49 protein-coding genes and 1 pseudogene (1 of these 50 cut by a window edge) are annotated in these 57,671 nt (G+C 66.7%); 18 read left to right on the top strand and 32 right to left on the bottom strand.

Going from position 1 to position 57,671, the window contains the following annotated elements:
- Positions 1-417: the 3' portion of a midas domain-containing protein gene (locus C493_RS22255; protein ID WP_007260218.1), read on the top strand. It extends 312 nt beyond the left edge of the window; the window shows 417 of its 729 coding nt (coding positions 313-729); the start codon falls outside the window, past its left edge; it ends in the stop codon at positions 415-417.
- A gap of 181 nt (positions 418-598) precedes the next feature.
- Positions 599-1,396, top strand: a complete 798-nt coding sequence (locus C493_RS14535) for an alpha/beta fold hydrolase (RefSeq protein ID WP_007260217.1) — start codon at positions 599-601, stop codon at positions 1,394-1,396.
- Between the two features lie 165 nt (positions 1,397-1,561).
- On the opposite strand, the gene C493_RS14530 is transcribed toward C493_RS14535, so the two are convergent.
- Both C493_RS14530 and C493_RS14525 read right to left on the bottom strand, forming a co-directional pair.
- Entirely contained in the window at positions 1,562-2,887 is a 1,326-nt protein-coding gene (locus C493_RS14530) for a YihY/virulence factor BrkB family protein (RefSeq protein WP_007260216.1), read from the bottom strand.
- Between the two features lie 373 nt (positions 2,888-3,260).
- Positions 3,261-4,382, bottom strand: coding sequence for a tRNA (guanine(26)-N(2))-dimethyltransferase (locus C493_RS14525; RefSeq protein WP_049889389.1), 1,122 nt, complete (start codon positions 4,380-4,382; stop codon positions 3,261-3,263).
- 404 nt (positions 4,383-4,786) lie between these two features.
- On the opposite strand from C493_RS14525, the gene C493_RS14520 reads away from it, so the two are divergent.
- Together C493_RS14520 and C493_RS14515 are read left to right on the top strand one after the other, a co-directional pair.
- Entirely contained in the window at positions 4,787-5,599 is an 813-nt protein-coding gene (locus C493_RS14520) for a type 1 glutamine amidotransferase (RefSeq protein WP_049889388.1), read from the top strand.
- 60 nt (positions 5,600-5,659) lie between these two features.
- On the top strand, positions 5,660-6,022 hold the full coding sequence (locus C493_RS14515) for a hypothetical protein (RefSeq protein WP_007260213.1): 363 nt from the start codon (positions 5,660-5,662) through the stop codon (positions 6,020-6,022).
- Between the two features lie 3 nt (positions 6,023-6,025).
- Here the strand turns inward: C493_RS14515 and C493_RS14510 are convergent, their stop codons facing one another.
- The 5 genes from C493_RS14510 to C493_RS14490 all read right to left on the bottom strand — a co-directional run bounded on the left by C493_RS14510 (position 6,026) and on the right by C493_RS14490 (position 12,152).
- Positions 6,026-6,448 carry a hypothetical protein gene (locus tag C493_RS14510; RefSeq protein ID WP_007260212.1) on the bottom strand — a complete coding sequence of 141 codons (423 nt, stop codon included), beginning with the start codon at positions 6,446-6,448 and terminating at the stop codon, positions 6,026-6,028.
- Between the two features lie 99 nt (positions 6,449-6,547).
- Complete coding sequence (locus C493_RS14505) at positions 6,548-7,378, bottom strand: hypothetical protein (RefSeq protein WP_007260211.1); 831 nt, start codon at positions 7,376-7,378, stop codon at positions 6,548-6,550.
- Positions 7,379-7,732: 354 nt separating this feature from the next.
- The gene (locus C493_RS14500; RefSeq protein WP_007260210.1) at positions 7,733-8,932 is read right to left on the bottom strand and encodes a Cdc6/Cdc18 family protein; all 1,200 of its coding nucleotides are present in this window, start codon (positions 8,930-8,932) and stop codon (positions 7,733-7,735) included.
- A gap of 1,664 nt (positions 8,933-10,596) precedes the next feature.
- The gene (gene hisH / locus C493_RS14495; protein WP_007260209.1) at positions 10,597-11,265 is read right to left on the bottom strand and encodes an imidazole glycerol phosphate synthase subunit HisH; all 669 of its coding nucleotides are present in this window, start codon (positions 11,263-11,265) and stop codon (positions 10,597-10,599) included.
- A gap of 299 nt (positions 11,266-11,564) precedes the next feature.
- Complete coding sequence (locus C493_RS14490) at positions 11,565-12,152, bottom strand: uracil-DNA glycosylase (protein WP_049889387.1); 588 nt, start codon at positions 12,150-12,152, stop codon at positions 11,565-11,567.
- Between the two features lie 358 nt (positions 12,153-12,510).
- Between C493_RS14490 and C493_RS14485 the strand changes: the two genes are divergently transcribed.
- The 3 genes from C493_RS14485 (at position 12,511) to C493_RS14475 (ending at position 16,284) form a co-directional block, all read left to right on the top strand.
- The gene (locus C493_RS14485; protein ID WP_007260207.1) at positions 12,511-13,731 is read left to right on the top strand and encodes an MFS transporter; all 1,221 of its coding nucleotides are present in this window, start codon (positions 12,511-12,513) and stop codon (positions 13,729-13,731) included.
- Positions 13,732-13,883: 152 nt separating this feature from the next.
- Positions 13,884-14,669, top strand: coding sequence for an HpcH/HpaI aldolase family protein (locus C493_RS14480; RefSeq protein WP_007260206.1), 786 nt, complete (start codon positions 13,884-13,886; stop codon positions 14,667-14,669).
- A 124-nt stretch (positions 14,670-14,793) separates the two neighbouring features.
- The gene (locus tag C493_RS14475) at positions 14,794-16,284 is read left to right on the top strand and encodes a lipase maturation factor family protein (RefSeq protein ID WP_007260205.1); all 1,491 of its coding nucleotides are present in this window, start codon (positions 14,794-14,796) and stop codon (positions 16,282-16,284) included.
- Positions 16,285-16,398: 114 nt separating this feature from the next.
- On the opposite strand, the gene C493_RS14470 is transcribed toward C493_RS14475, so the two are convergent.
- Positions 16,399-16,815 (bottom strand): thiol-disulfide oxidoreductase DCC family protein, encoded by a 417-nt coding sequence (locus C493_RS14470; RefSeq protein WP_007260204.1) that lies wholly within the window; start codon positions 16,813-16,815, stop codon positions 16,399-16,401.
- Positions 16,816-16,970: 155 nt separating this feature from the next.
- Here C493_RS14470 and C493_RS14465 point away from each other — a divergent pair, with 155 nt between their 5' ends.
- Positions 16,971-17,162, top strand: a complete 192-nt coding sequence (locus C493_RS14465) for a hypothetical protein (RefSeq protein WP_049889386.1) — start codon at positions 16,971-16,973, stop codon at positions 17,160-17,162.
- A gap of 12 nt (positions 17,163-17,174) precedes the next feature.
- Here C493_RS14465 and C493_RS14460 read toward each other — a convergent pair whose 3' ends face one another.
- The 3 genes from C493_RS14460 to C493_RS23105 form a co-directional block, all read right to left on the bottom strand.
- A complete protein-coding gene (locus tag C493_RS14460; protein WP_007260202.1) occupies positions 17,175-18,494 on the bottom strand; it encodes an aminotransferase family protein in 1,320 nt (439 codons plus the stop codon).
- A gap of 69 nt (positions 18,495-18,563) precedes the next feature.
- Positions 18,564-20,210: an FAD-binding oxidoreductase gene (locus C493_RS14455; RefSeq protein ID WP_007260201.1), complete on the bottom strand. Its 1,647-nt coding sequence runs from the start codon at positions 20,208-20,210 to the stop codon at positions 18,564-18,566.
- A gap of 61 nt (positions 20,211-20,271) precedes the next feature.
- Entirely contained in the window at positions 20,272-20,448 is a 177-nt protein-coding gene (locus C493_RS23105) for a hypothetical protein (protein ID WP_161606905.1), read from the bottom strand.
- On the opposite strand from C493_RS23105, the gene C493_RS14450 reads away from it, so the two are divergent.
- Positions 20,447-21,697, top strand: coding sequence for a hypothetical protein (locus tag C493_RS14450; protein WP_007260200.1), 1,251 nt, complete (start codon positions 20,447-20,449; stop codon positions 21,695-21,697). The genes C493_RS23105 and C493_RS14450 overlap by 2 nt on opposite strands.
- Positions 21,698-21,824: 127 nt before the next feature.
- Positions 21,825-23,228 (top strand): geranylgeranyl reductase family protein, encoded by a 1,404-nt coding sequence (locus C493_RS14445; RefSeq protein ID WP_007260199.1) that lies wholly within the window; start codon positions 21,825-21,827, stop codon positions 23,226-23,228.
- A 73-nt stretch (positions 23,229-23,301) separates the two neighbouring features.
- Here C493_RS14445 and C493_RS14440 read toward each other — a convergent pair whose 3' ends face one another.
- Together C493_RS14440 and C493_RS14435 are read right to left on the bottom strand one after the other, a co-directional pair.
- Complete coding sequence (locus C493_RS14440; RefSeq protein ID WP_007260198.1) at positions 23,302-24,444, bottom strand: hypothetical protein; 1,143 nt, start codon at positions 24,442-24,444, stop codon at positions 23,302-23,304.
- A gap of 314 nt (positions 24,445-24,758) precedes the next feature.
- Complete coding sequence (locus C493_RS14435) at positions 24,759-25,601, bottom strand: DUF4397 domain-containing protein (RefSeq protein ID WP_049889381.1); 843 nt, start codon at positions 25,599-25,601, stop codon at positions 24,759-24,761.
- A 430-nt stretch (positions 25,602-26,031) separates the two neighbouring features.
- Here C493_RS14435 and C493_RS14430 point away from each other — a divergent pair, with 430 nt between their 5' ends.
- Entirely contained in the window at positions 26,032-26,385 is a 354-nt protein-coding gene (locus tag C493_RS14430) for a hypothetical protein (protein WP_007260196.1), read from the top strand.
- 409 nt (positions 26,386-26,794) lie between these two features.
- Here the strand turns inward: C493_RS14430 and C493_RS14425 are convergent, their stop codons facing one another.
- From C493_RS14425 to C493_RS14415, 3 genes are all read right to left on the bottom strand, one after another.
- On the bottom strand, positions 26,795-27,679 hold the full coding sequence (locus C493_RS14425) for a hypothetical protein (RefSeq protein ID WP_152421167.1): 885 nt from the start codon (positions 27,677-27,679) through the stop codon (positions 26,795-26,797).
- Positions 27,680-27,819: 140 nt separating this feature from the next.
- Positions 27,820-28,290: a hypothetical protein gene (locus C493_RS14420; protein WP_007260194.1), complete on the bottom strand. Its 471-nt coding sequence runs from the start codon at positions 28,288-28,290 to the stop codon at positions 27,820-27,822.
- 582 nt (positions 28,291-28,872) lie between these two features.
- On the bottom strand, positions 28,873-31,917 hold the full coding sequence (locus C493_RS14415) for a PAS domain-containing sensor histidine kinase (RefSeq protein WP_007260193.1): 3,045 nt from the start codon (positions 31,915-31,917) through the stop codon (positions 28,873-28,875).
- Between the two features lie 193 nt (positions 31,918-32,110).
- Between C493_RS14415 and C493_RS14410 the strand changes: the two genes are divergently transcribed.
- Entirely contained in the window at positions 32,111-33,769 is a 1,659-nt protein-coding gene (locus C493_RS14410) for a hypothetical protein (RefSeq protein ID WP_007260192.1), read from the top strand.
- A gap of 87 nt (positions 33,770-33,856) precedes the next feature.
- Here C493_RS14410 and C493_RS14405 read toward each other — a convergent pair whose 3' ends face one another.
- The 6 genes from C493_RS14405 to C493_RS14380 all read right to left on the bottom strand — a co-directional run bounded on the left by C493_RS14405 (position 33,857) and on the right by C493_RS14380 (position 37,841).
- Entirely contained in the window at positions 33,857-34,159 is a 303-nt protein-coding gene (locus C493_RS14405) for a HalOD1 output domain-containing protein (protein WP_007260191.1), read from the bottom strand.
- 205 nt (positions 34,160-34,364) lie between these two features.
- Positions 34,365-35,264: a phosphogluconate dehydrogenase (NAD(+)-dependent, decarboxylating) gene (gene gnd / locus C493_RS14400; protein ID WP_007260190.1), complete on the bottom strand. Its 900-nt coding sequence runs from the start codon at positions 35,262-35,264 to the stop codon at positions 34,365-34,367.
- A 294-nt stretch (positions 35,265-35,558) separates the two neighbouring features.
- The gene (locus C493_RS14395; protein ID WP_007260189.1) at positions 35,559-35,996 is read right to left on the bottom strand and encodes a hypothetical protein; all 438 of its coding nucleotides are present in this window, start codon (positions 35,994-35,996) and stop codon (positions 35,559-35,561) included.
- 152 nt (positions 35,997-36,148) lie between these two features.
- A complete protein-coding gene (locus C493_RS14390; protein WP_007260188.1) occupies positions 36,149-36,610 on the bottom strand; it encodes a CopD family protein in 462 nt (153 codons plus the stop codon).
- Between the two features lie 85 nt (positions 36,611-36,695).
- Complete coding sequence (locus C493_RS14385) at positions 36,696-37,250, bottom strand: hypothetical protein (RefSeq protein ID WP_049889379.1); 555 nt, start codon at positions 37,248-37,250, stop codon at positions 36,696-36,698.
- A gap of 108 nt (positions 37,251-37,358) precedes the next feature.
- Complete coding sequence (locus C493_RS14380; RefSeq protein ID WP_007260186.1) at positions 37,359-37,841, bottom strand: deoxyuridine 5'-triphosphate nucleotidohydrolase; 483 nt, start codon at positions 37,839-37,841, stop codon at positions 37,359-37,361.
- Between the two features lie 312 nt (positions 37,842-38,153).
- Here C493_RS14380 and C493_RS14375 point away from each other — a divergent pair, with 312 nt between their 5' ends.
- The 3 genes from C493_RS14375 to C493_RS14365 all read left to right on the top strand — a co-directional run bounded on the left by C493_RS14375 (position 38,154) and on the right by C493_RS14365 (position 42,309).
- Positions 38,154-40,112 (top strand): aconitate hydratase, encoded by a 1,959-nt coding sequence (locus tag C493_RS14375; RefSeq protein ID WP_007260185.1) that lies wholly within the window; start codon positions 38,154-38,156, stop codon positions 40,110-40,112.
- Between the two features lie 122 nt (positions 40,113-40,234).
- Entirely contained in the window at positions 40,235-41,296 is a 1,062-nt protein-coding gene (locus tag C493_RS14370; RefSeq protein ID WP_007260184.1) for a zinc-binding metallopeptidase family protein, read from the top strand.
- A gap of 89 nt (positions 41,297-41,385) precedes the next feature.
- Positions 41,386-42,309, top strand: coding sequence for a TIGR03571 family LLM class oxidoreductase (locus C493_RS14365; protein WP_007260183.1), 924 nt, complete (start codon positions 41,386-41,388; stop codon positions 42,307-42,309).
- Positions 42,310-42,312: 3 nt separating this feature from the next.
- Here C493_RS14365 and C493_RS14360 read toward each other — a convergent pair whose 3' ends face one another.
- The 4 genes and pseudogenes from C493_RS14360 to C493_RS14345 form a co-directional block, all read right to left on the bottom strand.
- On the bottom strand, positions 42,313-43,251 hold the full coding sequence (locus C493_RS14360) for an HFX_2341 family transcriptional regulator (RefSeq protein WP_007260182.1): 939 nt from the start codon (positions 43,249-43,251) through the stop codon (positions 42,313-42,315).
- A gap of 107 nt (positions 43,252-43,358) precedes the next feature.
- Positions 43,359-45,404, bottom strand: a complete 2,046-nt coding sequence (locus C493_RS14355; protein ID WP_007260181.1) for a bacterio-opsin activator domain-containing protein — start codon at positions 45,402-45,404, stop codon at positions 43,359-43,361.
- 151 nt (positions 45,405-45,555) lie between these two features.
- A complete protein-coding gene (locus C493_RS14350) occupies positions 45,556-46,314 on the bottom strand; it encodes a hypothetical protein (RefSeq protein WP_007260180.1) in 759 nt (252 codons plus the stop codon).
- Positions 46,315-46,429: 115 nt separating this feature from the next.
- Positions 46,430-46,918, bottom strand: a pseudogene (locus C493_RS14345) (Tfx family DNA-binding protein); the annotation flags it as partial.
- A gap of 232 nt (positions 46,919-47,150) precedes the next feature.
- Between C493_RS14345 and C493_RS14340 the strand changes: the two are divergent.
- The gene (locus C493_RS14340; RefSeq protein ID WP_007260178.1) at positions 47,151-48,104 is read left to right on the top strand and encodes an AAA family ATPase; all 954 of its coding nucleotides are present in this window, start codon (positions 47,151-47,153) and stop codon (positions 48,102-48,104) included.
- 434 nt (positions 48,105-48,538) lie between these two features.
- Here the strand turns inward: C493_RS14340 and C493_RS14335 are convergent, their stop codons facing one another.
- From C493_RS14335 to C493_RS14310, 6 genes are all read right to left on the bottom strand, one after another.
- Entirely contained in the window at positions 48,539-49,531 is a 993-nt protein-coding gene (locus tag C493_RS14335; RefSeq protein WP_007260177.1) for an MBL fold metallo-hydrolase, read from the bottom strand.
- A 67-nt stretch (positions 49,532-49,598) separates the two neighbouring features.
- On the bottom strand, positions 49,599-51,275 hold the full coding sequence (locus C493_RS14330) for a DUF7519 family protein (RefSeq protein ID WP_007260176.1): 1,677 nt from the start codon (positions 51,273-51,275) through the stop codon (positions 49,599-49,601).
- Complete coding sequence (locus C493_RS14325; RefSeq protein ID WP_007260175.1) at positions 51,272-52,717, bottom strand: DUF58 domain-containing protein; 1,446 nt, start codon at positions 52,715-52,717, stop codon at positions 51,272-51,274. Before C493_RS14325 ends, C493_RS14330 begins: the two co-directional genes overlap by 4 nt.
- Positions 52,714-53,493: a DUF7269 family protein gene (locus C493_RS14320; RefSeq protein WP_007260174.1), complete on the bottom strand. Its 780-nt coding sequence runs from the start codon at positions 53,491-53,493 to the stop codon at positions 52,714-52,716. The genes C493_RS14325 and C493_RS14320 overlap by 4 nt, the downstream gene beginning before the upstream one ends.
- Positions 53,486-55,078, bottom strand: a complete 1,593-nt coding sequence (locus C493_RS14315) for a DUF4129 domain-containing protein (RefSeq protein ID WP_007260173.1) — start codon at positions 55,076-55,078, stop codon at positions 53,486-53,488. Before C493_RS14315 ends, C493_RS14320 begins: the two co-directional genes overlap by 8 nt.
- 116 nt (positions 55,079-55,194) lie before the next feature.
- Positions 55,195-55,671, bottom strand: a complete 477-nt coding sequence (locus C493_RS14310; RefSeq protein ID WP_007260172.1) for a TRAM domain-containing protein — start codon at positions 55,669-55,671, stop codon at positions 55,195-55,197.
- 204 nt (positions 55,672-55,875) lie between these two features.
- Between C493_RS14310 and C493_RS14305 the strand changes: the two genes are divergently transcribed.
- The gene (locus C493_RS14305; RefSeq protein ID WP_007260171.1) at positions 55,876-56,667 is read left to right on the top strand and encodes an electron transfer flavoprotein subunit beta/FixA family protein; all 792 of its coding nucleotides are present in this window, start codon (positions 55,876-55,878) and stop codon (positions 56,665-56,667) included.
- Positions 56,664-57,617 carry an electron transfer flavoprotein subunit alpha/FixB family protein gene (locus tag C493_RS14300; protein WP_007260170.1) on the top strand — a complete coding sequence of 318 codons (954 nt, stop codon included), beginning with the start codon at positions 56,664-56,666 and terminating at the stop codon, positions 57,615-57,617. The genes C493_RS14305 and C493_RS14300 overlap by 4 nt, the downstream gene beginning before the upstream one ends.
- Positions 57,618-57,671: the final 54 nt, after the last annotated feature.

Raw genomic sequence — 57,671 nt, 5'->3', positions numbered from 1 at the left:
GCGGAGTTGACGACGCGCGGCGACGAGACCGCCGACCGTCAGGATCGCGGCCTCGAGGCGGATCCGACCGAGCTGGTCGGTGGAACCGACACGCCGGGTACCCCCTCGGGCATCTCGGTCGACCGCACCGAGGATAGATCGCCGACCGATGCCACCCTCGAGAGCGACGAGAAGCGCCGGCAGACGGACGCACGCGTCGACCCGGACGCGGATCGGGAGCCGACCGATGCGACGGTCGAGCCGACCGACGGCCCGGGACGAACCGACGCCGCGGTCGATCCCGAAATCGATCCGGATGCGATCAGCGATCCGCGGCCGCCGGACGGGGGATCGACGGCCGAGCGGGGAGAGACCGCGAATCGCGAGAGCGAGCGCAAGAACGAGAGCGACGACGCTGACGGCGACGACGGACGATAACGCGAAGACTCGTTTTCGCGAGTCCGGTCTCTAGCGACGGTCGGCTCGAGCCGCAGAACTCGGAGCCGGCGATCCGATCGTGTGGACGGACGCTTCGGGACGGCAGTTTCGAGTGGACTACGTCCGGGACGGCTGTGCGTTCCGGCCCGATAACTAAGTCCCGACTCGTCATACGACGGCTATGGCACGACACGACGACGACAGTGGACGTCCCGGTATCGACGTCGCCGGCCCCGAAGGCGAGCAGGCGATCGTGTTCGTCCACGGCGCGATGTTCACGCGATCGATGTGGCTTCCGCAGTTCGTCGAATTACAGGACGAGTATCGCGTGGTCGCACCCGACCTCCCCGGCCACGGCGTCCGGAGCTACGAGCCGTTCCGAATGGACACCGCCATCGACCTGCTCGAGGGCGCGATCGACGACTACACCGACGGAAGCGCCGTGCTCGTCGGTCTCTCGCTGGGTGGTTACGTCGCGACGGAGTACGCCTATCGCCACCCCGAAGACGTCGACGGCCTCGTTCTGACGGGCTGTAGCGCGAACCCGACCGGCGGCATGGCGACGGTGACGCGTGCGGTCGGCGGCCTCTGGCGCCTCGCGACGAAACCGGAACGCGGCCGTCGAGCCGTCGAACGGCTCGGCTATCGCTGGGTCCGAAACAGGGATCTGCCGGACGAGATCGAATCGGCGATCATCGACGCCGGGATCTACCCGCGCGAGTTCGGCCGCGCCGACCCCGATATCAGAGACGAGGATTTTCGGGCGAAGCTCTCGACGTATCCCGGCCCCACGTTGATCCTCAACGGCGAGCACGACAAGATCATGCGACGCGGAGAGCGAGAACACGCCGCGGCGGCCGCCGACGGCCGCGTCGAGGTGCTCGCGGACGTCGGCCACATCTGTAACCTCCACCGCCCCCAGACGTACACGACCCGCGTCCGTCACTTCCTCCGCCAGCGCGTCGTACCGGTGCAGTAGCGACAAAACGACGGCTCGAGAGCGCGTGACGGGCGAAAGCGGTGTACAGAACAACCGAACGGACGAGCACGACGGAGAGCACGGACGGAGAACGGGAAATCGAACGCCGAGTCGGCGTGAAACGACGGATGCGAGGGGTGGCGATTTGACGTCGACGGACCCGAATCAGGAGCGTCGGTCGCCGATCGCGTTTCGAAGGCGACCGGGAAGCCCGAGGATCGAGAGCCCGAACCCGAACAGCACCATCAGGGCGTAGACGCCGAGCGTCGACGTCCAGACGACGAACATCGCCAGGATCGCCCAGCCGCCCGAGAGGAAGTAAAACGCCGCGATCGACATCGCAGTGCCGTACAGCAAGACGAGGTACGGCCCCCAGCCGGTGGCGTGACCGCGCCGAACACGGCGCCGAACGTAGCGCTTGAGGTCGCTCTCGAGCGATTCCTTTCTGACAGTTCGGCGCTCGACGTTGTCCTCGAAGGAGTCGACTCTGTCGCGCAGTCGTTCGACCTCTTCACGAAGCGCTTCGGGATCGTCAGATCGGTCCCGCGTGCGGGCGCTACGGCGTGCGCTAGCGGCGCCAGCCGGCTCCGTGCCTGCGCTCGGTTCCGCGTCTACGCGGTCGTCCGTCGCCCCCTCGTCGGCACCCGTGTCGTCGTCGGTCATCGCTTCTGTTGGAACCTGTCTCGCGCCGGGACTTTGTAGCTGCCGATCCGCTTCACGGTCGGCGAGGACGGCGTTTATGACGGCCCCGAAGACGAGGATAATCGCCCCGACGTACAGCCAGATGAGCACGAGAAAGACGGCCCCGAGTGCGCCGTAGACGGCCTGTTCGGTCGCGATCTGGGCGTAGAGAGAGAACGTCCGACTCAGGGCGAACCAACCGACGGCGGCGATAATCGTCCCGGGAAGGGCCTCTCGAAGACCGACGTTCGCGTCCGGAAAGACGACGTACAGCGGAAGGAACGTCACAATCAGCCCCAGAACGACGAGAATCGGACCGACCACGGTCACTCCGAGAAACGGAACGAACCGGATCACGAACTCGAGGACGCCGACGAGCGCGAGCCCGAACGTAATGACGAGAAAGACGATCATCGCGTCCCAGGCGGTGTCGATGAACGACTTCGAGGCCGCGGTGCCGTAGACTTTCGAGAACGCGCGATCGAGACCGCGAAGGACCCGACTCGAGCCCCACAGGAGCCCGAACGCGCCGACGACGGTCGCGCTCTGGCGTCCGGTCTCGTCGAGGACCGTCTCGGCGAGCAATTCCTGTGCCGACTGCGTGAGGACGTCGCTCGCAGCGGTCGCGAGCTGTTCGGCCAGTGCCTCTCCGCCGATCGAGGCGGCGATCCCGACCGCGAGCAGCATGAGCGGGACGAGCGAGATGAAGCCGTAGAAGGCGACGCCGGCCGCCAACAGCGTCAGCTGCTCGGTGCGCGCGAGGCGAACGACGTCGGTCGCGAACTCGCGACCCTGCCTGCGGTCGATCACGTCTCGAACTCGCCGCCCACTGTGATATGTGATCGTGTAGCACTAGCTTGCAATGCGTCGGTACGCTGACCGACGACCCGCCGTCGGTTGGAGAACAGGTGTCGCCTGGCGCTCGAATCCATACCCGAACAACTGCAGCCACACACATCAGTAGTGAACTGTTAGTGGTCGTCGAAACGTCGTCGGAGACGCTGTAGGTCGTCGTTTCTTCCGATCCGTGATAGACGGGTCGCCGCCACCGCGGAGGTGACTCGTCGCCACGGCCTCGAGCGGGGAGCGACGCTCACACGGACTACTGGACCACTGTACGCCAGTACCGGCACAACCCCGACCCGGACTGCGTTGTGCCGGCAAATCGGTACGAGAGTCCGTTTCAGACGAGCGCGTCTTCGGTCGCCGCGCGGATCTCACCGACGCTCGCGTCCGTCTTGAACGTCGTACCGCCGTAGTGGGCCGGCGAGGCCTCGTAGCCGGCCGCCCTGAGGTCCGCGAGGAAGTCGTCCATCGCGTTCGCGGGCAGCCCCCAGTTCTTGCAGAGTTTGTGCTGGTCGTAGTGGCTCGGTTCGTCGAGTTCGCCCTCGAGAGTCGCACAGAGTTCGCGGGCCGACTCGGCGGTGGCGAACTCGTCTGGCATCGTTTCGCGGACGCTCGCCACGAACTCGCGGTCGCAGTAGGCGTCGAGCCAGAGCGGCCCGGCAACGAGGATACGCTCGCCGCCGCAGTGGGGGCAGGACTCGAGGGGATCGACGATCAGCCCGCGGTCTGTCTCGCGGTAGAGACAATCCTCGCAGTGAGAGAGGTAGCCGAGACGCTCGAGGGCGGCGTCGGCGGCGCTGGCCTTCCGATCGAGTTCGAGGTAGGTCCGAACGTAGTGGCTCGTCGCGTGGGTGAAGATCGGGTCGACGCCGACGTCGAAGCGGGCGGCGCTGCGGGCGAGCGCCGAGAGCAGCGTCCGGACGCCCATCTCGGCGTGGTAGTCGGTGTTCTGCGGAACCGCGCTGTAGGAGCGAATGCCGCTGTTGAAGTGAGCGCCACAGAGGGGCGCGGTGTCGGTCGCCGTCACGCAGACCAGGTCGCGACAGCGGGCGAAGGCCGCGTCGGCGAAGGGCATCGGCGATCCGTAGGGGTCGAGGTCGATCACGTCGAACGCCTCGTCGTGCATGAGCGCGTTGACGTTTCGGTGTTCGACCCGCGTCGCGGCGGCGAGACCGTTTCGCTCGAGGTTCTCGCGAGCCAGGTCGACCGCGTCGGACTCGAGGTCACAGCAAGTGACGTCCCAGCCGTCAGCCGCGGCTCGGATGCCACGAACGCCGCTCGCCGTCATCGCGTCGAGATACGTCTCGGCGCGTTCCTCGCGCTCGCTGAAGGTCCGCAGCGTCGCGATCGTCAGATCCCGGTTCAGCTCCTGTCGCGGATTGTAGAACACCGACTCCTCGACGCCCTCAGTCTGTTCGCCGGGGACCTCGAGTTCGATCCCGCCCTCGGTGACGCGCATACGGTCCCTCGTCGACAGCGGGCGAAAAACGGTGCGGTCTCGGCGTCGGCGGCGAGAGCCGTCCGACCGGCACCGGCGGCCCTCCGATCGGCCCGGCGTGACGGTGTCGACGAGATCGAGTAGCCGTCGCTTACGGGAGCCGCGGTCGTCGCGTCCGGCAGCAGCACTCGATTCGTAGCGTCGGTTTTCGTCGGCAGCGTCGGGCGATAATTTCTCGATAGACGCTGCGTGCACTCGAGTCCGAAGCTGAAAGGCGAACCTACTGGCTCGATCCCGCGAAAAGGACTTTGTATCTCGAGGACGCCCCGTTCGGGTACCGATGTCACGATTTCCGCTCGCGGACAGCTTTCGGGCGTCACGTTCCCGGTCGGTCCGACCTCGAGGTTGCGGAGGGGGATCGACCCGTGACTGAGCCGCCGACCGCAACGAGCGGTTCGAACGGGTCGTCCGAACTGCGTATCGCGCTCCTCAACGCAGCCCGAAACCGGGCGTCGAACAGGCGAAACTTCGAGCGCGAACTCGAGGCCGACCTCGTCGAGTACTACTGCCCGGACGGCGAGCGTCCCGAGACGTTCGCGTTCGACGGCTGCGTGATCACCGGCTCGTGGTCGTCGGTCTACTGGGATCGGCCGTGGATCGACGCCCTGAAGGAGTGGGTCGGCGAGGCCATCGACGCCGGACTGCCGTTCCTGGGCGTCTGTTACGGCCACCAGCTACTCGCGGACGTCCTCGGCGGCCGCGTCGAGGCGATGGACGACTCCGAGATCGGCTACCGACCCGTCGAACACGACGGCCGAAGCCGGCTGCTGACCGGCGTCGACGAGGAGTTCACCGTCTTCACGACGCACGCGGATCGCGTCGCCAAAGCGCCGCCCGGCGCCACCGTCTTCGCCGAAAACGACTACGGGATCCACGGCTTCCGGAAGGACCGCGCCTTCGGCGTCCAGTTCCACCCTGAGTACGACATGTCGACGGCCGAGCGAGTCACGCGCGGGAAAGACGACCTCGCGGACGAGCGACGGCGATCGATTCTCGAGGGGATCACCGCCGAAAACTACGCGGCCGCCTGCGAGGCGAAGCAGCTGTTCGACAACTATCTCGAGTACGTCCGCGAGGTCCGGACCGCCGCGAGCGACGCTCGAGTCGAGACCGACGCGGCGGCGGAACGCGGGACGGGAACTGGATCGGCGGCAGGCTCGAGTCAGCGTCGTCGGTGAGCCGTCGGCCACTGGCTCGACAACCAAACCGATTTTACAGTTCGGGACACAGTTGCGGTCGTGTCGGAGGCCAACCCAGACCCAGTCGAGCGATGGCAGGCCGAACTCGAGGAGACCGGCGAGCTGACGCCGGATCTCGTCGGGCGGATCTCCCGGATCCACGGCGACCGCGGGGTTCGCGCGATCGAGGCCGTCGGCGAGGGGCGGGTCAAGGCCTACCGCGATTTCACGATCGTCGTCGGCTACGACGACGAGTACATCGTCGAGGACGGCGGCTGTACCTGCAAAGATAGCGAGTACAACTTAGACGACGACGATCCGACCGAGCAGTGCTGGCACGCCCTGGCCGTCGCCATCGCCCGCCGAGTCGGCCACGTCGACTACCACGACATGTGGTACTCGGACGTTCGCGAACTGCTGTAGTCGCTACGTCGGCGTCGGATCGTCACCCGCGTCATTCTCCTCCGTCGGCGGCCCGGTCCGCGCGCGAACGACTCCGAAGACGACGATTCCGGCGCCGCCCAAAAGCGACAGCGCGCCGACGACCGACAGCGGCGACTGAACAACGCCGGTGAGGGCCATGTACAGTCCGATCGCGACGTAGCCGACGCTCTGGAGTTGCCACCACTCGAGCGGCCGGCCGGCGACCGAGACGCCGTCGACGACCCCGGCGACGAGGAATGCGATCCCGCCGAGAAGCATCAGCACACCCCCGGCGAGGGTGACGATCGTCGTCGTCGAATCCATCCCGTCGAGGATGACCTCGAGGCTGTTCCAGAGCGACCAGCCGAAGGCGCCGAGAAACAGGAGCCCGACGGCGAGACTGACGCGGCGTTCGAACTGCGGCATACTCGGACACGGCAGGAAAGTGCCATAAGTGTGGTGTCTCGGAAAGGCGTCCTCGAGAGTATCGTCGGAACGCGTCTCGTCGGACTCGCGGGACGCCGCTCAGACGGAGAGACGCGGCTCGTCCGCGGACAGCAGATCGATCGTCGCTCGAACGGTCTCCGCGTCACCCGGATACGTGCCGTAGACGAACGCGTCCGCGTGGGGCTCGAGTCGCCGCGTCAGGCCGGCGAGTCGCTCGGCGTCGACGCCGGCCGCCGACAGCTGAATCGTCAGCGTCGCCTCGAGGTCGCCGAGTTCGCGCGCGAATCCGCGGGCCAGCGATTCGACCCAGTAGGTCGTCCCGTAGCCGACGCCACAGAGAGGGACGACGAAGCCGTCGACGTGGGACTCGAGGGCGGCGGGATCGAGGCCGGCCCGCTCGCGCAGGTTGCCGGGGTAGGGGTCGGGATACAGCGTCGCCAGGAGGTCGCTCGCGACGCGCTCCGCCGCGTCGGCGACGAACGCGGTAATGACGGCCGTCCGCCACGCATCGCGGTCGTCGTACTCGCTCGCCTCGAAGCGTCGATCGCAGCGCTTGCAGCGACAAAACGTCTCGCCGGGGAAGCCGAGCGTCGTCAGTCGGACGTCGCCCGCGGCGCCGACGCGTTCGATCCGCTCGAGGAGAGCGGCGCGATAATCGGAGTCAGTCGGACAGACCGTTCCCCAATCGTGGCCCTCGGCGTCGGGGGTCGCCCGCGTCCCGTCGGCACCGAGGGCGGCTCGAGCGGGGTCCTCGCGGACCGTCGCCGTGTCGCCCCAGCAGGCCACGGAGTTGATCGCGTCCTCGAGGGGATCCTGGCGGGTTCCGTCGACGTACTCGGCGAAGAAGTGCGTGAACTCGCCCGGACCGGTGCGCGCGAGTTCGAGGTCGTCGGTGAGGATGCCGTACATTGCTGTACGATCCGTTGGAGTCACTGATAAAGGCTGGCGTCCGAGTCAACCGTCCAGACTATAGTAGCCACTGAACGTCACTGCACACCTGATCGCAGTACAGCGTTGCGATCAGTGTGTAAATCGTTTCAGTAGCTACTATAGTGCGGTGGCGCGCGCTGTCGGCCGCCTGAGGGAAGCGAGGTCGGTCGACGACCTCGCGCGAGGGATGCGGACCGGAGCGACCGGAGGGAGCGAGGACTGCAATCGGCTGGGGAGGGCGTGGAAATCCCTGTTGCCAGGTAAGCGGCGTGCGTCGCGTCTCCGTCTTCGAGATAGCAACACTCGAAGACAGACCACAGAAGACAGCGGACACTACTCGGACTCGTTACACGCGGCGATGATGACTTCCGGATCGTCGATCAGCCGATTTTCCATGTAGTTGCCCTTCCCCTTCCCGGCCCACTTGCGCTCCTGGTCGATGATCGAGAGGAACTCGAGTTCCGAGAGGATGTCCCGGACCCGGCGGAGCTTCAGGTGGTCGGACTGGTCGCGCTCACAGAGTCGCTTGTAGAGGTCGTAGGCCTCGTTGGTCGTTACCGGCGCGTCCTCGCCCGTCTTCTGCTGGGTCAACAGCGCCATCGCCTCGAGGACCAGTTTCGCGTGGCTCGGACTCTTCGAGATCAGTTCGGCCAGCCGGCTGGTCTCCTCGCGCTCGTGGGCCTGGTCGACGCAGTCCTCGGTGACGGTCTCGAGGTCGTTTTCCTCCGCGATCTCGCCCGCAAAGCGGAGGATGTCGATCGCCTTGCGCGCGTCGCCGTGCTCGCGGGCCGCGAGCGCCGCGACGCGGGGGACGACGCCGTCCTCGAGGACGCCCTCGTGGAAGGCGTCGGAACGGGAGCGCAGAATCTGGCGGATCTGAGTCGCGTCGTAGGGCGAGAAGACGTACTCGCGTTCGCAGAGACTCGACTTGATGCGCTCGTCGAGCGAATCCTTGTACCGCACCTTGTTCGAGATGCCGATGACGCCGACCGTACTCGAGGTGAGTTTCCCGGACTCGACGGCTCGCGACAGTTGCATCAGGATGTCGTCGTCCTCGATCTTGTCGACCTCGTCCAAGATGATCAGGGCGACGTCGTAGCGGGTGTCGATGATCCGCCAGAGGCGACGGTAGTACTCGGCGGTGCTCAGCCCCGAGTGCGGGATCGAGATATCCGTCTCGAGGGAGTCGTTGAGCTGGTGGCCCGTCGACTGGACGGCCTGGGTCTCCGTCGACTCCTGCAGACAGTCGACGTAGGCGACGCCGATCGAGACGTCGTTGCCTTCCGCGCGATCGATCGCCTGGTTCGTGATGAACTTCGAGCACAGCGACTTCCCGGTCCCGGTCTTCCCGTAGACGAGCACGTTGTTCGGCGTGTTGCCACGCGTCGCGGGCTTGATCGCGTTCGCGAGGTTCGTCAGTTCGTCCTCGCGACCGATGATCCGATCGCCGTCGGGGAGGTGAGAAACCTGCAGGAGTTCCTTGTTCCGGAAGATTTCGTTTTCGCTGCCGAAGTAGTCCGTCGAGTCCGACATTCGGGTACTGCGGACCTCGTACGGATCCGACTTAAACGTTCGGAACCAGAGTGCCGCTGTATATATGAAAATTCGGCTTCTGAGGACGCATACCGTGTGTAGCACACCCCTTGTTGCCGCTGTATAGGGTGGTAGACACCCCTCGGTTCCGCTGTATAGTCGTCGTGTCTCGAGCGAGTGGCGACCGCCGACGGGCTACGGCCCTCGAATGGGACGCGGTTCTCGAGTGGGTTACAGTCCTCAAGCGGTCGGCGGCGGACCCCGGAGTGCCGCTGTATGAGCGGGGCCTCACCCCTCGGTTCCGCTGTATGCGTTCGGGGCCAGCTGTTGGGACTGCCATCGAGTACGGCGTTTCGTATCGATGCTACCGACGTCACCTCCCGGGGGGGACCCCGGAGTGCCGCTGTATGGTCGTTGGCCGCGCAGGCGTACCGACCGATCGTCGGAGCCAACGGCGGATGGTTTCAGCGGTGCGCCGAAAGGTAGACGCCACGTCTGGCGGACGAGTACTGTCCGCCGCGGCGGGCAACTGATCAACGCGAGTGGTGATCGACGCGAGTGGAGACCGACGAGAGTGGACAGTGGTCGGTCGTCGGCGACAGTCAGCAGTCGGTCACCGATAGCAGGCAGCGGTCGACGCGGCGAGTAGCCGAGTACCGTAGTTCCGCTGTATCAGATAAAAAGACTTTCTATCGGTTCCGAACCGACGGCTTCGCACCCCTCGGTGCCGCTGTATACGGACACACACACCCCGCGGTGCCGCTGTAAGGGGATGGGGGGAGGTATGGAGTTGAAGCGGGGGTTGATGGGTCGGAAGTGGAGGAGAGGGTTGATGGGTCAGAAGTTGAAGCGAGGATTGATCGGGCAACAGCGCAGATTCCCATCACTACGAGACGCAGTATCCGATCGTCCGTACAATGCGAAGTCTGGGCACTCTCTCAAACGAATTCGTCCGACCGGTTTCGTCTACTCGAGGCTCGAGATCGCCGCTCTCACCACAAATCTCCCTGCTCGCACCTTCGATAAGTACGGAGGATGGAGGAAAGTTCGCAAAGAATGGAGAAGAGCTCGTGGAGAATGAGGACAAGATGAGTTTTACTTCCATAGCGAACCTCGAGAGCACCTCTTCAGAAACCTTCAGAAAGAGGGTTACTGTCGGAAGAGCAGACTCCCTGGAGGAGGGAAACTGCCGGGAGATGTGTTCCCCGAGACGCGCGTTTGGCCTCGAGTCCGAGGCGTGTGTTCGACTCGAGCGGACGATCCTCGTCCAATACCAATTGGACGAAAACTCGTCCAATATACTTACTGGACTATAAAACAGAACTAGTATTTAATGCTCCCGGTGTTAGAACAATCAACAATCTAGAACCACTGAGCAGTTGTTGTTCTCTCTGCGGAGGTTCTCCCATCTCACCAAACAACGCCGCTCTCCCGATTCTATACAGCGGCACCGAGGGGTGTGTCTCCGCGAGACCAGCCTCCTTCGGTGGCCGCAGAAACGCCAGTCGTCTTCGGCGTCCTCAACACGTCTCGCTCGCTCGAGGACTCGACGCAACGCAGATCACTCGGACTGTGGAGCGTTCAAAATACTAGATCAGTTACCAGTCAGGTCAGTCGAACGCTCAGTCGCAGCGTCGGCTACTCCTGGCTACCAGTCCTGGCTGCTACTCCTGGCTGCAGATCTCGACGAAGTTCCGCAGAATCTGCAGTCCCGTCTCGCCGCTCTTCTCGGGGTGGAACTGCGTCCCGAAGACGTTCCCCGCCTCGTTGGCGACGATCGAGGGGAACTCGCGTTCGTAGTCGGTCGTCGCGACCGTCGCGTCCGCATCGTCGGGGACCGCGTAGTAGGAGTGAACGAAGTAGGCGTATCGGCCGTCGACGCCCTCCACGAGGGGGTGGTCACGGCGTACGTCGAGTTCGTTCCAGCCCATGTGGGGGACCTTCTGCCCGTCCGCGAACCGGACGTTGGTTCCCGGCACCAGGTCGAGTCCCTGCACGGCCGACTCGCCGTCGTTGTCGCCCTCTTCGCTGGTCGTCAGCAGCATCTGCATTCCGAGACAGATGCCGAACAGGGGTGTCCCGGAGTCGGCGATCTCGAGGAGGTCCTCGCGAAGCGGATCCGCGTTCTCGACGCCCTCGCGGAACGCGCCAACGCCGGGGAGGACGACGCCATCCGCGTCGGCGAAGGCCTCGGGATCGTCGGTGATCTCGACGTCTGCGCCCGCACGCTCTAAGCCGCGGGTGACGCTGCGGAGGTTCCCCAGTCCGTAGTCGACGACGACGACGGACGCGAGGGCCTGCTCGCTGGAATCGGAAGCCGAAACGGTGCTCATACCGGTAGTCGGTGCGGCGGGCAGAAGTGTATTACCATTCGCGCAATCGCCCTCCTCGAGCGGATCGCGACGGACGCCGCACGTTCTCGTCCTCACCAGGCTCTCGCTCTCGGCGTACACTCTCTCCCGACGTCGACGTTCGTTCCCACCCGGCGTCGACGGACACACTCTCTCTCGACGGACGCGCCCGCCCTCGAGTCGGCCACCTCGAGCACTGAACGAGAGCGTTCGCCGAACCGAGCGCTGAACGAGAGTGCTCACCAGAACGCGAGCACTGGGCGAGAAGGTTCCCCAGAACGTCAGAATCCGTCGAGTCGCGTCTGTCCGCTCTCGCCGTCGCCGGCACCGGCTAGCTCCGCCGCCTCTGCCAGCGCGTCTGCGAACGTCTCCTCCTGGCTGCGATCGTAGAGCGTCGCCGCGGGGTGGACACACAGCAAGACCCGCCGTGGCGTCCCGGCGATCCGCACTTCCTCGAGCGACCCGGCTTCCTTCGTCACCGCGACGGAGCGATCGAGCAGGTGCTCGCTGGGCACCTTTCCCAGCGTGACGATCACGTCGGGGTCCAGACGCTCGATTTCGGTCTCGAGGTAGCCTCGGCAGTTCTCGAGTTCCTCGCCGGTCGGATCGCGGTTCTCGGGCGGTCGACAGCGCACGCAGTTGGTGATGCGGACGTCCGAGCGAGCGAGTCCGACGTCGCGGAGCCCGTCGTCCAGTACGGTGCCGCTGCGGCCGACGAACGGCTCGCCCTGCTCGTCCTCGTTGGCGCCGGGTCCCTCGCCGACGAACAACAGGTCGGCGTCCTCGGGTCCGGTCCCGTTGACGATCTGACTCCGTGAGTCCACGAGTTTCGGACAGCGCGTACACGCCGTCACGCAGAGTCCGTCCATCGTTTCTGACGCCGATTCGGATTCCGATCCCGTCCTCGAGTCCGATTCCTGCTCCGACTCGTCCATACGCTGTGGAACTGTTGGTTGCTTCCTACCTCTTTCGGGTCTCCGTCGGCGTTCGTCTCCGGTCCACCGGCGGACGGAGAGCACAGTTCAGGCGGAGACGGTACGGCTGCGGTCGAAGGACAAGCGCTGCACCCGCGAGCCGTGCGTACGGGACGATGCTCCCGTGAGCAGAGAGCGGTTCGCCGCATGCGAACCCGACGCGGAACCGTTCGCTCGAGTAAACCCGGCCGTATCGACCGGGACGACAACTTACTCGGCCGTGCCGACAGTTGCCTCGAGTAGAGTCGAAGAGATGGGGGGCAGGACTGGCGATGCGGGGTATCGTCGAGAGTATGGCCTCGTCGTCGTCGGCGCGTTGAGTTACACCTGCCTGTTGTTCGTCTGGTTCTCCTTGCCGGCGTACCTGCCGGTGATCATCGACGACGTCGGGCTCTCGAGTACGGAGGCGGGGATCCTCGCGGGTGCGGTGCCGCTGACGTACATCCCGCTAGCGCTGTTCTCGGGGATCGCGGTCGATCGAATCGGTCCGGGACGAAGCCTCGCCGCGGGCGTCCTGATCTACGGCGTGGCACAGATCGCCCGCAGTGCGGCGCCTGGATTCCCGTCGCTGCTGGCGACGACGCTCCTGCTCGGGGTCGGTGCGACCGCAATCACGTTCGGACTCCCGAAGCTGGTCGGCGTCCTGTTCCCGCCGACGAAAACGGGGCGACCGTCCGCGATCTACCTCATCGGCTCCTCGGCGGGATCGGCGCTCGTCTTCGCCGTCGGTCGGCCCGTTATCGGTCCGTGGCTCGGCGGCTGGCGCGAACTCTTCTTCTGGAGCGGCGTCGTCTCGGTCGCCTACGGCCTCGTCTGGCTCGCCGTCGCACACCGCGAGCGGATCGACGACCGGCTCGACGGCGACGACGGCTTCTCGCTCGAGTCGATCGTCGACGACCTGCGGCTGGTGCTTTCCCACCGCGAACTGCAGCTGGTGGTGGTGATCGGGACGATGTACCTCCTGCTCAATCACGGCCTGCAAGGATGGCTCCCGACGCTGCTCGAGGATCGCGGGCTCTCGGCCGGGCTGGCCGGCCAGGCGACGAGCCTGCTGATCGGGGCCTACGTCGTCGGCGTGCTCACCGTTCCCGAAGTGGCCGATCGGTACGAGGTTCGCCGACCCGTGCTGATGGGCTGTGGCGCGGTCGCGTTCCTCGGTATCGGCGGGATCATCGCCGGCGGCACCGGCGCGCTGGTCGTCGCCGGAATCGTCGTCACCGGCTTCGGCGTCGGCGGCGTCTCGCCGCTCGTCCGGGCGATTCCACCGGATCTCGAGGGGATCGGGGCGCGGCTGACCGGGACGGCGGTCGGCTTCATCTTCGCCGTCGGCGAGATCGGGGGCTTCTTCGGACCGATGTTGATCGGCGTGAGTCACGACGCGACGGGCTCGTTCGCCCCCGGACTGGCGCTGCTCGCGGTCGGCGCGCTCGTGGTCGTTCTCGCCGGGTGGGGGTTGCAACGGCTGGCCGACTGACGGATGGGGTTGCAACGGCTGGCCGACTGACGGATGGGGTTGCAACGGCTGGCCGATCAAGAGAGTCGATGCCGCCCCGCGATTCTTCGATTACCCCACGAAGCTGCGATTGCCCCGCGAAGATTTATTGACCGCTTCGTAGTCCGTCGCCCATGTCACAGCCGCCGCGAACGAACCATCTTCGACACACTCTCGAGGACGACGGCGTCGCACTGGGAATCCTCGAGAACACGTACAACCCCACGCTGGTTGAGTTCTACGGCGAACTGGGACTCGACTTCGTCTGGATCGACCTCGAGCACGCGGGGCCGAGCCCGTTCGACGGCGACCGACTCGAGGACCTGGCTCGAGCGGCGGCCGTGACGGGGACGGAACTACTCGTCCGCTTGCCGGAGCCGGATCCGGGGATGGTCCGGAAGACGCTCGACGCCGGCGTCCGATCGCTGTTCGTCTCGCGGATCGAGACCGCCGACCAGGTCCGACGGGCCGTGGAGGCGTCGCGGTTCGAGTACGACGGCGAGCCCGGAAAACGCGGCTTCGCGAGCCCGCGAGCGAGTCGGTGGGGGACGACCGACGACTACGCCGGCACCGAGGACGAGGAGATCGTCGTCGGCGTGACGATCGAGAACCCGACCGCCGTCGAGAATCTCGAGGAGATCCTCTCGGTCCCCGATCTCGGCTTCGTCTTCGCCGGCCCGCTGGATCTGGCGGTCTCGCTGGGTTATCCGGGAGAGCCGACCCACGACGAGGTCGAAGAGCGCGTCGAGGAGATTCGGGAGGCGGCGCTCGAGGCCGACGTCCCCCTGGGCGGGCTCGGATTCGGAATGGACGACGTCAACGAGAAGGCCGAGTCGGGCTACCAGATCCTGAACCTGGGGAGTACGACCGGGGCGCTGCAGGGCGTGGTACAGTTGTGGTTCGCCGAGTACGAGGGCTGAGCGGAAAGCGAGCCAAAAGCGAGCCAAAAGCGAGCCAAAGCAGTATCGCGCTCGAGACGGACTCGGAAGCGCCTCGACCCCCAACGCATCACGTCTATAGGGCTTCACGGCGTTACACTGGGATGTGTTCCACGGCGAGGAGTTCTGGCTGGTTCGCTTTCTTTTCCAGCGAGGACTGGCGCTACTCTTCTTACTGGCCTTTCTCGTCGCCGCGAACCAGTTCCGGCCGCTGGCGGGCGAAGACGGGCTGTTGCCCATCGAGTGGTACGCCGAGGGCGGTGACTTCGCCGAGCGCCCCAGCCTGTTCTATTTCTATCCGAGCGACCGCGTCATCGGCATCGCCGCGTGGACCGGCGTGGCGCTCTCCGCGCTGGCGCTGCTCGGCCTCCCCTACTGGCTGCCGGAGCCGTATCCGACGCCCGTCTCGATGGCGCTGTGGGCCTCGATCTGGCTGCTCTACCTCTCGTTCGTCAACGCCGGCCAGACCTTCTACGGCTACGGCTGGGAGTCGATGCTGCTCGAGACGGGCTTTCTCGCCATCTTCCTTGGCGCGGGCGCGGTCGAGCCGCCGGTCGTGATCCTCGTCTTGCTCCAGTGGGTGCTCTTTCGCAACATGTTCGGCGCGGGGCTGATCAAACTCCGCGGGGACGACTGCTGGCGTGATCTGTCGTGTATGGACTACCACTACGAGACCCAGCCGATCCCGAACCCGCTGAGCTGGTACGCTCACCACCGTTCGAAGCGGTTCCATCGGTTCGAGACGTTCGGCAATCACGTCGTCGAACTGCTGATTCCGTTTCTGTACTTCGCCCCGCAACCGGCGTCGTCGGTCGCCGGCGCGCTCACGATCGGCTTTATGGGCTGGCTCATGCTCACCGGGAACTTCGCGTGGCTCAACGCCTTGACGATCGTGCTCGCGATCGCGACGTTCAGCGACGGCGTCCTCGAGGCCGTCCTTCCGATTTCGGCGCTCGAGGCCGCAATGCCGCTCGCGCGACCCGAGACCGTGGCGACGCCGACGCTTCTCGAGGGCGCCGCGGTGCTGGTCGCGGTGGTCGTCCTCGCGATGAGCATCCGTCCGGTCGAGAACATGCTCTCGGAGAGCCAGACCATGAACACGGGGTACGACCCGCTCCACCTCGTGAACACCTACGGCGCGTTCGGATCGGTGACGCGAGACCGCTACGAGGTGGTGATCGAGGCGACCAGCGACGAGACGAGCGGCGAGGACGCGACGTGGCGACCCTACCGATTCCCGGGGAAGCCGACCGCGCTCGAGCGCCGACCGCCCCAGGTGGCGCCGTACCACCTGCGATTGGACTGGCAGCTGTGGTTCGCCGCGATGGCTCCCTCGCCGCGGCGCCACCCCTGGTTCTATCGGCTGCTGGCGAAGCTTCTCGAGGAAGACGAGAAGACGCGGTCGCTGCTGGCCGAGGATCCCTTCGCCGGGCGGGAGGCGTCGCCGACCCGGATTCGCGCGGTTCGGTATCGCTACCGGTACGCGACGCCCGAGGAGCGAGCCGAGACTGGGCGGTGGTGGGAACGCGAGCGCGTCGGAATCTACCTCGAGGCGTCGTCGCTCGAGGAACTGCGCCGGCGGAGTCCGGGGCTGTAGCGGCGGGCGTCGAGGTTGGGGCTGTAGCGGCGGGCGTCGAGGGTGGGGCTGTAGCGGCCGGCGTCGAGGGTGGGGCTGTAGCGGCCGGCGTCGGATACGGGATCGGAGTGAGCGTCAGTCGTCGGTATCCGATTCGGCGTCGTCGGCTTCCGACTCTCGGCGCGCCGGCGGCGTCTTCGACATCACCTGTCCCCACCTGTCGCGGTTGTCCGCGACGTGGCGATACCCCCACTCGCGGATCCGTTCGTAGTCCTCGAAGTTCCGGAGGAAGGTGACGGCGCTGCCGACTGGGCCGTCCCTGTCGTACCGCCGCAGCGCCTCCTCGATCGAGGCGCCACAGGAGTAGATGCGGTCCTCCGTGACGAAGTGCGAACACTCCTCGTAGTATCGGGGCAGACGCATCTCGAGGTCGGGATACTCCGGCAAGTCGCTGAAGCCGACGATCCGGATGTCGGTGTTTTCGTCGAAGTAATCGGCCCACCACGTACAGAAGCCGCAGTCGTCGTCGTAGACGAGGGTCGGCTCGGGCATACCGGGTGGTACGGGCTCGAGACACAAACCCCTGACCCGGATTCGCTCGCGGTGATAGTACCGTATCGGCGCCGGTGGACGACGGGACGGCGGTCGAAATGGAAGTGAGACCGCGGACGAACGGATTCTTGGGCCGGGCGATCGAACGAACGCCTATGGAGCGGTTCGTGGGAGCGATCGTCACGGGCGGAATCGTCCTCGTCGGCGCGCTCTGGCTCCTCGAGTTCGCCGCCCGAGGGTCGACGGTCTGGGTGCTCGGCGCCGGTCTGGCCCTCCTGGGCCTCGGCGCCGTTCTCGCCGGAATCGGCAGCGAACTCGAAACCGAGGCGCTCGTCGGCCGCGAGTGACGAACCTTCGACCTACTCGTCGCCGAACACGGCGTCGATCGACGCGGCCAGCGCGTCGACTGCCTCGTCGATCTCCTCGCGAGTGACACACAGCGGCGGCGCAACGATGAGCTGCACGTCGGGCCGGCCGCCGCCGACGAGCACGCCCCGCTTCTGGGCCTCGCTGCGGACCGCGGCGACGGGGTTGTCCGCGTCCGGATCGACCCACGGGTGGACGAACGGCTCGCCCGTCTCGGGGTCCGCGAAGACGACGCTCCACAGCAACCCGCGCCCGCGGATCGTCTCGACGGGCTCGAACCGATCCTCGAGGTCTCGCAGCCGCGACTCGAGGTGGGGTGAGCGCTCCCGACCCCGCTCGAGGAGTCCGTCGCGGTAGACCTCGAGGGCGGCCTCGCCGGCGGCACAGGAGATCGGGTGGCCGGCGAACGTCTGACCGAGGTCGTAGCTCCCCGAGCGGATCTCCTCGCCGATCCAGTCGTCGACGACGACCCCGGCCAGCGGGGCGTACGCGCCCGTCACGCCCTTCGCGAACGTCAACAGGTCGGGCTCGACGTCTTCCGTCTGGATCCCGAACCACTCGCCGCAGCGGCCGAAACCGGAGATCACCTCGTCGGAGATCAACAGGACGTCGTACTCGTCGCAGATCTCGCGGAGTCGCTCGAAGTAGCCCGGCGGCGCCGGGTACGCGCCGCTGGTGCCGCCGATCGGCTCGGTGAGGATGGCGGCGACGGACTCCGGACCCTCGTTCCGGATAACGAACTCGACGTGGTCTGCGGCCTGGTGCGCGAGCTCGTCGGGCGTCTCCGCGTCGAACGCCGACGGCAGCGGCGGCAGGAACTTTTCGACTCCCGAGGTCGCGGCGTAGCGCTCGAGTGTCTTTCGCGTCCCGGGATCGCCAGTGAGACCGCCCGCGCCGTAGGTGCCGCCGTGGTAGGACTGCCAGCGGGTGAGGACCGTCGGCGCGTCCTGGATCGTCCGCGCGATCTGGATCGCGGTCTCGTTGGCCTCGCTCCCGGAGATGGCGAAGAAGACGTCCGAGAGCGAACCCGGCGCGATCTCCGCGAGGTCGTCCGCGAGGCGCGTGCGGGCGTCGTTGTGTTTCGACGCCGAGACGTAGGGGATGCGTTCGGCCTGTTCCGCGATGGCCGACGTGATCCGCTCGTTGCTGTGGCCGGCGTTACAGCAGTACAGCTGCGAGAGGAAATCGAGGTACGCGGTCCCGTCGTCGTCGTAGACCGTCGCGTCCTCGCCCTCGACGATCGTGAGCGGGTCGTGGTCGGCGTCGTACCAGTGCTGGATGACGCGCCCGTTGTCCGAGTTACCATTGTCCATGGTACTGGTACACGTATTCTGTGCCTTAGCGTCTCGGGTATCCACCACGGACTGTCGGTTTCGGTCGGATCAGTCGCCGTCCGTCGCCGAGTCGAGCAAGACGCCCGGATTCATCACGCCGGCCGGGTCCAGAACCCCCTTTATCGCCCGCAGCGACTCGCCGTAGTTCTCGGGAATCTGCCGGGCGTACCACGCTTTGTGGTTTCGCCCGACTGCGTGGTGGTGGGTCGGCGTCAGCGCGTGGTCCATGACGGTGTCGAGCGCGGCGCGTTTGATCCGCTGCCACTGTTCGATCCGCCGGTCGGGGTCCCGGTCGCCGGGCGCCTGAAACGTGTAGTAGACCGCCGGACCGTCCGGATAGACGTGCGAGAACCGCGTCGAGACGTGACCCATGCCGCACTCGTCCTCGAGGGCGTCCCTCACCGTCTCGAGCATCGCCTCGTGGAACGCGGGAAACCGGTCCCACGTCACCGCGGTTTCGACGGTCCCGCGGACGACACAGAGCGGGATCGCAGCGTTGCCGGCACCGCCCAGCTGGAAGGCCTGCCCCCAGCGAACCACGTCGCTGTCGGGAGAGCGGTGTTGATCGTAGCCCGATCCGTGGTGGTCCGGACCGTCGGGACAGTCGCCGCCGGCGTCCGCACAGATCTCGAGGGCGCGGTCGATCGCCGGGTCCGTCGGCCGGTCCGTCGACTCGAAGCCCAGCACGACCATCTCCCGGTCGATGTCGTCGAGCCCGTACATGCTCGTCTCCACCCGATCGTGGAGCCGACAGTTCGCCGGAGCGAGCTTCGCCTGGACGATCCGCCGGATCGCCTCGGCGGCCTCGAGGACGCTATCGAAGTACACCGCGGCTTCCGAGCGGTACGTCGGCCGGGGTTCGACGCGCATCCAGGCCCGCGTGACGACGCCGAACGTGCCCTCGGAACCGCAGACGAGGCGGTTCGCATCGGGACCGGCGCCGTGGGCCGGAACGCGCTGCGTCTCGAAGGTGCCCGCCGGACACAGCATCCGGACGCTCTCGACGAACTCGTCGATGTGGGTGTACCTGGTCGCGTAGTGGCCGCCCGAGCGCGTTGCGATCCAGCCGCCCAGCCCCGAGAGCTCGTAGGATTGCGGGTAGTGGCGAAGGTGGAGGCCGTACTCCTCGAGCTGATCGTTGATCGACGGCCCCATCGTTCCGCCCTCGATCAGCGCCGTTCGGGACTCCTCGTCGACCTCGAGCACCTCGTTCAGGTTTCGGAGATCGAGTGCGACCGTTCCCGCGTAGGCGTCCCGGCGATCGCCCGTCGGCGGGCTCGTTCCGCCCGCGACGCCCGTCCCGCCGGTGACCGGCGTGACCGCGACACGGTTCTCGGTGGCCCACTCGAGGACGTCCGCGACGTCCGACTCGGTTCGCGGCTGAGCGACGACGTCCGGCGCCGGCTCGAAGTCGCCGTGGAACGCTCGAACGTTCTCCGGCGGCGCCATTCCGTACGTTCGCCTCGCTCTGGTTGCCCGATCACTCGAACAGAACGACGCGAGCCGCGCGGGCGGTTCGATCGCCGGTTCGGGAATCGTCGCCTCCTCGAGCGGCGTCGGCTCGAGGACGGGCCGCTCCGGAAAGCCGAGGGCGTCCTCGAGGAACGCCTTGCGCTCCCGAAGGTCGGCGTCGTCGATCGAGTCGTCGGCGTGGCCCCAGCCCCAGCGGCGACGCGGCGTCGAACTCGTGCTCATCGGTACCCCTCGCTCGCCGGGACCGATCGTCCCCGTGGCTCGTGTGGTATGTGAGTGCGCATCATTGACCGATTCGCTCGAAGTGACTACATTGCTGGAAATAAGTGCTGTGGCGCTCGAGGCCACCCAGCGGGAAGAGCTGGCGGCGGGGTCGAAGCCGCGAGGTCGCGAAGTCCGCGGCGGGATTAGAGCCGTCCGCCGGAACGTTATTGGTCGCCGTCGCGAATGACGTGGCCATGAGTAGCGCGGCGCGGTCGCTCTCGGAACCGCAGGTGCTCGCCCACGCCAAACGAGAGCTGTTCCCGGAACGCGGCGGCGACGAGACGCCGTCGTACGCCGTCGCGGACACGCAGTTCGCACGGGAGGAGTGGCTCCCCGGGCGGCGAATCGCGGCCGACGTCCGCGAGCGCCTGGCCCCGTTCAACCACGTCCGGATCGGCGGCGGCTACCCCGATCTCGTCGGCGTCCGCGCCCTCGAGTCGGACCTGCTCGCCGTCGACCGACTGGGCGAGGAGCCGCCGCTGATCGCCGTCGAAGCGAAGGGGTACGCGAGCGGCGGCGTCGACACTCACCGCGGGATCGTCCAGGCGTACGACCGACTCGGCGAGGCGAACGCGGCGTATCTCGCGGCTCCCGCGGATGCGGTCTCCGAAACCGACCGCACGCTCGCGCGGGAGCTGAACGTCGGCGTCCTCGGCGTCGATTCTGGAGGGGCGGTCGAGGCCCTCGAGGTGCCACGCGTCGTCGGCAACCGCACCTCGAGCGAGGCGACGGCGCTGCGGTTTCAGGCCGGCGCGCAGGGAGTCACGGACGCCTCGTTCGGACTCAACCACCCGAAGAACTACCTCGGCTACCCGCTGGCCCACTACGCGGACGGCGACACGGCGACGTTACTGTCGGAGTACAAGGTGGTCGGCGCCGTCGACAGCGCCAGGCAGGGTGCGGCGTTTCTGGGACTGATCGAGGACGGCCCGCGCGGCGTCGAACTCACGTCGCTCGGCGAGGAAGTCGTCCGCTTTGCGCTGGCGCGACGCGGCTCCGTCGAGGCCGCACTCGAGGAGTTCGAAGACTGGTACCGATCGTCGAAACGGTTCGTCGACCGCGCGCCGCAGTGGGGCCAACTGGCCCGTCGCGTCGTCTTCGAGTATCCGGCGACGGAGCTGCTCGTGACCGAACTCCAGGCGATGTGCGACGACTGGCAGCCCGAGCCGTCGCTGGTCGATCTGGTCGTCCACCTCCACGAGACCCACCCGACGTTCGCCGTGGAGCTGTTCGTCCGCGGCGACGACGCCGTCCGAAGCCGCGTGCTGACCGACGACGGCGAACTGCGCCGCGAGACGCTCGCTGACGGGACCGTCTACCACTCGCCGACGGTCTTCCAGCTGAAGGCGATGCTGTTTCACGCCGGTATCCTGACCGAGCGCGGCGCGGAGCCGAGCCGACTCGAGCCCCTCGAGGACGTCTGGTCGCTGCGGGAGTCGGTCTGAATCGGCTCGTCGGCTCGAGCGGTCGTCGGGGGAGCCGAGTCGAACTCGAGGGGCGGCCACCCGCGTCCCGCCTCGGGAAACCGTCCGGTTACAAAACCGTTTTCTTGAGTCACGAACGAGGCAGCGTATGGGTACTACGGAGCAGTCCACCGACGCCGCGACGGCGACCGAGACGCGAGACGTCGTCGTCGTGGGCGCGGGGACCGCCGGGTGTTACGCCGCTGCGACGATCGCGACCGCGGGTTACGACGTCGTCGTCCTCGAGCGAAAGGACGAGGACGAAGCGGGCCACATCGCCTGCGGCGACGCGCTGAAAGGCGCCGGCAACTTCCCCGACGTCATCCCGAAATCGAACCTCGAGCCGGCGTTTACGAACACCGACGTCGACCACGGCCGGTTCGAGATTCCACAGGAGGATACCGTCCTCGAGATTCCGATTCCGGGCGAACTCGCCGTCATCGACCGCCACGAGTACGGCCGACTGGTCATCGAGGGCGCGCTCGAGGCGGGCGCGGAGATTCAGTACGATACCGTCGTGACCGAAGTGAACCAGGACGACGACGGCCGGGTAACCGGTGTCGAGGCGATTCGAAAGGGGGAGGCGCGGTCGTACGACGCCGAGGTCGTCGTCGACGGCGCGGGCTCGCTGTCGGTGCTGCAGGATATGGTCGACGTCTCCGGATCGACGTTCGACAGCAACGTCGACTACTCGCAGTTCGCCTCGGCCTACCGCGAGGTCGTCCACGTCGAGGAGCCGGTCGAGTGGAGCGACGCCCTGGTGATCAAGCCGACCCAGCGCTCGGCGGGCTACCTCTGGTACTTCCCGCGGACCGAGACGGAGATCAACGTCGGACTGGGCTTTCAGATGACCGAGGAGCCGATGCAACTCGTCGAGGACCTCAAACGCGACCTGCGAAACCGTGCGGAGTTCGACGGCGCGGAAGTCGCGGACAAACTCGGCGCCGCGCTCCCGACCAAACGGCCCCACGACTCGGCGGTCCACCCTGGTTTCGTCGCCGTCGGCGACGCCGCGGGCCACGTCAACCCGACCACCGGCGGCGGTATCGCGGGCGCGGCCTACGCCGGCAAGTACGCCGGCGAGCAGATCGTCGAGGCGATCGAACACGACGACGTCAGCGAGGATCGGCTCTGGCGGTACAACGAGCGCGTGATGGACCACTACGGGGCCAGGTACGCCGCCCTGGACGTCTACAACATCCTGACGATCGGCTCCGACCTCGACGATCTCATCGGGCTGATCGCGGCGATGCCCGGCGACAAGCTCTCGGAAGCGCTGTACTCCGGGAGCACGAGCGTCGGCTGGAAGCTCAAACTCGAGACGCTGCTCAAGAGCCGCGGCCACTGGGATACGCTCTGGACGCTGTACAAGACGAAACAGCGCGCCGACGAGATCCTGAGCCACTACGAGAACTATCCGACCAGCCCCGCGGGCCTCGAGAGCTGGCAGGACCGACGCGACGAACTGATGGAGGAAGTCTACGAGACGACCGGCGCCGATCCGAAGTACTGAGCGACGGGCCACCGTAGCACTCTCGAGGGCGCTCAGGTCATTCGACCGTGTTACGAGGGAACTCGAGTACGTCTCAGGGCCACTCGACGGTTTCGTCGGAGCCCGCGACGATCTGGACGGTCCCGCTGTCGACGGGGATGCCGTTCTCGTTGTAGACCTCGACGGTAATTTCGTACGCGTCGCCGTTGATGCCGCCCTGATAGTTGCCGTTGCTCGGGTAGACCACCGATCCCGCCGGCGCGTCGTCGCTCGAGAACGTCTCGTCGGCCCAGTCGTTGTCGACGTTGTCGAAGTCGACGACGACGGTCTCGAACGCCTCGAGTTGATCGACCTCGTAGTCGACGGTGAACCGGTTGTTCGTGTTCCGGATGTCGTTGGTGACGCTGAACTCGACCAGTTTCGGATCGTCGTCGCTTCCGAGATCGTCGCCCGGCGGGTCGTCGCCGTCTGCGGTCACGGACTGCTCCGTAGACAGGGTCTCGACTTCGCCCGACCGATCGTAGACGCGGAATCGGAACTCGTAGGTGTCGCCTTCGGCGCCGCCGTCGGCACCGCCACCCGGCGGGTACGAGATCGTCCCCTCCGACGCCTTCTCCTCGTACGTCACGGCATCGATGTGGCCGGCGTCGACGTTCTCGACGTCGATTTCGACGCGCTCGAAGCCGGGAAGATCGCTCACCTGATACGAGATCGTAAACGCGGCGTTGTTGTTCTGGGTCTGATCGACGATCTGCTGACTGAACGTCGGGCCTGCATCGATCGCGACTGTCCGTGACAGCGAGATTGTTACCTCGTCGTTCCAGGCCTCGAGTTGGACTTCCAGCGCGTCTTGACCGGTCGGGCTGTCGGCCGCGACCGAAACGTCGACCGTCGCGGTCGCGCCGGCGGCCAGCGAGAGTTCGGTGTCGGAGAGCTCACCCTGCTCGGGGTTCGCTAGCGATAGCGAGACGGAGAGGTGCGCTCCGGCGTTGTTCGTCACCGCGAGCAAGCGCTGGGCGTCGACGCCCGGTCGAACGGACGCCACGGGCTCGACGCCGAGCAGTGCCGCGTCGTCACCCGTCCCGAACGAGGCGAACCGACCGGCGCTCACCTGAGAGACGGCCTGCGAGCCGCTGCGGAGTCCGACGCCGCCGACGACCAGGGCCCCGCCGGCGAGAAACCAGCGCCTCGTCGTGCGCGAGCCCGATCCCGACCTCCGACGGCGATTTCGTCCCATGGTGTCCTCGAGTTACCGGTTAGACAGTACGTCACTCGCGGTGAAGTGTTTGCTGGTCGTTCCAGACCGCCGAGAACCCGTTCAGCACGGGTTTCTCCGTGGTACCGAACACCAAACGAAACGGCCGACAGTCGAACGGTTGCGTTATTCAACGCATCTCGAAAGCAGAACGAGGTCGTTCGGTCACTATCGTAGCGACTGAACGCCACTGGACGGCTGATCGCCAGACGGTGTCCCGATCAGCGTGTCCATCGTTTCAGTCGCTACGATATCCCGCGGCAGCGAAGACGTTCCACGCCGGGACGCCGGCAGTCTCACGCCGCGTTCTTGTCCTCGTACTCCGCCTCCTTTTCAGGCGCTTTCTCGGGTTCGTCGTCGTTCGGCTTCGCTTCGTTCGGTTCGCCGTCCGCTTCGTCCGGGAGGGAATCCTCCGTGAGGAGGATCTCGAACGGCTCAGCGGCGGGCGCTCCCTCCGGCTCGAGGTAGCCAACCGCGAACGCGGAGTAGACGGTTCCTCCGGCGAGGGAAACGTCGATTTCGAAGACGCTGGCCTCTCGGTCACCCGCGGGATAGATGGCGAGCGTATACTCGCCTTCCGGAACTTCGGTGTAGCCGGATTCGCCGAACGCGACGTTCTCGAACAGCGCGTCCCCGTTTTCACCGGCGACGACGTCCACCGCAGGCGCGTCGGGTGAGGCGTGGAGGACGCGAACGCGAGCGGTACCCGGATCCACCGGGCTGTTGTCGTCCTCGAGTATCAGCGCCTCGAGGGGCTGATTTTCGGCGGCCACTTCGCCGATCGCCGCGAGGGTGTAGTCCCCCTCGTCGACCTCGACGGTCTCCTCGAGTACTGCTTCGGCCGGGTCTTCGCCGGCGGGAACGACCTGAATCGTGTACGTGCCAGGCCCGAGGTCGCGGTAGTCGGAGACCGTCCGGTACGAGACGCCCTCGCGGACCAGCTCACCGTCGACGTAGATGTCGACGTCGGGCGCGTCGGGTGAGAAGTGTGCACTCCGAGTCCGGACGCCGGTATCGGTCGGCCGGTCGTTCGTTTCGTGGTCGCTCGCGGCGACCGTGGTACTCCCAACGCCGCTGACCACCACGAGGCCGCCGCCGATCTGTAGCATTCGTCGTCGGCTTACGTCATTTCGGGTCATGCGGTTGTCACGAACGTCGATATCGGTAATAGTGCTAACAGTTGCAGGTGCAGGCCGATGCGGTTCTGAGGCTCGCTTCCAACGCGTAGGGCTTTCCGAGCGCACCACGCGGTATGGAAGAATCCGGTGACGCCCACGCCCTCCCCGTCGCCGTCGAGTACGGTGGTCTCGAGTTACCGACTACGCACGCAGCCGTCGACCCCGAAACGCGCCGCGAGGTCACGCGCCACATCCGCGAGATCCGTGCCGAGGCCGGACAGGCGGGGCGCCGACTGTTCGGGCAGGAAGCGTCGATTCCCTGCCGCCCGCCCGAGGACCCCGAGACCGATCTGGCGCTCTCGAGTCGCCGCGGCACCCTGGTCTCGGTCTACTCCGGACACTACGACCGCCGTTCCCGACCTTTTTTCACGGCGTTCGGCGACTATCGACCATGGACCGCGGCCTCGAGCCGACGGAGGAGTACGACGGGTCGATCACGGTGCGCCTTCTGGACGACGAGACGGGCGTCGAGGAGCGCAGTTGTGGGTCGTTCGAAGCGGCGATCGAGGCCGTCAAGGCCCACCGAGACTCGGTGACGGTCGCGAAGATCGTCGACCGCGACGACACGATTTTGTTCACCTCCGCCGAGATGGACATCGACCGCTGGGAGCGCGTCTGGGAGCGCGAGAAACGCCGCCAGTCCGTCGCCGTCGAGGAGTACGACTGCCCCTACGACAGCGTCTCCTGTTTCGCCGACGATCGTTGCGTCCAGTGTCAGATCGACAAGGTCCGAGACGGGTATTGAGCGGTCACGCTCCACGCGAGTTGAACAGGAGCGTTCGCGCGAACGAGCGGTCCGAAGGACCCGGTAGTGAGCGCGATTCACCGGTCGAGCGGAGCGAGACCGGCNGCGAGTTGAACAGGAGCGTTCGCGCGAACGAGCGGTCCGAAGGACCCGGTAGTGAGCGCGATTCACCGGTCGAGCGGAGCGAGACCGGCTTTTTGGCATGAACGGGTTTTCGCTGAGCGGTGCGCGAAGCGCACCCGAGGCCAAAAGAGGTTCGCCTGCACTGAGCGATCACCACCTTCGAAATCAAGCCACGCTTAGTGTGACATTCGCGGTGTGTATGCAGCACGGCTACTGGAAACTATCACTTCGTGAGGGTTTCAACAAGGCCGTCGTTTTCCGTTTAGTTTTCGCAGTTCGCGCGCTGTTAGGCTTTAGAGACAGTGACGTCTTGCCGGCGATCATCGGTATATCCCCATTCTTCGACAGTGTCGCCCTCTGCTACTTGATAGAGGGCGACTGCCGAGTAGCCCGGCTTGACAAGGCCTCGGGACCGGACACCACGGTCAGCGAACCGAGTGTACGAATCGCAATCGAGCAGTCGGCTGGCAGTCGTCAGCTGGCTTCGAAACCAAACATCCTCGAGGTTCAACACGCCGTCGACGACGTCGATCGTCACAACTGCCCATTCGTCACCATCTGCCGTTGCGTACTCGTCAGGGAGTACAGACGGGTTCTGCGCTGTTTCGACGCTGTACTCGAGAGTTACAGGTGGATACAGGTCGGAGGGACCATCCGTTCCGACACCGTCCCCACCGATTGCTGTGTCCGTCGCCGAAAACATCGGTCCAGAAACGTCTGATCCTGGCGAAGGTGGGTAAGCGTGCAGCATCACACCGCGATGTCCTTCTCGGATCGATCCGCGACTTTCGATCCCGTACTCAGCTTGATCCGTGACTGGCGCGACAGTGTAATACCGCTCTTCGGTTTCAGCGAGCCCGTTGAACCAGACATCCTCCATATCGAGAGTGCCCTCGAGAACCTCGAAGTCGATCACCAACCAATCCCAGTCGTATCTCGGATCTGGAAGATCATACTCACCAGAGGAGGACTGTACGTGTGTGGTGTAATCGATGATAGTGTCATAATCAGTTCCATTGCCCCCGTTCTCATCGCCGTTTGTGGTTGCTCCGTCGCTATCGCCGGCACCATTTGTACTCGAGTCGTCACTGCCGTCTTCGGCGCCGGTGCAGCCGGCAACCGCGATCGTACCGGTTGCTGTGAGTCCTGCCAGTAATGTCCGCCTTCTCATACAGACAGCCATCTCAACAAATTGTTATCAGCATTGTGGGAGCTGTTCTAGCAGGAAACGGTTGAATCATCAGAGATAGGCCACACTACGACGCCAGTCTGAGAGATTCTTTTCTCCAGTTTTCACTCAGCACGCGGCGTCTATTCTGCCTCGATCGTGAGCTCGGCGTACTGGTTCTCGAGTTGATTCGTGATCCATTCAGGATCGCCATCGGCGTCAGCCGAGACGCGATAGTACGCGATTGCCTCGACACCCGCCTCGAGGTCGTGACTGTCGCCCGTTTCGAAGTAGTCACCGTCAACGCTGACTGCCCGCGTCGCTTCGGTACTGTCCCCGATCTCGATCTGTGTGAGCCCGTGGATGTCGGCTGCGTCTATCGTTCCGTCTTCGACAGTGATCTCGACGGGGACCCATCGGAAGTCGTCTGGTGACGGGTGATCAACAATCTCGTCGGGAACGTCATCGTGTGGCTGCAGGTCATCGATTGAATACGAGATCGTGGTTTCGTCTTGATCCAGGTCCTGATCACCGTCCGGGCCTGGACCAGTGTTGTCATCGTTACCGTTCTCGCTATCGTCTTCGGCCCCAGCGCAACCGGCGAGCGCGACCACACCGGTTGTTGTAAGTCCTACCAGCAGTGTTCGTCTTCTCACATCCACAGCTATCACAACAAATTGCCATCATTATTTCGAGAGTCGGCTCTGTTGAAATCCTCTTCTCTAGAGAATTGTTCACGTGAATCAACTGAACACTACACATGCCAACCTTTTGCTCTGCGTGCGGTCGCTTCGCGACCGCACTCGGCAAAACGTTGATGAAAAGCGCGGCGTCACCCCCTCAGCCGCGCNTGCCAACCTTTTGCTCTGCGTGCGGTCGCTTCGCGACCGCACTCGGCAAAACGTTGATGAAAAGCGCGGCGTCACCCCCTCAGCCGCGCCGTTGGCGCGGCTTCGAGGGATTCCTTGGCCCGCTCGCTCACTCCGTTCGCTCGCGGTGAGTGCACACGCCTCCGCCTCTACTGACCGTGAGTTTCACGGAGAATCCTAAATAAAGAAACCGTACTACCAACTGCTGCTAGCGTCCACGAGAGCAGCATCGTCCCGTTCCACCTGTCGGCTACGCGAATCCCACGCTCGGCTAGCCCGTTCGAGCGACCGAGGCGACCGACTCGAGACCGCAAGCCGAACACCGATTCAGACAACGGGCAGCGTGAACCGGAACGTCGTCCCGTCGCCCGGCTCCGAGTCGACCCAGATTTCGCCACTATGCCGTTCGACGATGCGCCGACAGAGCGCCAGCCCGATGCCGGTCCCGTCGTACTCCTCGCGGGTGTGTAACCGCTGGAAGACCTCGAAGACGCGCTCGGCGTCGCCCGGATCGATGCCGATGCCGTCGTCGGCGACCGAGATAACCCACTCGTCGCCGACTCGCTCCGCGTCGACTTCGAGTCGCGGCGGCTCGTCCCCGCTGTAGGTGATCGCGTTCTCGAGTAGGTTCTGGAAGAGCTGACGCAACTGGCTCGGGTCGCCCCGCACCTGCGGCAGGTCCGCGACGGTCACGTCCGCGTCGGTCTCGTCGATTCGGACCTGGAGGTCCTCGCGGACGTCCGCGACGACGTCGTCGAGGGCGACCGATTCGAACGAATCACCCCGCGTGTCGACCCGCGAGTACTCGAGCAGGCCGTCGATCATCTCGCGCATGCGCTCGGCGCCGTCGAGTGCGAACGCGAGGAACTCCTCGCCGTCCTCATCGAACGCGTCGCCGTACCGTGACTCGAGCAACTGCAGGTAGCTCGTGACCATCCGCAGCGGTTCCTGCAGGTCGTGGCTGGCGGCGTAGGCGAACTGCTCCAAACGCTCGTTGGACGCTTTGAGATCCTCCTCGAGTCGCTTTCGGTCGGTGATATCGGAGACGATCCCCTCGAGCGCGACGAGGTCGCCGTCCTCGAAGTCGCCGCGGCCGTACGACCTGACCCATCGGCGGTCGCCGTCGGCGGTTTCGATTCGGTAGGTGACGGAGAACGTCTCCCCGTCGTTACCCATCTCCTGTATCTCCTCCCAGACCGCTTCGCGGTCCGCGTCGACCATGATCTCGTCGCCGTACGAAACCCGCCCGGATTCGACCGCCTCGGGTTCGTAGCCGGTGAGTTCGCGACAGGCGTCGGAGACGTACTCCATCGGCCACCCCTCTTCGGTCCGACAGCGGTAGACCATTCCGGGGACGTTGTCCATCAGCGTCGAGAGCTGTCGTCGGTGCTCTTCTAGCGCTCGCTCGTACGTCCGGCGCTCGGTGACGTCGGTGAGCGTCACGACGGCGCGGCTGACGTTCCCGTCGGCGTCGCGGACCGGCTTCCCGTGTTCCATGATGATCCGCCGTTCGCCGTCGAACGCGTCGATCTCGTAGATATTCGGCTCCGTCACCGACTCGCCCTGGAGCACCCGATACATCGTCCAGTCGGTGGGCTCGACCGGCTCGCCGGACTCCGCCCAGGTCGCCGAGAACTGCTCGTAGTCCTCGACGGACTCGAGGTCGAAGGCGTCGCCGCCCCAGATTTCCGTCGCCGTCTCGTTCGCGCGACGCAGCGAGCCGTTCGCGTTCGCCACGACGACGCCGACCGGGAGCACCTGAAACAGCGTCTCGAGCTCGCGAGACTGGCGCTCGAGTTCGAGTTCGGCCCGCTTTCGCTCGGTGATGTCGGTCAACGCGCCGGGAAATCGGACCGGCTCGCCGTCCGCGTCGCACTCGACGTGGCCGCGGGCGACGACCCATCGGAGGTCGCCGTCGGCGCTCCGGACGCGGTACTCCTGTTCGTACTCGCCACAGCGTTCGAGCGCCGACTGGATCGCGTCGGCGACGCGGTCGCGGTCGGCCTCGTGAATCGACGACAGGATCCGCTCGAGCGGGACGCCCCTGCGGGCGGCCGCCGGATCGACCCCGAACGTCCGGGCGAAGGAGGCGCCGGTGACGAACTCGTCGTCCGGAACGTGCCACTCCCAGGTGCCGACAGCGCCGGCCTCCGTCGCCGCCTCGAGCTGTGCCTTGGCGTCCTCGAGGTAACGCTCGTGGCGTTTGCGTTCGGTGACGTCGCGAACGACGCCCACCGCGCGGACCGGGTCGCCGTCGTCGTAGTGGAACTTCCCCTGCGCTTCGATCGTTCGCTGTTCGCCGTCGGCGCGGATGATGCGACACTCGAACGCCCAGCGTCCCGTCTCGAAGGCCCGCTCGAAGCGCCGCTCGACCTCGTCGCGGTCTTCCGGGTGGACGTGCTCGAGGAAGGACTCGAAGCTCCAGTCGTCGAGTGGCTCCTCGTAGCCGAAGATTTGATCGTGCTGTGGCGAACGGACGGGCGAGCCATCGGTCTGGAGGTCGAGTTCCCACGTCCCCATCTCGCCGGCCTCGAGCGCGAGTCGGCGTCGCTCTTCGCTCTCTTCGAGTTCGCGTCGGATTTCGCGTTGCTCGGCCTCGCGTTCCTTCCGCTCGGAGATATCTCGGAAGTACGCGGAGACGCCGGTCTCGGAGGGGTAAACGGTCGCTTCGACCCAGATCTCGAGCGGCTCGTAGTAGCACTCGTAGGCCTGTGGCTCCTGTGTTTCCATCGCCGTCCGAAATACCTCTCGAACGGACTCGATCTCGGCGGCTTCCGGATACGCCTCCCACAGCGACTCGCCGAGCAGTTCGTCTTCCGACGCCTGCAACAGCTCCTCGGCCCGGCCGTTGACGTACGTAAATCGAAACTCCTCGTCGAGCGCGTAGAAAGCGTCGCTCACTCGCCCCAGAATCTCTTCGGGGTCGCCCGCGGTCTCGCGTCGATCCGTGACGTCCTCGAAGACGAAGACGACGCCGTCGGCGTCGCCGCACTCGGTTCGCTGCGGTGCCGCGTTGACCGACAGCCAGACGCGTTCACCGGCGGGGCGTCGGAGTCCGATGATCCTGTCGTGGACCGGTTCCGCACGGTCGTACGCGCGATCGAACGCCGCCGCGACACTCTCGAGAGACGTCCCGTGTTCGTCGACGGGATCCCGGTAGCACTCGTCGGCCGAGCGCTCGACGAGGTCGTCACGAGAGCAGCCGAGAATCGTCGCGGCCCGTTCGTTCGCGAACGTCACCTGCCGGTCGGCGTCGGCGACGACGACACCGTCGTCTATCGCTTGCAACAGCGATCGACAGCGTCGGCCGTCTACGGCCTCGTCGCCGCCAGCCGACAATCCGGGATTGCGGCTCCCGGCTCGCTCGCTCATACAGGCGAAAGACCGTGGAGTCGCATAAGTTCCTCGCCAGATTCGGGTGGATGGGAACGTGCACGAATCGACTCGAGCGGCCGCTGGCTGCCGGCGGCGAATTCGATCGATTCGCCGCCCGTGCGTGCAAACAGGTATAGTGTTCCAGTCAGAACGCAGTAATGAACGGCCCGACCGCCACAGCGACATCGAGATGTCCGACGATACCCGCCGACGCGTCGTTCGGATCGCCCGCACCGAGCGCCGTCGCCACCGCCGCGCGGTCGACGACTCGAGGAGCCTCCGATATCTTCGACACGGCAGCCGACTCGCCGTCGCGTTCGCGCTCGCGATCGGCGCGTACGCACTCGGTCGGGAACTCGCCGCTGGAACCGGAACTGGATCGATCCCCCGCGGCGAGTTGGCCCTCGTTGCGGCCGTCGTCGTCGTCGCGACGGCCTGGCGGAGCGGCCGCACGTTTCACACCAGATTCGAACGCATCCGGCCCGAGTTCCTGCTGACGACCGTCAGTGAGAGAACGGCCGCGTTCGGCCTGCTGGCATTCGTCGCGGTGCGAGTCGCCGCGTCACTCGCCGCCCCCACGATCGGCGCCGCGGTCGGACTGGCGATCGGGCTCCGTTCGCCGGCGGTCGCGTTCACGGCGACGCTCGCGGTCGGCGCGCTCGCGGCGGTCGCCATCGTCGGCGGCTGTGCGCTTCGCCTCGGTGCTCACCTCGCGGCTCGGCGACTGGCGCGCGGTCGCGGTCGGACCCTGCGGGACCTGCTCGTTGCGCTCGGCTGGCTTCCGCTGCTCGGCGGCTGGCTGTTCCTCCGCACCACGTCGTACTCGATGGCACCCGTGTTCGCGGCCCTCGAGTCCGGGCCGCTCTCGTGGCCGGTCGATCTCGCCTTACTGGGCGCGACCGGCGGATCGGTCAGGGCGGCGACCGAGCCGACGCACGCGCTGGCGGCGCTCGCCGTGCTCAGTTTCGCAGTCGTTCCGTTCGTTTCGGCGACCGTGGCCCTCGCCGGTCGAAGCTGGGTGCGCGACGGCGAGACGACGCGGTCGTCGGTGGTCGACGATTCGCGGACGCTCACCGACGAGCCCCGACTGGAGCGGCTGTTCGGCGGACGCGTCTCCCGTCCGGTCCGAGCCGTCGCCCGGAAGTGTTGGCTCGCCGAGCGACGGGTCCACCGCGGGCTGTTGGTAGCGGCCTACGCGTTCGCGTTCGGGGCGCTGATCCTGTTACCGATCTTCGGCATCCTCGGCGCGCCGCTGTTCCTGTGGTTCGTCGCGACGCTCGGTCTCGCACTCGGCATCGCCGTCGGCGGCCAGCCGGTCGAGACGGAGTACCAGGGGCTCCCGATGCTACTGACGACGATCGACGGCCGAACGTACGTCCACGGCACGCTGCTTGCAGGGTTGCTCGTCGGTGCGCCGATCGTCGCGGCCGTCGTCGTTCCGGTCGGCGTTCTCGCCCCGCCGACGCTCGCGGAGACCGCCGCGCTCGCCGTCGCCGGCGTCGCGATCTGTGGCTGTACCGCCGCGGTCGGCCTCGCCGTCGAGCTGACCGTCGACCGCGCCGAACTCGGTCCCGTACCGTCGTTTTTTACGGACATAACGGTGTACGCCGAGACCGGCTCGAGCCCGTTTCGTCGCCTTGGGACGATCTTCGCCATCGCCTCGTGTACGCTCCTGCCGGCCGTCGTCGGCAACGTTCCGTTCGTCTACGACGCCGGGCTGTTGATCGGGCTCTCGAGCGAGGCCGTTCGGGTCGGCTCGCTGCTGACGACGGCGCTCGCCGCCCTCGTCGTCTCGAGCGTCGCGTCCCGACTGGCTATCGGGCGGTACGACGAGTATCGGCTCGGCTGAGGGGCGCTGTACGACAGCGTCGAGCAAACCCGAGTCCAGGGAGAGCGCCGCCGCTCAGCGGCGGGAGACGAAAAAGAACACCTGACGTCAAGGAGACGGGCCGGAGCCGGCGAAGCCGGCCGACCCGCCCGTGCCGATCGTGACGGGTTCGAGCGAGATTTCGAGAGTGGGCCCGTTACCCTCGACGACGACCGTGTGACCGGCGTACTCGAACTCGAGCGAGGAGAACCCGGGACTCTCGGAGAGCGAGTCGAGAACGGTGGGATCCATCGCGTTGTAGAGCGGGTCGAGTTCCAGCGGATCGGTATCGGTTGCGGTGGCAACGAGTTCGATGACTGCCATACTCGGCTCTCGCTCGTCTGCCGCCGTCACTGTCGTCGAGTGGTTCATAACTACCGGTGATGGGAGCGGGAGTAAAGAAAATGACCCAATATTTCACGCCGCGACAGACAGTGAAAATCACAGTCCAGATGGACTGAATCCGGTTCCTGACCGGGGTTTCGCACCTATTAGGTTCGACTCGAGTTACCCATAAACCAGTTTCGCTATCGGAGACACGTGTCGAGACTTCGGGCGGCGACCGTCCGGGGCTCGATCACTCCCGACGCGGGACCTCGTGGCGACCGAAGCCGTAGCGCAGTCGGCTGGCGAGTCGCCGCGAGAAGCGACCGTCGTCGGCCCGCGACCCGAACCGTTCGGAGAGGGCGGTGTAGATCAGCGGGAGCGGCACTTCCTGCTCGAGGCCCTCCTGGACGGTCCAGGTGCCCGTCGAGCCGCCCTCGATGCGGTCCGCGACGTCGCCCAGGTCCGACCCTTCCTCGCGGAACGCCTCCTCGCAGAGCTCGAGCAGCCACGAGCGGATGACGGCGCCGTTGTTCCAGACGGAGGCCACCTGCTCTAGATCGAGGTCGTATCGCCCCTCGTGGAGCAGTTCGAACCCTTCGCCGTAGGCCTGCATCAAAGCGTACTCGACGCCGTTGTGGATCATCTTCACGTAGTGGCCCGCGCCGGCGGGACCGACGCGTTCGTGGCCGTCGGGGCCGGTCGCGACGGCGTCGAAAACCGGCGCGACCTCGTCGTAGGCCCACTCGGGGCCGCCGACCATCAGCGAGAAGCCCAGCTCGGCGCCCGCGGGGCCGCCGGAGGTTCCGCAGTCGAGGTAGGCCGCGGGGCAGGCCGCCGCGCGGCGCACGGAATCCTCGAAGTAGGAGTTGCCGCCGTCGACGACGACGTCCTCGCCGTCGAGGTGGGCCTCGAGTTCGTCGAGCGTCGCGTCGACGGCCTCGCCCGCGGGAACCATCAGCCAGATGCGTTTCTCTTCGCCGAGTCGGTCGACCAGATCCGCGATCGAGTCGGCCGGGTCGGCGCCGGCGTCGGCCGCCGTCGCGACGGCCTCCGGCTCGAGGTCGAAAGCGACGACGTCGTGGCCCGCCTCGAGCGTCCGATCGACGACGATCTGTCCCATGCGTCCGAGTCCGATTACGCCCAGTTGCATGGGCCACACTCGGCGGGGCTCGGTGGTAGTGGTTGTGATTTGGCCGGCGGCCGCGATCGCACGCTACCCGGACGATCCGACCGCCGGCGCCGACCCGCCCGGGAGGACGACCGTCGCTTCGCTGCCGCCGCGCGCCGTCGTCGACGGCCTCGAGTTCGTGCGGACGTCCCACCACCGACTAGACAAATATATTATACTTCGAGGTAACTGTCTGGCGGCTGAAATGGAACCGAAAAGTACCGTAACAGCAACCCGATCACGAAATAGCTCCGTCGGCCGACGTCGGCCAACCCGTCAGTGAAGGGGTTCCTCGAGGCGGGCCCAGCCGATGGCGTCGAGAACCACGATCTGGTCGTTGTAGTGGACGTAGACGCCGTTGTACTCCGTGTCGGACCCCTCGTAGTAGGGGAGTGCTCCCCGGACGGAGTCGACGACGGACCAGGCGCCCTCGCGATCGATCGTGACGTGCGCCCACTCCTCGCGCGCGTCGTTGCGGACGGCGCGGTCGATCGCACGGCGCGCGCCGGGAATTTCGGCCAGTCGTTGCGAGGTGACGTCGACGACGGTCGCGTCGTCGGGAACCGCCTCTCGGTCGACGAGTCGCGCGCCGAGGTCGGCTTTCGATTTCGAGGAGCGATCGATCCGCTCGCTCGAGCGAAGCACGTAACCGACGGCCGCCGCCGTTCCGACCGCGAGCATCGAGAGCGCCAGTTCTTTACCCCGAATCATCATGCGAGTACCTTACAGTAACTGACTAAGTATCTTTCGCAAGAATGTCCGGATCTCGTTGCGGTTCGGGCGACGGAATCGACCGACGCCGTCGGAATCCGAATCGGGCAACGCTCGGCAGAATCGGAGAGCGCAGCGAACTCGGCGAGCCGAACTCAGAGAAGCCGCGGGAGGTTCGAGATCGAGCCGGCGACCACGAACAGCAAGATGCCGACGACCGCGGCCACGCGGTACAGCGACAGCACGTCGTCGGCCGGCTCGCGCAGTTTCTTCCCGTTGAGTCCCGACTCGAGTCGCTTCGCGCCGATCTCGACGAGCGCTGCCAGAATCGCCCAGAGAGCGACCATCGCGAGGACGAGCTGGCCGTTCGTCGTTTCAAAGAGGCTGTCGGCGGTGTAGCCCGTTCCGGCGAGGTGGCCGCCAGAGAGCAATAGTACGAGTGCGCTCACGCGCGAGATGGTCGTCAGTTTCCCCGAGATTACCTCGAGCGGTTTCGTCGAGTTGAACGCGCCGTCCCGCGCGAGCGGCAAGATGACGAACGCGACGTAGAAGACGCTGCCGGCCCAGATGGCGGCGAAGACGAGGTGCACCGTCTGGGCGAGGAACGTATCAACCATACCGAGTTGCTGTTCGGGTGGGAGTATCAGCGTTCCGACTCGCGTCGAGGGCGGTCACTCGACCCTCGAGTCCGGTACGCCACCGTCACTCGAGCCAGTCGGGCAGCCACGGAATCAGTCGGCGCCGGAGCGCGGCGTAGGCGAGCGAGAGGGCGATCCCGCCGATCACCAGCCCGGCGATCCAGCCGTCGAAGACGAGCAGCGCCGGAATCGCGAGCGCGACGGCGAGGGCGGCGTCTTCCGGCGCGCCGTCGTAGCGAATCCAGCGCCGGGGACGGATCCACCGACCGCGGACGTGATCGTAGACCGCCCGTTCGGTTCGGTCGTTCCAGGGGTCCATCTCCGGCCCGCCCCCGAGCGCGTCGCTGGCCGCGTGGACCCACGCCGCGACGGCAACGGCCGCCAGCGCGGCGGTGAGACTCGAGGGAACCAGCACGGTGAGTCCGACGGCGGGAAGCGCGACCGCGCCGCCGAGAAGCGGGAAGTGAAACGTCCGCCGGTGGACGGCGACGAGGTCGAAATCGGGCGCGAGGCCGCCGAGAATCGCGCCGACGGCCAGCGCGGTCCCGAACTCGGGGTAGACGGCGGCGACTGGAGCGACGACGGCGAGCCCGGCGAACACGTGCGTCGTCGCCATCATGGATACGGGATACGCTATTTCAGGGCGACGCGAGCAAAAGCGTGTTCGATCCGGTCGCCAGCAGAGACTCGAGTCGAGTCCGCACGCGAGACACGAGGACGTTTCGGGTCACTCGAGGTTCTCGCCCTGATAGCTCCCGTCGTAGACGTCCTCGTGGTCGGCTTCGGTCAGCACCAGCTGGGCGATCCGGGCGCCGCGTTCGATCTCGATATCGTGGTGGACCTGCAACAGCCCCTCGCCGCGGCCCTCGTAGCCGGCGTCCCAGACGGCCGTGTTCAGCATACAGGAGTTGCGCAGCAGCGACGATCGCGGGTAGACGAAGCCGACGTGTTCCTCCGGGATGTGGATTCGCTCGCCGTAGCGGACGACGTAGGCGCCCTGCGGAAGGTAGTAGGTGTCGGGGTGTTTCTGCTCGAGTTCCTCGAGGGGGCGAGCGACGCGGTCGCCGATCTGTTTGCCGTCCCGACCGATTCGGCCCGGCTCTAGCTGCTCGAAGACGACGTCTGCGGTGAGGTCGACGCCGTTTGGCTGGACCTGCTCGTCGGTCGTCGGCGAGACGTGCTCGGCGACGAACGCACCGGAGCGGAACATGTGGACACAACGCGACGGCAACGAGAAAAGCGTATCCGTTCGCGACACCCGAGAGAACGGCCGGCGTGGGTGAGAGCGGAAGGCACGGCAGGTCCCGACTCGAGGTGCTCGGCGTCGCCGCGGCCCGCGCCGACTCGTCTCGATCCGACTCGAGACGCCGAGTCGAGTCCACAGTCGTCGACTCATCGTTCGGCACCCCCCGTCGTTGGTGCAAAACTTACGTGAAACCCGGTACGTTTCCCGCTTCGGACTACCAAAACCTCACCAAAACACGCTGGATTTATCACGACGGAAAGCCGAGTTTCGGGTGCTATGGGACAGACTCTCACCGAAAAGATTCTCGACGACCACCTCGTCGAGGGCGAACTCGAGACCGGCGAGGAAATCGGGATCGAGATCGACCAGGTACTTACCCAGGACACGACCGGTACGATGGTCTGGCTCCAGTTCGAAGCGATGGGACTGGACGAGGTCCAGACCGAGATCGCAGCGCAGTACTGCGACCACCAGACCTACCAGTTCGACTTTAAAAACACCGACGACCACCGTTTCCTCCGCTCTGCTGCCGGCAAGTACGGCGCGTATTTCTCCCGACCCGGCAACGGCATCTGTCACAACGTCCACCGCGAGAACTTCGCGGCCCCCGGCAAGACGCTGCTGGGCTCGGACAGCCACACCCCGACCCCCGGCGGCCTCGGTGAACTCGCAATCGGTGCCGGCGGAATCGACGTCACCGTCGCCATGGGCGGCGCTCCCTACTACATCGAGATGCCCGAAGTCGTCAACGTCCGACTCGAGGGTGAACTCCCCGAGTGGGCCACCGCGAAAGACGTCATCCTCGAGCTCCTGCGCCGTCTCTCCGTCAAAGGCGGCGTCGGCAAGATCCTCGAGTACACCGGACCCGGCGTCGAGTCGCTCACCGCGCCCGAGCGCATGACGATCACGAACATGGGCACCGAACTCGGCGCGACCTCGTCGATCTTCCCGACCGACGAGCAGACCGAAGACTACCTCGAGCGCCTCGACCGCGGTGACGAGTACGTCGAGCTTCAGCCCGACGACGACGCCGAGTACGACGACGAGATCGTCGTCGACCTCTCGGATCTCGAGCCGCTGATCGCCCAGCCGTCGATGCCCGACAAGGTCGTCCCCGTCAGCGAAGTCGAGGGCGAGTCCGTCGAGCAGGTCATCGTCGGCTCCTGTACGAACGGCGGCTACGAGGACATCCTCCCCGTCGCCAAGATGCTCGAGGGCCGCGAGGTCAACAAGAAGACCGAGGCAATCGTCGCGCCCGGCTCCAAGCAGGCCTCCGAGATGCTCGCCCGCGAGGGCTGGGTCGCGGAGATGATGGCGGCTGGCGTCAACTTCTCCGAGGCGACGTGTGGTGCCTGTATCGGCATCGGTCACGTTCCCGCCTCCGACTCCGTCTCGCTGCGGACCTTCAACCGCAACTTCGAGGGCCGCTCGGGTATCGAAGACGACAACGTCTACCTCTGTTCGCCGGAGGTCGCCGCCGCCGCGGCGATCGAGGGCGAGATCACCGACCCGCGCAACCTCGACGACGTCGAGGCGCCCGGCGTCGAGCTTCCCGACGAGTACGACGGCTCGAAGACCGACCTCATCACGCCCGAGGAGGCCGTCGACGACGAGCTCGTCAAGGGCCCGAACATCGGCGACGTCCCGCTGCGTGACGAACTCGGCTCGGACATCGCCGGCGAGGTCCACCTGAAGATGGAGGACAACATCACGACCGACCACATCATTCCTGCGACGCAGGACATCCTGATGTACCGGTCGAACATCGAGAAGCTCTCCGAGTTTACTCTCTCCCGGGTCGACGACACGTTCGCCGAGCGCGCGAAGAACGCCGACGGCGGCGTCCTCGTCGCCGGCGAGAACTACGGCCAGGGCTCCTCGCGAGAGCACGCCGCGATGTGTCCGATGTACCTCGGCATCGAGGCCGTCCTCGCCCAGAGCTTCGCCCGGATCCACCGCGCGAACCTCTTTAACTTCGGTATCGTCCCGCTGACGATCGACGAGGACACCTACGAGGACATCGACCAGGGCGACGAGGTCGAAATCGTCGACGACGTCTACGAGGCCGTCACCTCCGGTCAAGAAGAGTTCACCGTCCGCGTCGGTGACGAGGAGTACACCGCGACGCTCGACGCTTCCGAGCGCGAACGCGACATCCTCGCCGCCGGTGGCAAGCTCGCCTGGACGAAAGAGCAGGCCGAAGGCGGCTCCGGCGCCGCGCCCGCCGACGACTGATCGACTCGTCGACTGACCGACTCATCGGTCATTCGATCGACGCTCGTGCCACGCTTCGATTTTCGTTTTTTCTGCCACCGGTAGCGGCGACGCTATGTATCTGCTGCATCAAAGTGGAGGATATGGACGCACACTCACGCGACGCGCTCGTCGACCTGCTCGAGACGCCTTCGCCGTCGGGCTACGAAACCCGCGGCCAGCGCGTCTGGCTCGAGTACGTCGAACAGTTCGCAGACGACGTGCGGACGGACGCCTACGGCAACGCCGTCGCCGTCTACGAGGGAGGCCCCGACGCGCCCGAGGTGGCACTCGCCGGCCACGCCGACGAGATCGGCTTTCTCGTCAGATCGATCGACGACGACGGCTTCGTCAGGCCGGGGCGTATCGGCGGCAGCGATCCGTCGGTCTCGCAGGGCCAGCACGTGACGATCCACGCCGCGGACGGTCCCGTCGAGGGCGTGATCGGCCAGACGGCGATCCACCTCCGGGAAGAGGACGGTGAGAGCCCCGACGTCTCGGATCTCTGGATCGATATCGGTGCCGAAAGCGAGGACGAAGTGAAAGAGCGCCTTGAGATCGGTGACCCGATCACGTTCTCGTCGACGGTCTCCTGGCTCTCGGAGACCCGGCTGGCCGCCCGCGGGATCGACAACCGCGTCGGGACGTGGGCCGCCGCCGAAGGGTTCCGAACGGCGGTCGAGAACGACGCCGAGGCGACCGTCTACGCCGTCTCGACCGTCCAGGAGGAAGTCGGCGTCAAGGGCGCGCAGATGGTCGGCTTCGACCTCGATCCCGACGCCGTCGTCGTCGTCGACGTCGGTCACGCCGTCGACTACCCGTCGGCGCCGAGCGAGAAGACGAGCCGGATGGAACTCGGCGCGGGACCGGCGCTCGGCCGGGGGAGTACGAACCACCCGGTGCTGTTCGAGGCGCTGCAGTCGGTCGCGACCGACCGCGACGTCGACGTCCAGATCGAGGCGCTCGGCCTCGGGACGGGGACGGATGCGGACGGCTTTTTCACCGCGGCCGGCGGGATCCCCTCGCAGGTCGTCTCCGTTCCGAACCGGTACATGCACACACCCGTCGAGGTGATCGACACCGACGATCTCGAGGACGTGGCGACGCTGCTCGGCGGCTTCGCGAGCCGCGCCGCCGAGTTCGCGCCGTTCGCCGTCGAGATCTGAGCACCGGCGCTCGAGAGTGGACCCGGACCAGAACCGAAACGAGATCGGAACCGGTACCGACATCCGCCCGGAGCCGATAGCTCGAGCGAATGCCGACTCGTGGACACGAAAACGCGGGCTACCGACGACTGTTCGACGACGACGGCCTCTCTTTCGGCGTCGGCTTTCCGCTGACGGGAGCGAACCGCTCGACGCCGGACGTCGCCGAGGAGATCCGGCTCGCACGACACGCCGAATCGGTCGGCTTCGACGGCCTCTGGGTACGAGACGTGCCGACCTACTGGCCGAAGTTCGGCGACGCGGGTCAGACGTTCGACGCCTGGCCGTGGCTCTCGCAGGTCGCCGCCCACACCGACGACATCGCGCTGGGGACCTCGAGCATCGTGCTCACCCTCCGCCATCCCATCCACGTCGCGAAATCGGCGGCTACCGTCGATCGACTCTCCGACGGCCGACTCGTGATGGGGGTCGCCTCGGGCGACCGCGACCCCGAGTTCGACGCCTTCGACGTCGACCGCGAGAATCGAGGCCGCCGCTTTCGCGAGCGTTTCGAGGCGATTCGGGCGTGCTGGCGCGAGGAATACCCCGAACTCGAAGGCGAGTGGGGTCGCCTCGAGGGTGACCTCGACGTCGTTCCCAAGCCGACCGCGGAGACGATTCCGCTGCTCCCGACCGGCAACTCCCGACAGTCTGACGAGTGGATCGCCGCGAACGGCGACGGCTGGCTGTTCTACCACCTGCCGGAGTCGACCCTCGAGAGCTACCTCGCGGACTGGCGAGAGCGAGCGGGCGAGAAACCGTTCGCCATCGCGATCCGGGTCGAGTTGGCCGACGATCCGACGGCCGGGCCCGAACCGCTGCATTTGGGGTTTCACGCCGGGATCGAGTGGTTCCGAGAGTACTTCCGGCGACTCGAGGGGTACGGACTCGACCACGCGATCGTCGGGATACAAAACGAGGATCGGACGGCGGCGCTGTCGACGTTCGCCGACGAGATCGCGGCGAAGCTGTGAGAACTACTGCGCGCTCGAGTCGTCCGAGTGCGCACGCACCCACAGCTCGCCGATCCGCGAGAGCCGAGTCCGGTAGGATTTCCCGTGTTCCTCGCGTTCGATGTAGCCCTTTCCGCCCGGACCGAGCCGATCGACGTTGTAGATCACCTTCGAGCGGAAGCTGTCGGTGTACTCCTCGTTGAGTTCCCGGGCCAGCGACTCCGCGAGTTCGGAGACGGAGGCGAACTCGCCGTCCTCGCCTAACTTGTAGAGGATGAGTTCCTCGAACGGTTTGACGTTCGAGAAGGAGGCGACCGGCAGTTCGACGATGTGGCTGCCGTCGATCTCCTTGGCGCCGATCGTCGTCCCGCGCTCGTCGAACTCCGAGAGGAGGTCCCGGGCGCTCTCGAGGCGGCGCTCGAGGCGCTCGCCGTCGATGCCGTCGGTCTCGATCCCGCGTTCGTCGTCGGTCCCGGTACCGTCGGCCCCCAGGTCCTCGAGCAGGGCGATCTGCTCTCGCAACTCCTCGGCGAGTTCGGTCTCGAGGTACTTTTCGGGGGCCGTGTAGTAGGTGTGAATTCCTTCGCGATCCTCTTCGCGCTCGAGCATCAGCGAGTGGGCGGCGTTGGCGAACGCGAAGCTGACGGTTCGGGGCATCGCGGCGATGTTGACCCAGACCTCGTTACCGGCGTCGAGTTCGGCCGTGATGAGATCGTAAGCCTGCTCGAAGGCCGCGTCGTAGTCGTAGACGTCCGAGAGGACGAACCGCTCCGTGCTCGCCCCGAGCAGGTTTCGGAAGTCGGTCTCGAGTTTCTCCGAGAGGTGCCGGGAGTACTCGACGTTGGCCTCGCTGCCGACGGCACCCTCGAGCAGGATGACGCTGTCGACGTCGATCTGATCGCGCACGAGCGGCGCGATCAGCCGGTCGTAGTCGAAACCGACCGGAACGATGTGCGTTTGCATGTGTGGACCGAGGAACGGCGACGTAATCAAACCCGGGAGATCGCCGCCGTCGTGATGGCCGCCCGCTCGATCGCGAGGAGACGGTGGTCCCGGTCCCGCCGAGTACGTCACTCGCCGTCGGTCGTCGCCGCCCGCTGCGACCCATCGATAAACGCCGCTGTGAGCTTTCGCTGGGCCTCTCTGAGGTGTTCGTGGAACGTCGGCGGCGAGACGCTCATCGAGTCGGCGAGCTCCTCGCCGGAGTTACTGCGCGGCCACGCGAAGTAGCCGCCGTAGTAGGCCAGCTCGAGGGCGGTTCGTTGGCGGTCGGTCAGCGAGTCCGACAGGCGCGTGCGAACCTGTTCGAGCGATTCCGGTGCGGCCGCGAGTTGCCGGCGGGCGACCGTCCGAGCGTTCGGATAGACCGCGGTGATCTCGTCGACGACGTCGCGAACGTCCGTTCCTCGCGGGAGGTGAACCGTCACCGTGTAGTCGCCGCCGCGGAGGGCCGCCGCCTCGACGTAGCCGCCGTGGGCGTCGATCGTCCCGAACAGCGGCGGCGAGTCGATCGTCAGTTCGAACGTGACGTCGCCGGCCGAGCGCTCGACGACGTCGAGATCCTCCCAGTGGGGCACGCACTCGACGAGCGACTCGAGTCGCGGGATCGTCTCGGCGGCCGTCGTGCCGAACTCGAGGTAGCGATCGTCGTCGACCCGAACGACCCGATCGAACTGGACCGTGTGGTCGTCCATCTCGGGCCCGTCGACCATCTCGACGGCGTCCTCGAGGACGAGTTCGAGTTCGGTCAGCTCGTCGCCGAGCAGGACGCGCTTTCGCTCGACGGCGGCGATCGCGTGGCCGAGAATCTCGCCGAGTTGACCGACGACGTCGCGTTCCTCGTCCGTGAAGGCGTTCCGGCGCGCGCTCGTGACGCCGAGAACGCCGTACAACGCGCCGTCGTGGGTGATCGGAATCGCCGCAGCCGCCCGATAGCCGCGCTCGCGGGCGTCGGTGCGCCAGGGCTCGAAGTCGGGGTCTGCGAAGACGTCGGGCGAGACCTGTACCTCGCCCGTGCGGATTGCGGTCCCGGCCGGCCCCCGCCCGGCGGGGTCGTCGGGGTCGATCGACAGCGGAATCGAGTCGACGTAGCCGTCGACGCCCGCCTCGACGCGGTGGGTGATCGTCTGCGCCCGCGCGTCGGCGTCCGCGACGAACGCGAACTCGTAGGACGGCGAGTCGGCGAGCGACTCGCAGGCCGCCGCCTCGAGTTGGGCTCGCGTCGAACCGCTGACGATCGCGTCGTTGATCTCTCGGACGACGCCGTTGACGTGGTTGAGCGCCGCCAGCCGGGCCCGCTGGGCCTCGAGTTCGCGCTCGCGCAGCCGCGCCTCGGTCACGTCCCGGAGGATCGCAAGGTGTGTATCCGGCAACACGTTGGCGACGGCGGTGTACTCGACGATCCGCTCGCTGCCGTCGGGACGGCTGACCGAGAACGAGCCGCGGTGGCGGCCGCGCTCGACGAACTCGTCCCAGTTCGAGCCGATGTCGTGGTCGTCGCCGATGAATTCCTTGAGCGAGCGCCCCGTCAGCGCCGCGTACTCGAGGCCGAACAGATCGGTCGCCGCCGGGTTGGCCGCCGTAATCTCGCGTTCGTTCCCGACGACGATCGCGTCGTGTGCGTTCTCGAAGATCGCCCGCAGTCGCCCTACGTCGGCCTCGAGTTCCCGCTCGCGCTCCCGACGACCGGAAATCTCGCGACAAAGCACCGTCATCCCCGTCTCGTCGGGGTAACACCGGGCTTCGATCCAGGTGTCCGTCGGCTCGTCGAACGCCGCGGCAGTCAGCGGTTCGCCGCGCTCGTTCGCTCGCTCGTGGGCGTCGCGAAAGAGCGCATCGAGGCGGTCGGGAGCGGTCGCCGTCGTGCCCGCGGTCTCCTGGGTTCCCTCGTCGGCCGCTTCGGTCGCGGCGCTCGCGTCGTCGTCGTCTCGTTTCTCGCCACCGTCACCGCAGTCCTGCTCGAGGAGCGTCCGTACTCGGTCCGAAACGTACGTGTACGCGAGGTCGGTATCGAGCGCGTAGCACGGATCGGAGATCCGCTCGGCCGCGGCCGAAAAGCCGGGGCCGTCGTCCGCCGCTGGCGCTCCACGATCCGTCGATCGGCGCGTATCACCCATGGGTCTATCCCACCGTCCGGCCGCATAAGCCCGGCGAGTAACGCAGTATTTCCAGTGGTGACAACCATCGTTGTCCCCCCGATAGCCGCATGGATCACGTTCGCGTCGACTCGAGCCGAAAGAAAGCGCAGATTTCGGCGACTGCGTCGACCTACTCGTCCTCGTTCTCGTCGCCGTCGGCGTCCGTCGAGTCCGCGGCGACGGGTTCGATCGTCCGAACCAGCGACGCGATCGTCTCCCGATCCCGCTCCGGGTCGACGTCGAAAGCCGGAACGACGTCGTCGTCCGCCGCCGGAACGCCACCGTTTGCGACCGGCGTCTCGTCCGCGCCGGCCGCGCCGTCGACTGCACCGACGGACGCCGCGTCGAGTCCCTCGAGCGGCAACACGCCGCCGGCCATGCCGAGCGTCGACTCGAGCGGCCAGACGGCGATGTGGCCTTCGGCGTCGATTCGAGGCGGCTCCGCGGATTCGTTTTCGTCGGCTCCGGTGTCGTCTGCCTCGTCGACCGCGGTCGCGAGCGGATAGGCGACGTCGAAGACGAACCAGACTCCCTCGTTTCCGTTCGCGGCCTCGAACTCGAGGGTGTTGCGCGTCTCGTCGACGCGCAGTCCCTCGCTCTCGAGGGTGTCAACGAACTGCGACCGGGCCTTCGGCGCGGCCTTCTCGAGGGCCGAGTCGGGATCGATCCCCAGACTCGACAGCGACGGCGAGATCGAGAGATCGACCGTGAACAGCGATCGAACCGGGATCTCGCTGCCGGCTGCCGCCTCGAGGCCGTCGGCGGGGTCGGTCGGCTCGAAGACGGTCGTTTCGGCCGTAATCGACGCCAGAAGAACGCTCGATTCGCCGGTCCGGTTCCCCTTGGCTCGCCACGAATCGGCCAGCGATTCCGGCAGGTTGGCAGTCATCGCTTCCGTCTACAGCGGCGGTGCCTTTCGGTCTGCCGGTTCGTTCAAGTTCGAGAACCAGGTCCCGTACTCACACCCGACGGAGCGACGAACACCGACGATACGCTCGTCGGTGCTACCGGTTCCCCTGTTCGGAGCTGCGGTCCTGGTGGCGAACCCGAACCATGCCGTCGGAGGTAACGCCGACGATCAGCGGCGTCGAGATCTGTCGTCCTCTCACGGCGGACCCGGCGGCGTCGCTGACGATCTTCATCAGATCCGGTGCGGTGTGGTCGACCTTGACGCCCTGTTCGTCGCAGGCGTCGTACACCTGCTGTGGAACGTCGTACAGGTCGGTTCCGGCCGGAACGCGCACGCGGACCGGCGCTCGCAGCGCCTCCGCGAAGGCGACCGTCTCGCGGGCTTTCTCCAGATTCTCGCGCGCGCTCGACTCGATCGACGAGACGTTCGCCCGCGAGGTCCCCAGCGCGTCCGCGATGTCGGCCTGGGAGACGTCGCGTTCGCGCAGCGCCAGCACCTGCGCCTGTCGGTGCGTGAGCACGCTCGTCTCGTCGTCGAAGCCGATCTCCTCGAGCAACTCCTCGACGTCGTCGATCATCGCGACCGCCTCCGAAGGGAAATTAGAACTCGAGTGCGAACGCGGGTTCGAACGCGCGCTCGATCCCGAGTCCGTATCCGAACCGGANCCCTGCCGCAGCCGATCTCGCGAACACCCATATACCAGTGTGAAACGCCGCCGGGATCAAAGCTCCCCCGGTCCGACCGCTCGCCGGACCTCGCGTCACGGGCGACCGACGGCCGAACGGTATATATCGGTTCCGTGACTGTCATCGGCCATGAACGTCGACGAGGCCGCGAGGACCTGCGAGGGCGTCCTCGAGGCAATCGGGAGCGCCGTCATCGGGGAACGGGAGCTGTTCGAAACGATTCTGACCGCCGTCGTCGGGCAGGGACACGTCCTGCTCGAGGACGTTCCCGGAACGGGGAAGACGCTGACCGCGCGGACGCTGGCGACCGCGCTCGACCTCGAGTTCGCCCGGATCCAGTTCACGCCGGACCTGCTGCCGGCCGATATCACCGGAACGCACGTTTACGACGAACACGCCGGCGAGTTCTCCTTCGAGGCCGGACCGATCTTCGCGAACGTCGTCCTGGCCGACGAAATCAACCGCGCGCCGCCGAAGACACAAGCGGCGCTGCTCGAGGCGATGGGCGAAGGCCAGGTCTCGATCGGCGGGGAGACGCGCGACCTGCCCGACCCGTTTTTCGTCATCGCGACGCAGAACCCCGTCGAACAGGAGGGGACCTTCCCGCTGCCGGAGGCGCAGGTCGACCGCTTCATGGTCAAAACGAAGATGGGATATCCGGATCGCGCGGGCGACCTCGAGTTGCTGGACCGGCGGGCGAGTCGCGACTCGCGGACGCCGACGGTCGGCAGCGTCGTCGACCGCGAGTCGGTCCTCGACCTGCAGTCGGTACCCGAAACGGTCGCCGTCGAGCCCCCGATCCGGGAGTACCTCGTCGACGTCTGTCGGGCGACGCGCGACGACGAGCGCGTCGACGTCGGCATCTCGCCGCGCGGTCTCCAGCGGCTCTTCGAGGCGAGTCGCGCCCGCGCGACGCTCTCCGGGCGCGACTACGTCGCCCCAGAGGACGTCCGCGCGGTCGTCCACCCCGTGTTGGACCATCGGCTCGTCCTGACGACGGAGGCCGACGTCCGCGGCGTCGATCCGCGGACGGTCGTCGAGAGTGCGCTCGAGAGCGTGCCGGTCCCGTCGATGGACGACTGAGACGGATTGCTGTCCCGATGTCCCGGCACAACCGCCGCCCGGGTCGCGGGTGCGCCGGACCTGACGGACAGTAACCCGTACGAGACGCGATTGCGACGACGCGTTTCGATACCCTACCTCATCGTCGTCTCTCGATTTCTTCGCTAACCAGTAGCTATATCAACTGGTTTGTGGAAGCTGCACCCGCGCGAACAGTGCGCCACGAAGTGCAGTGTCCGTGACACGTGCTCCGTGCCTCACGTCGCGAAGTTCCCCTCGTGGGAACGAGAGTCACCTTGGGGGGTGCTCTTTCGGAGTCGAGCGTCCACTTCTACTCGAGCGATGCGTCGATAGCACTACGACGTGCGATGACGCGTCGCTGTCGAGACGAACCGTCATATCGCGACGGAGACGGTGACGGCGCCGAGCGAGGCGGCTCCGACGCCGGGAACGACTCAGTACTCGAGTTCCCAGCGTTCTTCGTCCGCCGCGGCGAGTTCGTCCGCGACGCCGTCGGCCAGCCGATACTCGTCGCCCTCGCGGACGACCGTCCCCGCCCGTTCCAGGTGCTCGAGGTGGGCGTACGATTCGCCGGGCCCGTGGAGGATGTGGATGCTCTCGAGGTCGCCGAAGAGGTCGTCGCTGACGGTCCAGGTGTTACAGGGCCCCTTTCGATCGAGCGCGTCGAGGACGCGCCAGGATCGTTCCTCGTGGTGGTCGATGATGTGCTGGGCGCGGGCGGCCGGCTCCGCGATCGGATCGCGGTGGCCCGGCCACGCGCGGTCGTAGTCGGCGTCGACGATGCGCTGGAGGGCCCGCAGATACTTCTCGAGCGGGTGGTCGACGCGGACGTCGGCGCCGCCGACGTTCGGCGTGTAGACCGGGAGGAGCGCGTCGCCGGAGAAGACCGCGTCCTCGCCGTCGATGGTCGTCTCGAACATGCTGAGTCCCGCGGCGTGGCCCGAGGCGTGGACGACCTCGAGGTCGCGGTCGCCGACCGAGAACGTCTCGCCGCCCTCGAACGTCGTCACGGTTGGGGTCGCGTTCGACGTCTCGCTGCCGGCCATCCGCTCCCGGAGGACCTCCCGCTTGGCCTCCGGCATCCCCCACTCCTCGAAGTACTGTTCCTGCCGGTCGTGCATCGCCGCCCAAGCGTCCTCGTCGTCCTCGACGAGCGGCGCGTCCGATTCGTGGACGTAGACCTCGGCGCCGCTTTCGGACTGAATCTCGCCAGCCAGCCCGGTGTGGTCGCCGTGCCAGTGGGTGAGAAAGATCCGGTCGACGTCGGCGAACGTGAGGCCGCGCTCCGCGAAGGCCGACTCGAGTTGCTCGCGCGTTCCCGGCATGCCGTCGCCGGTATCGATCATGGTTACCTCCCGCTCGTCAGCGAAGAGGTAGGTGTTGTTGTCCCCTTCGAACGCAGAGTTCGACAACGAAAGTCGTTCCATGGTACCGGTAGACACGGTGGACTGACAAAACGCTTCGGTCCGCGGAAGTCAACGCCTGATCGCGGACTCACCCGCGAAGCGCCCACGTCACGAGCACGAGCGCGAGCAGCCCCGAACCGACCGCGATCGCCGCGTAGGCTGGGTCGGTGACCGGGACGTCGGCCGTGATCCACCGGTAGAGCGCGACGACGCTCCCGGCGACGAACGCGCCGGTCAGCAGCGAGCCGCCGACGTGGACGAGTTCGGCTCGCAACGTCGCCGCCTCTCGGCCGAGTTCCCGCCGCACGCCGTCCGCGTACTCGCCGATATCCCACAACACGAACGACCCCGCGGCCGTCACGACGGCGGTCTCGACCTGTCCGACGACCGCGAGTCCGACGGCCAGCAGGAAGATCGAGCCAGCGGCCAGCGCCGCCCCGATCGCCCGCGGTGGCAGGATCCGAACGACGCGCAGGATCGTGACCGTCCAGAACAGCGCCGAGAGCACGCCGAGCACGGCGACAAGGAGCACCGCCGCCAGCGCGAACGGCGGAAACGCGCCGATCAGGTCGACGACCGACGGCGGCGCCGTCCCCTCGAGCAGCCCCGCGAGATCGGCCTCGAGGGCCGTCTCCGAGAGCGCGCGGGCGAGGACGAGCGCGACGAGCGCACCGCCGGCGATCGGGGCGAGCAGCCGCGCGAGAATCCGGGCGACGCTCCGCCCGAGGGCGCGCCGACACCACTCGAGGGCAGCCAGCGACACCAGAGTACCGAACAACACGACGAGTGCGACTCGCAGCCCCGGCGCCGTGACGAGCGTCGCGAGCGCGTCGCCGGCGGGCGCCGGGACCGTTCCCCGAAGCTCTGCGGGCGTTATCGGAACCGAATCGACCGACTCGAGAGCCGGTGCTGCGGCGACCGCCGCGAGTCCGCCCGCGAGCGCGATGCGAGTCACCATCGAACACGACCAGCGCGTTCGCGCGACCGCATCGACGAACGTTCGCCGGCCGTCCGGCGGAACGAGCCGCTCGAGGGGGAGGTAGCCGAGCGTCAGCCGCGTCGCAACCGCCGTCGCGAACAGCAGTCCGGCGAAGGTGAGGACCGCCCACGAACCGTCGGCCGCAACGACGACGGTTCCGGCGGCTCCGAGGAGGTCCGTCGCCGCCGTACCGGCGTGTTCGCGGACGCCGGATTCGGGAACGAGTCGGAGGACGAGGACCCCGACGACGCCGACCGCGGCCAGCGTCGTCCCCGTCGCGCCCCGGCGAACGCCGCCGTCGCCGAGTCGGTCCCAGGAAACGAGCCCCGCAGCGAGCGCCGCGACGACCAGCGCCCAGACCGAAAGTCCGGCGAAGAGTCCGACCTCAGAGGACGTAAGCACCAGCGCACCGGCCACCAGTAGCGGCGACGCGACCAGAATCGCGACCGGAACGGCGACCGCGCCGCCGAACCCGCGGACGATCGGCCGATCGCTCGCGAGCAATCGCGCACCCGTCGCCGCGCCGAGGCCGGCGACGATCGCGAGCGCCGCCAGTTCGGTCCCGACGAGTTGCGAGCCGACGACGACACCGATCGACAGCGTCGCGACGACCATCGCGACGTCGCTCGCCGTCGGCCGCGCCAGCGCCCGCCAGCAGGCGCGCTCGAGCACCCCGAGGGTTTCTTTCGCAGTCTCGAGGGCGACCGCACGCCACGATCGATCGGACTCGGAGCGCGAACCGAACGCGGAGTCGCCGACACTTCCGGCCGCAGAATCGGAACTCACGGCGATCCGCCTCCGTTCTGCGCGCGAAACGCTCGTGCGAGCCCGACCGACACCGGCTCCGTCAGGTTCCAGTCGACGACGACGGCGCCGACGCCGCGGAGCGCGTCGATTCGGTTGGTTCGCTCGAGTCCGACGGCCCGCATTCCCGCCGACGGATCGCCCGTCTCGGTCGCGGCGGTCACGTCGGGGCTGACGACCGTGACGGCGCGACCGTGGGTTCGCAGCGTTTCGACGAGTTCGACGCCCGCGTCGTCGAGCAGCGGCGTGCAGAACGCGACCTGCGCGCGGTTCGGCAGTCGTCGCTCGAGGTCGACCGCCAGCGAGCCGCCGTCGGCGACCGCCGAGCCCGTCCGCGATCGCCTCGAGCCCCGGTTTCCGGCGGTCTCAGTTTTGGTTCCGGCGGAGACGTCCTCGAGCGTCTCCTCGACCCGACGGCGAACGCCGCCGTCGGCGCCGGGATCGACCCACTCGCCCGACAGCGACGCCAGACCGGTCCGGTTGCCGTCTTCGATCGAGGCCACGACGCCTCGGGAGGCGGCGTAGAGGGTGAGATCGAACGAGTCGGGGCCGCCTTCGGGACGCTCCCGGTGGGCGTCGCGGCGGTCGTCGACGACGAAGACGATAGTGACGGCTCGCTCCTCGCGGTACTCGACGGTCGTGAGTTCGCGCGTGCGAGCGTACCGGTGCCAGTCGATTCGGTTGATCGGATCGCCGCGGCGATACTCCCGCGTCGAGAAGAACTCGATGCCGCTGCCGCCGTCGTCGGTCGGCGCCTGCCCGACGAACTGAATCGTCCGATCCTGAAAGGGGAAGGCGTCGAGCAGCGTCTCGCAGGTGAACTCGGCGTCCCCCGCCGGCTCGCGCTCGACGGTCGCGAGGGCCGTCGCGGGAAGCGACCGCGCCCGAACCGTCATCGACCCGAACGCGTACTCGCCGCGGGGCGGCGTGAGTTCGTACTCGTGTGCGACGGTCTCGCCCGGCTGGACGGCCGTCGCGAACGCGGGCGAGCCCCGCGTCACCGGAACCTCGGCCGGCGGTTCGTCGACGACGCGAACGTCGGGGACCACCCGCGACGACTCGTTCGTCACCGCGATCGTCACCGTCACCGACCGTCCCGGGCGAACGCGCGTCTCCTCGAGTGTGCGTTCGAATCGGAGTCCATCGGCGGTCTCGACGCGCGCTCCGTCCTCGGCGTCCGATCGTTCGTCGTCGCCGTCGTTCGCGGACTCGGCACCGGGCGCGGATGCGCTTCCAGATTCGGCCGCCGGCTCCGTCGCCGAAAGCGCCGGCGTTCGGCTCGCTTCGCCGACGAGGACGAATCCCAGCGCGACGATCGCGAGGAAAAACAGCGCCGGCAACCCCAGCGCGACGGCGACGAGACACGTCACCAGCGCGACCACGAGCGCGACCTGCCAGCGAGCCTGTCGGCCGCGGTCGCTCACGCCGACACCTCCGCGGCCGACGCCGCAGTTCGATCGTCGGCGCTCGAGTCGTCCCCCGAGTCCGCGCTCGAGCGTGCCGCCGTCGCGTCGGTCGTCGTCTCGGGCCGCTCGATCGTCGCCGCGGACTGCAAGCGGTCGATTTCGTCGAGCGTCGCCTCGAGGTGCCGGCCGAACGGGTCGGACGTGGTCAGCAGGTCGACGAGCCAGCACCACAGCGGCGTCGACGGTCCGTCGGGCCCCGCGAGGAACGCGCGAGCCCGCGGGTCGTCGGTCCAGACGCCGGCCTCGACCGCCGCTCGAGCGTCGTCGTCGGCGACGCCGGCGCGGTTCGCGTACGCCGTCGCCGCGACCGGCCGCAGCGTCTCGCAGAGCGATTCGCGCGCCGCCTCGCGAACGTCTCGAGGCTCGTCCTCGTAGGCCGTCGCGAGCGAAATTTGTTCGTCGATCGACGCGCCGACGACGGTCGACCGAGCACTCGAGTCGCGAGGATCGACCGGCGTCCACGACCGATCCGACGAGCCGTCATCGACGAGCGCCGACGTCGCCGACGGCCGGAGTCGGCTCGCGATTCCGACCGTCGGCGCGAACGCGACGAGCAACAGTACGAGCGCGAGCACGACCGTCTCGGGCTCGAGTGACGCGACGACCGGTTCCAGCTCCGGCACGGTCTCGAGGACCAGCGCCGGCCGAAAGAGAATCAGCCCGCCGGCGGCGACTAACGCGACTGCGGGGACCGTCAGGAGTGCGAGCCCGACGGTCGACGGCGTTCTACTCATCGCACTCGCCTCCGTTCGACACGCTCCCACTCGAGTGGTCGTCGTCGGCGTCGTCGCCGTCACCGCCGCCGTCGCTCGCCTCGTTCTCGAGCGCCGACCGCAACTCGTCGTGGGCCGTCGCCGTCGGCTCGAGGTAGGTCTCGGGGTCGCGGTCGCCGTACTCCACGTCGCGGAAGGAGTCCGTAATCGTCTCGACCGGCTTCGATGGTGCGCCGGCCTCGGTGGCTCGGCTGGCGACCTCGGCCGGCGTCGCCGTCGCGACGCGACCGCGGTACATGGGCGCGGCGTCGATCACGCTTTCGAACGCCCGTCGGATGCGCTCGCGCGCAGGGGTCTGCGTCGGCTCGATTTCGTCCTCGTCGGCCGTCGCTCCGCGGCCGAACAGCGACGCGCTGGCGCTGGTCACGCGGTCCGACGCCGACCGCACCGCGCCGGTCAGCGCTGCCAGCACGAGACCCGGAAGTTCGGCGAGCGACCGAAGCTCTCGCAATCTCCCGAGCGCTCGCTCGAGAGCCTGCGAGCAGGCGATAACGGCCGACAGCGCGAGCGAGACGACCCGTCCCGGAAGCGAGAGAATCACCTCGATCGGATTCTCGCGCGTGTAGAAAATATATCCGAGAGACAGGAGCACGATGGCGACTATCGCGGCCGTCAGTCCGTCTCCGGAGAGACCGGGAACGGCGTCCTCGAGGGACGACTCGTCACCGCCGTCTTCGGTTCCGCCGGCGCCGTCGTCGCTCTCGTCGTCTGCGTCGTCGTCGCTGCCGTCCTGATCGGCACTCGAGTGATCGGGTGCTTCGAGCGGATCGTCGTCGGTATCGCCGGATTCGGCGTCGGTATCACCCACTTCATCGGAGCCGTCGACGTCGTCCGTCTGGCCGTCGTCGGTATCTGAGCCGTCACCGCTTTCGCCGTCGCCATCGCCGCCGTCTGTACCGTCGGCGGATCCATTATCGCCGTCTACATCGTCGTCGCCGTTCCCGTACTCGGCGTCGTCACCGGTCTCGATATCGTCTCCGTCGTCGCCGTCAGCGTCGGTTGCTCCGTCGCTTCCGCCCGCATCGTCGTCGAGATCGACGTCCGACTCGTCGAGGTCGTCGAATTCGTCGGCGTCCTCAGGCGGATCGATATCGTCCTGTTCCTCGAGGTCCTCGAGGTCGTCCGACTCGAGTTCCGACCCGAACTCCCCGTCGATACCGCCGGTGTCGTCGAACAGCGACAGCACCGATGCGAACCCGTAGAGCGCGCCTTCGACGAGCGAGTTATCGGCGCCGGCGGCGCGGTCTGCGAGGGCGCCGCTGAGCGAGTCGTCTCCGAACTCGCCGCCCGTTCCACTGCCGCCGTTTCGGTCGCTGCCGTCAGAACCACCGTCACCCTGATCGGCCCCGTCAGGGGCCAGCGGCGGCTCTGACTGTGCCTCTCCGTCCTCGAGGTCGGTCTGTGAGTCGCCATCGAACACGCCCGAACCCGGCGACTCCGACGCGAGCATCGGCATCGCACTCGCCGCGAGCACGAGACCGACGATCGCACAGCAAACTGCACCGACCGCGAGGAGCCGTCGTCCACTCCCCGAACCTGCAGCCATCGATTGCCTAACAGTCGTTCGAAGTGGTATTTACGTCTTGTTGCCACGAACGGCGAAACTGCTGTGAAAAACGCGGTCGGTCGACGACTGTCCACTGTCCACTCGAGGGGCGACGTCTACGAGCCCCAGAAGTTCTCTCGGCTGCCGAGTCGCTCGCGGCGGCTGGACGGCCCCTCGTCCGCACCCTCGCTCTCACTCTCACTCTCGTCCGTCGATTCCGCGTCATCGGACGCGTCGTCGTCGTCGTCCTCGTCACCGTCCATCGGCAGCAACTCGAGTTCCTCGGCTCGAGCGTGGTTGCTGTGGACCCGCGTGACCTCGACGCGGGCGCGCGCCTCCGGCAATACGCCGTCGACCATGACGATGAAGCCATCTTCGGTGCGGCCGACGCCGGCGCCGCTCTCGTGCATGTCGACGACGTCGACGACGATCTCCTCGCCGGGTTTCACAGGCTGGGTTTTGAGATCCTCGATGGGCTGGCTGTAATGATTGCACCACTCTTTTCCACCGCGGTCGCCGTAGTGCTGACACCCCATTCCCGAGATTCGCTCGGAGAAGCTCGGACAGTCGTCGGCGAGCGGACAGTCTGCCATACTACGCACTATCAGCGGCGGCGTTAAACCGTTTCCGTCTCGTGATCCCGTACCGCTGCGTGAAAAACGCTGGTAGCTGGCCCCGAGCGGGCCGCTACCATCGTAACACCAACCGTTCGCAACCGCACATGTGTTAAATAAACGAGGCTGGCCTGAAAGCGCGTTTCGAAAAGGTTTACGGTACGGACGTAGCAGTGATAGATGATGAAAATCCTCGTTACGGTCAAAGAAGTCGCGACCGTTGAAGACGAGTTCGAAATCGAGGGTACTGCAATCGCCGACCAGTACCTTGGTGCCGACCTCAACGAGTGGGACGACTACGCCATCGAAGAGGCCGTCCAGCTCCAGGAGGACGGGATCGCTGACGAAGTCGTCACGGTCACGATCGGACCCGAAGACTGTGAACAGACAATCCGCCAGGCACTCGCGAAGGGTGCCGACCGCGCCGTCCGCATCTGGGACGACTCCCTCGAGGGCGTCGACCTGCTGGACGTCAACGCCAAAACCGAGATCCTGAGCGCCGTCATCGAGGAGGAAGACCCCGACCTCGTGCTGACGGGCGTCCAGGCCGGCGACGACAGCTTCGGCGCCACCGGCGTCTCCGTCGCCGAACACCTCGGCTACCAGTGGGGCGCCGTCGTCAACCACCTCGAGCACGACCTCGACGATGGCGTCGCGTCGGTGCGACGCGAACTCGAGGGCGGCGTCGAGGAGCTGACCGACGTCGAGCTCCCGGCCGTCCTGACGATCCAGACGGGGATCAACGAGCCCCGCTACGCCAGCCTGCGCGGCATCCGCCAGGCCCAGCGCAAACCGCTCGACGTCCAGGGTCTCGACGACCTCGGCGTCGACGACAGCGCCGTCGACTCCGACCTCGAGCTCACCGACATGTACGAGCCAGAAAGCGAGAGCGACGTCACCGTCTGGGAGGGCGGCGCCGAGGAGACCGCCGCCGAGTTAGGTGACCTGCTCCGCGACAAGGGGGTGGCACCATGAGTGACGTTCTCGCCGTCGCCGACCACCGCCGCGGCGAACTGCGCGACGTCAGCTACGAGATTATCACCGCTGGCCGCCAGCTCGCCGACGAGACGGGCGGCGACCTCCACCTCGCCGTCATCAGCGGCACCGTCGACGACTTCGCGGAGAAACTCAACCGCGAGGGCGTCGACGCCATCCACACCGTTTCCCACGGTGAGGAGTTCAACCACGACGTCTACACGCAGGCGATCACCCAGCTCTACGACGAGCTCGCCCCGCAGTTCGTCCTGACGCCGAACAGCGTCAACGGCCTCGACTACGCGCCCGCCGTCGCCAAGGCGCTCGATCTCCCCGTCGTCACCGACACCGTCGGCCTCGAGACCGACGGCGACACGCTCGTGGCCACCCGCGAGATGTACGGCGGCAAGGTCGAGACGACCAACGAACTCTCCGGCGAGGCCGTCGCGACGATCCGCGGCGCCGAGTGGCCCGCCGCTGAGGGCACCGGCGACGCCTCGGTCGAGGCCTTCGACGCCGACATCGACGAGGACGCCGTCGGCTCCACGGTAACTGGATTCGAGGAAGTCGGCGGCGGCGACGTCGACATCAGCGAGGCCGACGTACTCGTCTCCGTCGGCCGCGGGATCGAAGAAGAGGATAACCTCCCACTCATCGAGGAGCTCGCGGACGCCCTCGACGCAACGATTTCCTCGTCGCGCCCGATCGTCGACAACGGCTGGCTGCCCAAAAACCGCCAGGTCGGCCAGTCCGGGAAGGTCGTCACGCCCGACGTCTACATCGCGATCGGTATCTCCGGCGCCGTCCAGCACGTCGCCGGCATGAAGGGTTCGGATACGATCGTCGCGATCAACACCGACCCCAACGCCCCGATCATGGACATCGCCGACTACGCGATCCACGACGACCTCTTCGACGTCGTTCCTGCGCTGACCGAAGAGTTCCAGTAGCGGTTCGACGTTTACTTTCGGTTTTTTTGTCGCAGCTCGAATCCCTTCGAGCGA

The sequence above is a fragment of the Natronolimnohabitans innermongolicus JCM 12255 genome, assembly GCF_000337215.1.
In the GTDB taxonomy this organism is placed as follows: domain Archaea; phylum Halobacteriota; class Halobacteria; order Halobacteriales; family Natrialbaceae; genus Natronolimnohabitans; species Natronolimnohabitans innermongolicus.
Note: the sequence above shows the minus strand (reverse complement) of the source record. Positions and strands in the feature narration are given on the sequence as shown.

Coding starts and splice junctions, on each gene's coding strand:
- gnd (WP_007260190.1), bottom strand. CDS start 35,264: ATGCAACTGGGCGTAATCGGACTCGGACGCATGGGACAGATCGTCGTC.
- C493_RS14405 (WP_007260191.1), bottom strand. CDS start 34,159: ATGAACCACTCGACGACAGTGACGGCGGCAGACGAGCGAGAGCCGAGT.
- C493_RS14395 (WP_007260189.1), bottom strand. CDS start 35,996: ATGATGATTCGGGGTAAAGAACTGGCGCTCTCGATGCTCGCGGTCGGA.
- C493_RS14455 (WP_007260201.1), bottom strand. CDS start 20,210: ATGAGCACGAGTTCGACGCCGCGTCGCCGCTGGGGCTGGGGCCACGCC.
- C493_RS14350 (WP_007260180.1), bottom strand. CDS start 46,314: ATGACTGCCAACCTGCCGGAATCGCTGGCCGATTCGTGGCGAGCCAAG.
- C493_RS14470 (WP_007260204.1), bottom strand. CDS start 16,815: ATGCCCGAGCCGACCCTCGTCTACGACGACGACTGCGGCTTCTGTACG.
- hisH (WP_007260209.1), bottom strand. CDS start 11,265: ATGAGCACCGTTTCGGCTTCCGATTCCAGCGAGCAGGCCCTCGCGTCC.
- C493_RS14450 (WP_007260200.1), top strand. CDS start 20,447: ATGAGTAGCGCGGCGCGGTCGCTCTCGGAACCGCAGGTGCTCGCCCAC.
- C493_RS14440 (WP_007260198.1), bottom strand. CDS start 24,444: ATGGGACGAAATCGCCGTCGGAGGTCGGGATCGGGCTCGCGCACGACG.
- C493_RS14380 (WP_007260186.1), bottom strand. CDS start 37,841: ATGTTCCGCTCCGGTGCGTTCGTCGCCGAGCACGTCTCGCCGACGACC.
- C493_RS14320 (WP_007260174.1), bottom strand. CDS start 53,493: ATGAGTAGAACGCCGTCGACCGTCGGGCTCGCACTCCTGACGGTCCCC.
- C493_RS14425 (WP_152421167.1), bottom strand. CDS start 27,679: ATGAGAAGGCGGACATTACTGGCAGGACTCACAGCAACCGGTACGATC.
- C493_RS14300 (WP_007260170.1), top strand. CDS start 56,664: ATGAGTGACGTTCTCGCCGTCGCCGACCACCGCCGCGGCGAACTGCGC.
- C493_RS14510 (WP_007260212.1), bottom strand. CDS start 6,448: ATGCCGCAGTTCGAACGCCGCGTCAGTCTCGCCGTCGGGCTCCTGTTT.
- C493_RS14465 (WP_049889386.1), top strand. CDS start 16,971: ATGGAGCGGTTCGTGGGAGCGATCGTCACGGGCGGAATCGTCCTCGTC.
- C493_RS14435 (WP_049889381.1), bottom strand. CDS start 25,601: ATGACCCGAAATGACGTAAGCCGACGACGAATGCTACAGATCGGCGGC.
- C493_RS14360 (WP_007260182.1), bottom strand. CDS start 43,251: ATGCAAACGCACATCGTTCCGGTCGGTTTCGACTACGACCGGCTGATC.
- C493_RS14365 (WP_007260183.1), top strand. CDS start 41,386: ATGCCGACTCGTGGACACGAAAACGCGGGCTACCGACGACTGTTCGAC.
- C493_RS14335 (WP_007260177.1), bottom strand. CDS start 49,531: ATGGAACGACTTTCGTTGTCGAACTCTGCGTTCGAAGGGGACAACAAC.
- C493_RS14415 (WP_007260193.1), bottom strand. CDS start 31,917: ATGAGCGAGCGAGCCGGGAGCCGCAATCCCGGATTGTCGGCTGGCGGC.
- C493_RS14310 (WP_007260172.1), bottom strand. CDS start 55,671: ATGGCAGACTGTCCGCTCGCCGACGACTGTCCGAGCTTCTCCGAGCGA.
- C493_RS14485 (WP_007260207.1), top strand. CDS start 12,511: ATGGGGGGCAGGACTGGCGATGCGGGGTATCGTCGAGAGTATGGCCTC.
- C493_RS14385 (WP_049889379.1), bottom strand. CDS start 37,250: ATGATGGCGACGACGCACGTGTTCGCCGGGCTCGCCGTCGTCGCTCCA.
- C493_RS14390 (WP_007260188.1), bottom strand. CDS start 36,610: ATGGTTGATACGTTCCTCGCCCAGACGGTGCACCTCGTCTTCGCCGCC.
- C493_RS14460 (WP_007260202.1), bottom strand. CDS start 18,494: ATGGACAATGGTAACTCGGACAACGGGCGCGTCATCCAGCACTGGTAC.
- C493_RS14525 (WP_049889389.1), bottom strand. CDS start 4,382: ATGCGCGTCACCGAGGGCGGGATCGAACTCGAGGTCCCCGGCGAACAG.
- C493_RS14500 (WP_007260210.1), bottom strand. CDS start 8,932: ATGTCGGACTCGACGGACTACTTCGGCAGCGAAAACGAAATCTTCCGG.
- C493_RS14410 (WP_007260192.1), top strand. CDS start 32,111: ATGTCCGACGATACCCGCCGACGCGTCGTTCGGATCGCCCGCACCGAG.
- C493_RS14490 (WP_049889387.1), bottom strand. CDS start 12,152: ATGGACGGACTCTGCGTGACGGCGTGTACGCGCTGTCCGAAACTCGTG.
- C493_RS14370 (WP_007260184.1), top strand. CDS start 40,235: ATGGACGCACACTCACGCGACGCGCTCGTCGACCTGCTCGAGACGCCT.
- C493_RS14305 (WP_007260171.1), top strand. CDS start 55,876: ATGAAAATCCTCGTTACGGTCAAAGAAGTCGCGACCGTTGAAGACGAG.
- C493_RS14315 (WP_007260173.1), bottom strand. CDS start 55,078: ATGGCTGCAGGTTCGGGGAGTGGACGACGGCTCCTCGCGGTCGGTGCA.
- C493_RS14445 (WP_007260199.1), top strand. CDS start 21,825: ATGGGTACTACGGAGCAGTCCACCGACGCCGCGACGGCGACCGAGACG.
- C493_RS14535 (WP_007260217.1), top strand. CDS start 599: ATGGCACGACACGACGACGACAGTGGACGTCCCGGTATCGACGTCGCC.
- C493_RS14480 (WP_007260206.1), top strand. CDS start 13,884: ATGTCACAGCCGCCGCGAACGAACCATCTTCGACACACTCTCGAGGAC.
- C493_RS14355 (WP_007260181.1), bottom strand. CDS start 45,404: ATGGGTGATACGCGCCGATCGACGGATCGTGGAGCGCCAGCGGCGGAC.
- C493_RS14340 (WP_007260178.1), top strand. CDS start 47,151: ATGAACGTCGACGAGGCCGCGAGGACCTGCGAGGGCGTCCTCGAGGCA.
- C493_RS23105 (WP_161606905.1), bottom strand. CDS start 20,448: ATGGCCACGTCATTCGCGACGGCGACCAATAACGTTCCGGCGGACGGC.
- C493_RS14430 (WP_007260196.1), top strand. CDS start 26,032: ATGGACCGCGGCCTCGAGCCGACGGAGGAGTACGACGGGTCGATCACG.
- C493_RS14375 (WP_007260185.1), top strand. CDS start 38,154: ATGGGACAGACTCTCACCGAAAAGATTCTCGACGACCACCTCGTCGAG.
- C493_RS14505 (WP_007260211.1), bottom strand. CDS start 7,378: ATGTACGGCATCCTCACCGACGACCTCGAACTCGCGCGCACCGGTCCG.